Below are 57,671 nucleotides of genomic sequence, written 5' to 3'. Positions count from 1 at the left end.
AGCCAGAGCGCGCCGGCCTCCAGGCGGCGAAAGGTGCTGAATGGCCGGGAGGCAAAGACGGAGAGGCCGTAATAGCGGTCACGCATCAAGCCGGAGCGGGTGCTGTAGAAGTACCAGGCATTATGAAAAGCGCCGATGCCATAGTCCGTGCGCCGCGGCAGGTGAAAGTAGCGCACGAGATAGTTGGAATGGCGCAGGTCGTAAAACAGATCGGTGATGAAATCGATGCGATGATTGCCGAGCACATCGGAGAGCGAGATTTGTGTCTGCCCCTGCACCCCGAAGAACTGGTTGTAGCCGGCGTTGCCGTAGACAATGTCCGGGGTGAATTTGGTTTTGTAGTCCCGCACCAGGTATTTGCCCTCGGCGGTTTTGTACTGCGTGCTGTCAGCGAGGGCCACGCGTTCGGGGCGCGGCTGGACGATGCCGTTGGCGAAATCTTTGCCGAAAACATACTGGCGATACCTGCTGGTCGCATCGTCGGTGTGTGCAGGGACCGGGAGACTGTCGGGCAGGGCGCGCTTGTGTCTGCCCTCCCAGGCGGTCAGGAAAGTGGTTTTTTCAAGGCGAATCGTTTCCGGCTGTATGTCGAGCGGATTTTTGAGCAAATACACATCATAGCCGCCGTTGAAAAATGAGACGAAGGTGAGATGCGAACCCGCTCCGGCCCAGGAGAGCTGAAAGATGCCGGAGACGACGTTGGTGATCGGGTATTCTTTTTGGGTGGCAAAGTCGTGCAAATAGATGTTGTAAATGCCGGAACGGTCACTGGTGAAAGCGAGCTTGTCGCCTTGCGGCGAAAAGACAGGCGACTTTTCCGAAGCGGGCGTATGGGTAATGCGCGTGATATGAGCACCACCGGCCGTGTCATCCATTGCGACAAGGTAGATGTCGAGATTGCGGTAATCACTGCGCCAGATTTTGAAATCCGGCTCGAGCCGGCTGGCATCCAGGTGATGGCCGCGATCACTGACGAATGCCAGACGCGCACCATCCGGCGAGTAGGAGGGCTCGAGATCGCTGAAGACATCCTGTGTGATCTGGCGGATTTGTCCGCTGGTCAAGTCGACGGCGTAGAGATCGCTTTGGCCATTGTGCAGGCCGACAAACGCGATCTCATGGCCGCGCGGCGACCATGCCGGCGAGAACACACCGTCCAGCCCGAATTTCAGGCTGCGCACAATTTTTCTTTTGTGGATATCGACCAGATGCAGCGCATCCTGCGCCCCGGCTTTGGCGGCAAAAACGATCTGCGTGCCGTCGGGCGACCAACTGATGCCGGGGCGCAACCAGTGTAATTCCTCGAGATTGTCGGTTTTCTGGCCGCTTACCAGCTTGCTGATGATTTTGCCGTCCAGGGTGCTCATCAGGTAGATGTCGAAATAGTCGGATTTGTCTGACAGGAAGGCGACCAGATCCCCCTTGGGCGAAAGGGCGGCGCTGTTGTTGATGACGTTGCGGTCGGCGAGATGATCGGTGAGTGGTGTGCCGATTTCCTGCGGCTCCTGACGGTTGGCGATGTCGGGCCAATATTGCCGGCGGAGATGTTGCTGCCAGCGTTTGCTAAGATCTTCGATCTCAACGCCCAGGGACTGCCGCACGGCGCGTTCGAGGCTCTTGGTGATTTTGAGCCGGCTGAGCAGCTCGCTGATTTTTTTCGGGCCGTAGCGTTGTGCGAGATAGTGGAACACCGACTGTCCGCCCTTGTAGGCGAGAAAACCGTGGCGGCTCAGCTCATGGATCGCAGGCACATAGCCGTTGAGCGCGGCATCCCGCATGAACAAGTCGCTTTCCGTGTCCCAGCCGCGGCTTTCATACTCCGCCAGCCCCTCGATGAACCACAACGGCATTTGTATCCTGCCCAGGCCGGTGAGAATCGCCTGCACCCCGGAGCCATACACCATTTGCAGCATCACCGCGTGGGTCAATTCGTGATGGATGACATGCCGGAATTTCTCCCAATCTCCTTCGTAGGGCACGACCACACGGTTTTTGAGAAACTCGGTGAAGCCGCCCACGGCCTCCTCCGGCGGCCCGGGATTGAGGTTTGTCTGCTGGAAGTCATTGTGGCTGTTGTACACCACGATCGTAATGCGATCCTGCAGCTCGTAGCGGAAATCCGCCAGCAAGGCCTGGTAGCTTTGTTCCGCCACTTCGGCAGTGAACTCCGCCAACCGCTCTCCGCCGGCATGAAAGTAAATGTCGAAATGCCGCGACTGCAGGTAGCGGGCCTGGAAGCTTTTGTACTGCACGTGGTTTTTGCCAAAAGTTTGGCTGTAGAGCGGCGGGAAAAGGATGAGAAGAAGAAAGGCGAAAATGCCGCCAAAGGCGGAAAATCCAGGCGTCATGCGTTCTCCGTTGGCTGCGCTGCCAGCCCTGGCATCCTGCCTGCAGAAAATTTTAACGAAGCCGAACGGGGTACGGTGCTTTTGCTGTGGAAAAGCCGTGAGCAACAGATGATGGCCGCAGGTGTAGCACCTCCCGTGGGGGGAAGCGACCGTGAGATCGCCGGCCACTGTCAGGCGAAAGTGACAGCTCCCATCCGCTAGCGGCCCGCGCGCCAAAGCTCTTGACATTCAAGCGGGCGTTGCTTATTGTGGGCGCGTTGCTTTCCGGCGGAAATGACGATCTCCAGGGACGCAAAATGCAAACAGGGCTTTGCGAACATTGTGTACATGTACATGTCATTCACAACCGTCGCGGAAGCCGTTTCTTGTTGTGCCGCAAGGCAGAGAGCGATCCGGCCTTTCCGAAGTATCCCCGTTTGCCGGTGACTGCCTGTCGTGGTTTTGTTGACAAGTTGGATTCTAACGCCAACCCACCCGCAATGCACCCGTCGCGGTAATTGCCGGAATTTTATGTCTGATCTCATGATTTTTGGAAGAAACCCGCTGGCGGAGGCGCTGGCGGCGCAGATACCCGTGCGCAAAATTGTCCTGGCACAAGGCATCGGCAGCGCGGAGATCGAAGCCTTGTTGCAGCAGGCCCGCGCCCGCAAGATTCCCGTGCAATTGCTGCCACGGCCCGAGTTGGACCGCCTGGCCAAAACCAACAAGCATCAGGGGGTGGTGGGATGGTTGGCCGCCGTGGAATACACCTCGTGCGAGACCATGCTGGCCAATGTCGAGCGGCGCACACCGCGCGAAAAACCGGCGTTGCTCCTGCTGGACGGGGTGGAGGATCCGCGCAACCTGGGCGCCATCATTCGCGTGGCGGAGGCCGCGGGCATGCACGGTCTGGTGATCACCAAAAAACGTTGCGCGGATGTTACCGCGGTAACCATCAAAACCTCTGCCGGAGCGGCATTTCACCTGCCAATTGCGCAGGTCGCCAATCTCGCCAGCCAAATCGAGGCACTGAAAAAGCGGGGATTATGGATCGTGGGGCTGGATGAACGGGGCGAGCAAACGGTATTCGAGATGGATGCCAATCTGCCTCTGGCAATTGTAGTGGGCGGCGAAGGCAGGGGCTTGCACCGACTGGTTCGGGAAAAGTGTGATTTTGTCTATTGCATCCCGATGCGCGGCCGGGTGGCCTCGTTGAACGTGGCCACGGCGGCAGCGGTCGCCTGCTATGAAATCGTGCGGCAACGCCGCAGCCTCAATCATTCGGTGAACCCGCCTCCGAACGCGCCGGCCGGGTCATGAATTCCATGTAGCGGGGCGCGATTTTGCCCGCACGCAGCCTGCCGCTGGCAAACAGATCTCGAATGAAATCGGCATAAGTCAGACGATCGACCTTCAAGCCGGACTCGAGGTACGAGTAAATCACTGCGGCCAGCACATGCGCACCGCTGTCCCTGGTTTGCAGGTATTGCCGCACAGCCGTGATATTGCCGGCTTCCTCCCCATCCGTGGCCACCGGCAGAAGCTGCCGCCGTCCCGCCAGCCACAGCTCAACTGCGATGACCAGTTCTTTGCGAAGATAGTCCGGCATGCTGCGGCCTCCGGCATAACGGCGCTGCGCGCTGACCAGGAAGCTGTCGGACTGCAGGGCGGTGAAATCCGCGGCAAACAGCGAATCCACCAGACGGTCGCAATAGGGATGTGCCAATTGCTCATAAAAACTTCTGACCGTCTCCTTGAGCGGATTGCTGATGTCCGTCGCGCGCTGGTAACTGCTGAGACGAATTTCATGGGGGTGGGAGAGTGCCAGTAAGAACACCTGCAGCGTGTCGCGTGTGTCAAAGTCGACGAAAAAGCGCTTCAAATCTCCGACCACGTCGTAGGACTGCAATTCCTGCCTGGCCTGCACGATGCGCGCGTTGATGGCCGGCCATAGTTGCTCCCGCCAGTAGTTCTCGAAACCGCTGCTCTGCAGGTGCCGCAGCACAGTTTGCAGGTGCGGCTTGACATCGATCCACTGTCGCCAATTGTTCTGGCTGGCGTAGTCGGACTGCATCAGCCGGTCATAGATTTCCTTGTTGCGATCCATGGCCTGCAGGATGGCGCCCAGACTGTCATCCGCTGGCACGAACGAGAGCAGCAGGCTCAGGCGCGGCCCGGGCGGCCACTCCGGGCCGATGATCTTGTCAATTTGCAGGATTGCGGTCTTAACCGGTGCCGGCAGTTTGCTGCCCCACTCGTGATGAATTTCGGGATACAATTTAAGGTAGAGTGGCCGCCCCGCGAGTATGCCGATGAGATGACAAGTATCATATTTCAGAGAAGGTTGAAGTGACCAGAAAGTAGTGGGGGTGGGGATATTCGCCGACTCTTTGGTGCTGCAGCCGGTTGACAGCAGCACGCACGCAATCCAGACGATCAATCCTTTTGGAAGCTGTCGCATTCCCGGGTGTTTCCTCTCTCCGCATCGGTGGAAGTTTGTGAGGATAATTGACGACCGGCAATCTAGAGATTTTGCAGAAAAATGCAAGCCACCATAAAAAATCCCCAGGTCCCGGAGGACGCTGGGGATTCTGAGGAGGAAGGAAAACGACTTGGAAGAAGAAGGAGGTAGCAAATTCTGTATAACATAGCCGGACGAATTGTCTGGCCGTTTGCCTCTGCCCGGCGTGTCGATCCTTCTAACCGAGAACGGGATAAATTTGTTCCCATCAAATTCCGGGACTTTCGCGGCGCTTTCGATGGGTTACCGGATGAACTTTGAGGGAAGATAGTCTGAAGAAAAGATGACGGAGCCACCGGGTAGGGCCCCGTCTGGAAAGGCGACTGAAGAATGAGATGAGCGAAGGGGAATCCTTCCGGCTAACCGGGTTGCCCGCGGAAGTCGCGCCCTGCGCTCATCATGGAGGCCCCCAGCCTGCAAATGCACGAGTGATGGCTTTTCCCGTTGCTCTATCCCCCCAAAGAAGAAAGGGGAATAATCTGAGCATCCCCGGGTCAAATGTCAGATGATTCACCCTTTCAACTCCCCCACAGAATCCCCATGTTTTTGTTAGTATAGTTCCTTGTTCAGGGCAAAAAATTTCATGTGATCAGAAAAAAAATTGAAACCTTTAGCGCGCCAGCACGACGTAACCGCTGGCAACATTCCTGCCTTTCTCCTGCAAGGAATAAAGATAAACGCCGGGTAACAATTCGCGGCCACGCTCGTCACGGCCGTTCCACTGCATGCGTTTGCCGCTGTGGCGATTGTTGGTGAGCAAGGGGATGCCATTGGCATCGAAGATCTGCAAGGTGGGATTTACAATATTCAAGCCGGAAAAGTCGAATTCCACCACGTCATTGAAGCCGTCGCCATTGGGTGTGAAGGGATTGGGGCGAACCACCAGTTTGCCCGACAGCACCTGTAACTCAGCAACCTGAATGAGCAAGTGTTGTTGATTGTTGGTTTCACTCGCCTCCCGCAGCACCCCCGCCGGATCACAAACCAGGCTGAGCGTGTGGCTGCCCCGCTCCTGAAAAATGAACGAGACCGGCAGATCAATATCCCGGCCGGGAACCACACTGGCCAGGGTGGTATCCTGCCAAACCCGGCCATCGGCAAGGAAGTGAATCTGAACACCGGCTACTGGCGCCCTGGCCTCCAGCCTGACGCGGCCGCGTGCCTGACCGGGCCGGCCTGCAGAAAACTCGCCGACCGGCACCAACTCGACCGCGATCAAGTCCGGCAGGGATTGACCGACAGTGAAGAAAGAAGACACTGTCGCACGATTGGGCGGAGTGGACAAATCTTGTGCTTGAATCTCCAGCGCCACCCTCTCGCCCGGCAGAAATTCTTGCACCGGTTGATAGTGCACTGCATATGCGTCGGCCGTTCCCGAGATTTGCGGTACCACGTTCACATGATTCACCCGAAGCTGAATCGAGCTGCGGTCAACTCCGGCGCCTTCATCGCGCACCAGAAACGAGATGTTCGTCGCTGCGGACACCTCTGTGGCGCCGTTGGCTGGTGTCAGGTCTGTAACAAATGGCGGGGAAATATCCTGAACGACCTCGAATGCAAAAGTGTCGGGCGGCATGATGTTGGGCGGTACCGCCAAATCCTGTGACTGTACCACCACTGTGATCCTGGCGTTGTAAGGCCACGGCGTTGGCGGCTGATGGGTCAGGAGATAGTCACCGGGGTGTCCGGTTATCACGGGCGAAACCGCCTGGCCGTTGATGGACATCTGCAATGCGTTGCGATCAACGCCACTGCCGTTGTCGATGATGTGCACGGAAATGCCGGCCGTCACCGGTACGTTGGTGGCGCCGGGTGCCGGGCTTTGACGTGTGGCATAAGGTGGCTCCTGATCGCGGTCACGCGCCATGACAAAGTAATAAGTGCGTGACAGTTCGTTGGGCGTGCTGGCGCGATCACGGGCACGGAGATGCACAAACACCGTGTCGCCCGGTGCAGGCCCGGCTGCTGGACGGTAGTGCAACTGAAAACCCCGCTCGATCTCGGTCAGAATGGGCTCGACCGTCTGCTGATTGATCGCCAGGACGATGGTTTCGCGGGCCACGCCGGTCAAGTCATCCTCCAGGCTGGCGCGGATTTCGATATTCGCCGGCACATTGATGGCAGAGGGCGCGGGAAACGGATCAATCAGCCGCGGTGCCAGGGAATCGCGTACGGTGGTGAAGGTGTATTCTTCCGGGGGCGAGAGAATATTGGCTGGTGACGCCAGATCCCTGGTCTCCAGACGAACGTGCACCGTTTGATTGTCACGAAATGCGCGGGGCGGAAGATAGTGCACAAAGTATTGCGCCGGCGTACCGCTGATCACGGGTTGCACCCTTGTGCCATCAAGGTGGAGGGCGATCGTGCTGCTGTCCACGCCGGAATCCAGATCACGCACTTCCAGGCGGATGTCGGTGTGCAGCGCGACGTTGCGGCTGTTGCGTCCGGGGTGGCGTTCGGTCACAAACGGCGGGGCCGTATCGGGCCTTATGCGAAACGAATAAGCCACACTGTCAGCATTGGCCGGCCGGCTGCGATCCGCCGCGGCCACCTGCACGCGCACCGTCTCATTCAAACGGAATGGCGAGCCGGGTTGATAAACCACCGCCAGGCGCTGCTGCGCGCCTGTAATCGCCGGTATGACCGGCACGCCGTTCACCTGCATGCGAATGCTGGCCGAATCAACGCCGGTGATATCGTCAACAATCTCCAGTGCGATGGCGGTCTGTGGCGGCACTTCGCTGTCATCCGGGGCGGGGTTGAAATTGATGAACAGTGGCGGCTTGACATCCAGCGGCGGGGCCGCCACCACATGAACCAGTGCCGTGTCGCTGCGCGTCAAGCCGGCCCCCTGGCCTGTTATAATGATGGCATAGTCCCCCGCGAGCAAATCGCGTCCGGTGCGCAGCGCGAGTATGGCGCGCTGCCCGGGCAAAACGCGGGCGGGCGCCAGGCTGCCATTCATGCCGGGAAGGGCGGGTGCGAGGGAGAGTACGACTTCCTGGTTGAAGCCTGCAAGCGCTGTAACCCCGACTTGAAAGGTGGTGGAATCGCCTGCAACGAGAGACCTGTTGCGCGGCTGGATGACAATTTGAAAATCCGGCAACGCGGCAGGCACAACCTGCACGCGCACCACAGCGCTGCGCCTCAGGCTGCCGGCCTGCCCAATTACGTTGAAGGAATATTCTCCCGCGAGCAGGCTGCGGTTGGTGTGCAGTCTGAACAGGGACGTTTGCCCGGGGAAAATCCTTTCGGGCACATAGCTGCCCTCGATACCGGGAAGGATGGGCGAGAAAGAAAGCGCGACCTCCTGGTTGAAACCATCGAAAGCCTTGAGCGAGATTTGAAAATCCGCAGTCTCACCCGCTGTTAGCGATCGCAACGACGGCGCAGCCACCACCTCGAAATCCGGCACCGGGACGGCACAACTGGGGATGAAGATGGAATCGGTTATCGCCTTCGCGACTTGTGGCAGCCCGGAAACCTGCACCGTCAAATTCAATGTGGTATCCGCCGGCGGACATTGCGCCACCACCCTCCACGAGGCAGTGCTGGTTTCGGCCGGGCTGAGAATGGGATCGGCCAGCAGTTTGGTGGCTTGCTCATTAAAGGCCAGCAGCAAGCCGGGCGGCAGGAGCAGCCTGGCCTGCACCGCACTCACGGTTTGAGTGAGCCGATTGTTGACCAGCAGATTGACCTCGAAGGGGTTGGGTGAGAGCACACCGCGAGTTGCGCTCAGGCTGCTCGCGACAGCGAGGTGCAGGGTCAAGGGTGCACCGACGTTGCTGGCGACATCTCCGACACCGTAATAAGTCGCAACGACACGGTGCTCGCCGGATTGGAGATATTGTTCATCCCAGCGCAGCAGCACGGCACTGTCATCGTAAAAACCCGCGACGGGTGTGTATTCCCAGCTCACCGTTTTCAAGTCGAAATGATTCCCTATGATGAAGAGGTTGGGCTGCACCGCACCATTGCCGTTGAGCGTGCCTTGCGCGATCAACCCCAGCGTGTCGCCCGGACCGCGCGTGGTCTCGAAGGCCTGAAAGAACTCCGGTATGGCGGGAGCGGTGAAGACGGTGTCGCGGCGGCTGTAGCCAAAGCGGGTGAGAATCGAGGCCGCGTCGTTGCCCGCCACCTGGGTGTCGAGCTGCAGCAGCACACCGACGAGATGGGGCAGGGGCGAGTGGTTGACAATTTCATACTCGATGAAGACGGCACCGGTGGTGCGGCTGAATTGCACGGGCGTCAGGCGCTGCATGATGCTCACGTCACCAACGGCGTATTCGCATCGGATCGCACCGCCGGCGCGGTGTGGTGCAGCTGTCACCCGCAATGGTTCGGCACCGCTGTGGTAGGGGATGTTGCTGTATGTCCTGCCGTCTACGCGAACGTTCAGGTGGGAACTGTAGAGCGCTTGGCCAAAGCCGAAAAGCAGGCGCTTGGTGGGTGTGCCGACCGTGAAAGCGCCCGCCACGGTAATCTCGTTGGGCGGTGTCTTGCTGGTGTCGCTCGCGGCCAGCACCTGCACCGTCACCAGCCCGTTGCCCAACAACAAGGTATCGGCACTGATGAAGCGCGCGCCTTTCGGGTGCAGGGCGGAGGGAGCCTCCTGCGCCCAAATGGGCGCGGTGCACAGCAACCCGCCCAGCAACAGATTGCGCAACGTTTGTTGGAACACCACCCGCTCCTCCTCGCTGAGCCTGGAATCTGCCGTGGCGTGAAGCCTGTTGGTGTTTTGCAACGCGCGGCAATGTACATTCCCATGCCCAGCAAGTCAAGCGGAAAACCGGCAGGGAGAGAGGGTGGTGTGAAAGTGCGGAGCGATTGTGGCCTGCCGCGGCAGCATGAATCTTCAGGATTCTTTTTCGGCAGCGGCCTGGTCGTAGCTCCGACACTTGAGCGTTGGCACGACCTTCAAAATTTGGGAAACCTCAGCCCGTGGGGGGAATGTTATCTGACCGACAGGGAGCCGCGCAGCCAGATAATCATCCGGCAAACGCGAAATCCTTGCACGCAGCCGCAGTTTTCAGGCAAAACTGCGGGAAGCGGAAGAAACGCTTCAATGCCGGCCGGCAGCGCTGCGGCTGAAATCACCGGCTCTGGTAGCCTCGGCAGGGCTCTGGCCGTGGGTCAAGGCTTTGACGCCACCGTCTTCACTCATCGAGCAATTGCCATCGAAGCGCGCACCATCATTGACCATGAGCTTGGTGGTCTTGATGTCGCCTTTCAAAACCGCACGACTCTCCAGCACCACCTTGCCGCTGGCAAAAACCTGCCCGTTCACCAAACCGCCAATGACGGCATTCTTGGTGCGGACTTCACCACGAATCTCACCATCCTTGCCGACCACCAGGGCATCGGTGGTGAGGATATGCCCCGTCACCCTGCCATCCAGGCGCATGCTGTTTTGCACTTTGATGGTGCCGTCGATGACAGCACCCTTGCCGATGATGGTATTGAGGTCGCCGGTTTTACCAGTATCTTCCATGACGTTTTTCGAAGGTTGTGAAGTTGTGGTTCGCGGTACCACGGGTTTGGGATTGGGAGGCGCCGGCCGGCTGGCGAAGAGTGGTGTCTCAAAATCCCGGAGGTCCCGCTGCGGGCGTTGCGCCGGCGGCGGCTGGCTGCCAGCGGCGTCGCCAAAGAGCTTGCTCAAGAATGAAAATTTCATGGCGGGATTTCCTCATCGTGCAGCAGCCGCTTCGTGCCGGGACATGACCTCCATGTTCATCGTGCCCGGCCGGTTGCCGCGGCTGGCGTTTTCAGGCAGAGAGGCCGCCTTGTCGTCGTCACTCATCGTGCATCTGCCCTCGAAAATGGCACCCTCGTCAATCACCAGCCGGGAGGTTTTCACCTCGCCATGCACCACCGATTTGGCCTCGAGCACCACTTTGCCGCTCGCCAGAATGCGGTTGCGCACCCGGCCGCCGATGATGGCATTGCGCACGCGCACTTCCCCTTCGATTTCCCCCTCCTTGCCGACGATCAAGGCATCACTCACTTGCACGTTGCCAACCACCTTGCCATCCACTCGCAAGCTGCTCTGCACGGTGAGAGTTCCTTCAAAAACTGAGCCGCGCCCGATAATCGTATTCAGTTCACCACTGCTGCGTTCGGCTTCAGCATTGTCCTTTCTTGTCAACATGGCAGGCTCCTTTGTTGAATTGATGACCTTCATAATTACCCACGCGCCGGAAGAAATGAAGAAACCGATCGAACAAAAAGGTTGTGCGGCGAAAAACGGCGCCGCAGCCCAGCGTCGGCGCTGCGCTGCTGGCCCATGGCAGACGGCAGAGCAACCGGGCGCAGCCGATCAGGCGGTGAAACCAGGTTGCTGCGGGCCCTGAAATTTTTGTGCCAGCGCCAGTGTCACGGCGATGAGCACGGCGAGCAGGACCGAGTAGGCCGCGACACTGCCCAGGTCGAACTCACGCAGTTCGGAAAAGATCGCCACCGCCAGCGGCCGGTTGGAGGGAGTGAACAACAAAATGGAGGAGACAAATTCGCCGAGCGCAATCACGAAGGCGGTAACTGAACCGATGATGACACCGGGCAGAATCAGCGGCAGCGTCACACGGCGAAATACCATCCAGCCACCGGCACCCAGGTTGTGCGCCGCCTCCGTCAGTGCCGGATCCAGTTGGGCATGCGCGGCAGCCATGGCGCGAAATTGAATGGGCAGATGCCGCACGAAATAGGCCAGCACCATAATGGCAGAAGTTCCAACCAGGATGCGGCCGCCGGTGAACCAATGGGGGGTGATGAATGCCGCGATCAAAGCCATGGCGATCACCGTGCCCGGCACTGCCCAGGGCAGCATGACACTGATCTCGAGCAGGCCGGCCATGCCTGGCAGCAGGTGTTTGCTGCGCGTGGCAAGCAACACGGCGGCCAAGGCCAAAATCGTGCCCAATGCCGTGGCCACGGCAGACATCCACAGGCTGTTCCACCAGGGCTCTGCCATTTTTCGGCTGCGAAACAATTCGGCAAAGTTCGCGGTGGTGAAAGTGTCCGGCAGGATCTCCGCGGTCCACGTCCCGTTCTTCACGAAGGCCATGAGCAGAAGCGTGAGCTGGGGCAGCATCACAAGCAGGGTGACGATACTGCCGGCGGCCGTCAGGGCAAATTTTTGCCAGCGGCTGGTGACCATTTGCGCGGGCGCAGCCACGCCCTTGCTGCCGCGGCCCGGGGTATGGCGATTGCCGTACCACCGCATAACAAAGACGAAGACGATTGATATGCCCGCGAGCACCACCGACTGCGCCATGGCGAGCGGCAAGTCGCCCTTGAGCTTGGCATTGTAAATTTCGAGCGACAGAAAGCGCCAGTCATCGCGAAACAGATAGGGCGCGGTGAAGCTGGCCATGGAATTCATGAACACCAGCATGGCCGCGCCGAGCAAGGCGGGCCGCAGTTGCGGCAGGATGACACGCCACCACAAGCGTCCACGGCTTGCGCCCAGCCCCAAAGCCGCCTCCTCCAGGGAGCGATCCAGTCCGGTCAGTGCGTTGCGGGTCAGCAGATAAAAGAAAACATAGAAGCTGTAGGTGTGCACCAGCAGAATGGCGGGCACACCACGCATGACCAACGGTGGCGAGCTGGTGGCCAGCACATGCTGCAGGATGCGCGGCAAAATGCCGGTTTCGTCCATGAGAATGAAGAAGGCGATGACGCCCACCAGGGGCGGCAGCAACAGCGGCAGCGTGGCGAGAACGCCAAACAGTTTTTGTCCGGGGAACTGAAAGCGGGTGTACAGAATCGCCAGCGGCACGCCGGCCAACGCGCTCAACACAACACTCAGCAGCGAAATTTTCAAGCTGCCGATGAGGGCCTGCAGACTGCCGGAGGCGCGCAGGCTGAACAAGCGCGCGAAATGGGCCGGTGAAAAGCTCATGCTGCCGGTCGCGGGATCGACCACCCGCAGACTTTCGAGCAGCATCGTGCCCAGCGGAAAGTAAATCGTGAGCACCAAGGCCGCGAGCAGCGCCGCAAGTGCGGCGAGCGTGAAGGGAGAAGGCTTGCGCACGGTAGCGGAAATTTATGCCCGCCTGATCCGATCAGGCCGCACTGTTTTCCCCTGGAATTGTGATGGCGAAATGCAGAACCGCTACAGGTTTTGCCATTTTCGTATGGAGCGCAACCGCGGGTTCATCCCGGCGGTCGGTATCGGCCTGCACGATGATGATATGAGCGTTGCGCGCCGCGGCGATCGCTTTCAGTGTTTTTCAGCAAGGCTGTCGCAATGCCCTGCCGCCGGGGTGTTGCTTTCACCGCAAGATCGTAGAGATGGATTACGCTGCGTTCCTGCTCGAATTTTTTCAGCTCGTAGGCCGCGAGACCGCCCACAACCACACCTTTCTTCAGGGCGGCCAGGGCGATAAAGGTGTCGCTGCCCAGCAATCGCCTGAGATAATCCTCACTGGGACGGTTTGCGGCATAGTTGTCCCACGCATTGAAAACCTCGCCGAAGGTCTGCAACAGGGCATTCATGAGCGGGATATCATGCGGCGTGAGATGACGAATATCCCTCGACCAGACCGCCTCCAAACTGCATGACTTGACAGGGAGCGCGCCCGCCGACCTGATCAGCCCGGGAACAGACGCACATGCCGGCGCGCAATGCGCATAGTTACTTCTCTGCCTTCGGCCGGCAACCAGGCCTGTGGCCCGAGCAACGCGTGTTTGACTTCATCGGAAATGAGCGCGGTGCACACAATGCCGTCAACCGTGATTTGAGCCAACCAGTGCGAGCCGGCATACTCCAGGCCGTGCCATCGGCCTTCGATCCGCAATGCCTCTCCTGCCACAGCGTCGCTTTCTCCCAGCATCACATGCTCCGGCCGGAAGGCAAGCTGCACCTCAGCGGCCGCCGCTAGCGAAGCATGGCCGCCGGGAAATTGCATTTCCCAGGTCGCGCCTCTGATGGTGAGACTGTTGCCTTGTCCACGGCTGACGCGGCCACGCAGCACGTTGGTCGCGCCGATAAAATTCATCACGAACAAATTTGCCGGGTTCTTGTAAATCTCCTCCGGCGTGCCCACCTGTTGCAACACGCCGTGATCAAGAATGGCGAGGCGGTCGGAAAGCGCCAGGGCCTCTTCCTGATCGTGAGTGACATAGATGGTGGTAATGCCGAGGCGGCGCTGCAGACGCTTGAGTTCGCTGCGGGTGCTGTGACGCAGCCTGGCATCGAGATTGGAGAGCGGCTCATCCAGCAGCAGAATTGCCGGTTTGATGGCCAGGGCGCGCGCCAGGGCGACGCGCTGTTGCTGGCCGCCGGAGAGCTGGGTCACCGGCCGCCGGGCCAGCTCGTTCATTGCCACGAGCTGCAACGCCTCGTGCACGTTCGCCGCGATTTCGGATTCAGGTCGTTTGCGCGCGCGCAGGCCGAATGCGACGTTTTCAAAAACCGTGAGGTGGGGAAACAGCGCATAACTTTGAAAAACCATGCCGGTGTTGCGCTGATTCGGCCGCCGCGCCGTCACATCCTCGTCGTTGAAAAAAATCCGGCCGTGCTCCGGCGTTTCAAAGCCGGCGATCATGCGCAGGGTGGTGGTTTTGCCGCAGCCACTCGGTCCCAGCAGGCTGAAGAATTCCCCCTCGGCAATATCCAGGCTGAGCTCCTGCACCGCCGCGAGCGCGCCAAAAGATTTGCGAATCCCTGCCAGCCGCACGCGCGCCATATCACTGTTTGCCCCGATTGCGGATATTGGCGTCCCAATACTGCATCCAGGCCTCCGAGCTGTCGGCGAAAAGCCGCCAATCCATGGGCAGCGGCGGAAACCGGGCGGGATTGGTCTCCGGGGGAAACTGTGAGAAGTCCAGATCCCGGCGTGCCGGGATGCGCCAATAGGTTTGCGCCGCATGCCTGAATGACTCGGGTGTGGTGATGAACTCGTAGAATTGCCGCGCCAGTTCAGGGTGCCTGGCGCCGGCGAGAATCGCCAAACCCTCCGGTACCAGCGGCACGCCACTGCGCGGCACGACATAGTCGAAGGGATAGCCATAGGTATTTGCCTGCAGGGGCACATCCGGATGATTCCACAGCGTGAACGCCGCGCCGCCGCGCGCCAGTGCCAAATAAAGCAGGGCCGGATTGGCGGCATAGGATTTGGTGTTGGCATCCAGCCGGCGCAGCCAGTCCAAGCCCGCGGCAGACGAACCGGTGGCGCGATAGTCACGGTAGATCATGGCGAAGAAGATTGCGCGCATGGTGCCGGAGGCGATTGGATCACGCAGCACGATGCGACCGCGCCATTTTTCCAACACCACATCGTCCCAATCCTGCGGCGCCGTTTCCCGCGTCAGCGTCTCGCGGTTGAACATGATGATTTCGGGTGTGATCCAGGTGGCGTACCACAAGTCGCGGGGATCATGAAACGCGGAATCCACCGCGGCCGCCCAGGAGGGGCGATAGGCCTGCAGCAAACCCTCGCGTGCCGCCTGCATGAAAGTGGGGGCCGGCGCGCCCCACCAAATATCGCCCTGGGGATTGGCCCTTTCCGAGCGGACACGATCAAGCACATCCTGTGCGCCCATGTCGTACCAATCCACTTGCACGCCGGGATGAGCGGCCTCGAAGCGCCGGGCAAAATCTTCCAGCAGCTCCTTGCCATGGGGAGAGTAAACCACGAGTCTTTTTTCTGCCCGGCTGCCACAGCCGGCAGTGAGGAGGGGGAGAAGCAGGAGATGAATGAGAGTGCGTCGCAAGTGCCGTCCCTTCAGCAAGAGTTACGATGAAAAGCTCACGCAGACCCTCCTGTCTGCAAAGCAGGCTGAATGCCCAATGCTGCCAACTTTTTTGAAGTGGTAAAATCCCAAAGCCAAAACATGCACGCGAAGTCGCAGCGGCTTCGCAAAGAGTAACCGTTCCGCCACGGTTTACCGTGGCTTTATCTTGCGATTCTGCCGATGCTCGCTGCGAAACTGCCATCGCCAAGCCGCAGCAGATCAAAAAGGGGACTGAGCTGTTATCACAAAGATCTTTCAACCACGAAACCCACCGGCAGCACGGGGGGAAAACTTGGTGGCCTGTTAGTGCCTCAGTTACGTCCGGGAACGGTCGCGCGGACATCTTCTCCCCGGGCGGGGATGTCTGCGCTACTCCACACGTCACTGAAGGATTATGCGGCCGGTGTGATTTTTGATGGAGCCGTGGCTGGTTGTTTGGCAATGGCTGCAGAAAAACTCTTGGTGTCTCAGCGTCCCGGTGTGGGAATTTCGCTTCGTTTAAAAAAGTTGGTGACATTGGGCTGAGGGCCGTGCTGCGGCATTTTTCGTCAGAGGGATCTGTCCGGTTTTTGCGAAGCTGCCGCCGCCGGGACTCAGTCTTCAGTCAGCCTGGGGCGGTGATATTTGCGGATCAGGGCTGCTGAGTAGCCGGCCTGGCCGCTGCGATCCACGCATTTCAAACGATAGGCATAGACGCCGCTGCTGTCGGGATAGTCGATGAAATGATAGAGCACATTTTGGGTGCTGGTGCCGGTGGCCGGCACATAGCCAACTTTCGCAAATGGCACGGCAGCAGCGGCGGGGCGGCGTTGAATTTCAAACCCGTGCAGGTTGTCTTCGCGTGCGGTTTGCCAGCGAATTTCCAGCCCCTGGTCTGCACTGCGGCCAATTTGCCACTTTGCCAGTCGTGCGCCGCTGGTGGCCTCCTGCCAAACCCTCTGCCAGCCGTCGGCAGGATGTTGCGTGTTGCGGCCAATGCCCGCCTGCTGGTGCGTGTCGAAATCCCACAAGCCCAGGGTGCCATGATCCTGCAGCAGCGGCCGGGCGGGTTGAAAGCCGGCGGCGCGATAACGCGGCCAGGCAGAGATGCGCACCTCGTCCAGCTTGCCGGCGAAATGAGAGACGCCCGTGCCGCCGCCGAGGTGCAGGACAAAGCGGCCGGGCCAAATCGGCATCGTCGCGCAGACGCGGCTGACGAGTTGTGTGCCGTCAAGGAACAAGCGCAGTTGCGGCAGTTGCCCCGGCAGGCGTTCGCAAACCAGGGCCAGATGCCGCCAACTCTGCGCTGCGTGTTTTGCGGCTGCGGTCAGCACCATCATGGAGCAGGGAAGCGCCACCTCTGCTGTAAAAAGCTCTGCCGCCTGGCGCCGCAACTGGCAGAAAACACGCCCGGAACCGGACTCCAGCAGCGCCAGCAGGGTGGCGGGAGTATTGCTCTCCTCCTGGAACCAAAATTCAATCGTGAAGCCGGGCCAGTTGGCCATGGCCACGGTATCGGCACGCAAAGCCAGAGCGGCGCGTTCGAGCCGGCGCAAAGGCGTTTGCGAAAAAAGGCCAAACCACCATCCTGCCTCCTGTTGTTCGACCACCATCGGTCCGGAAAAAGTCAGGCAGCCGTCGCGGCGCCAGGAGGTTTGAGTAAAAAGGGGAAGGACAATCAGGGCAGTCAGGAACGTCGCGATCGCAACAACTCTTTTCACCGGTGCTCGCTTCTCCACAATTTTCCATGTGCCGCGGCTTTGGCATGACTGGTGACTTGAGGTGGGGTGGTACAAAGAAGGTCGAGTCTCATTTCAAGCCGCGTTAAGATAGAAGACTCAGCTTGAGAAGCAAGCGCTATTTTGCCCAAAACGTAATGCCGCCATCGTGTGGGGACGTTGCACCCCTAAAGCCAGCCGTTTGCGCGATACCACTCCACCGTTTGTTTGAGACCCTCGGCGAGGGGAATCTCCGTGACAAAGCCGAGCTGTTCTTTGGCCTTCTCGCCGGAAAAGGCCCAGCCGGCCTGCCGCATTTCACGAATCTTGTCGAAGTTCAACAGCGCGGGTTTGCGCACGACCCTGGCCACCAGCTCGCTCACGGCGGCCACCAGCGGGGTCACTGCTTCCGGCACGGTGATCGCGAGGGTTTTCTTTCCGAGCGCCTGTGCGATGGCCAGGCCGAGCTCGTTCCATTCATAAGGTTCGGGGTTGGTGAGGAAGTAGGTTTCGCCGACAGCCCTGCGATGGCTGCCGGCGAGTAGAAGGCCGCGCACCAAATCATGCACATGAATCAGGCTGGTCCAGCGTTCGCGCCGGCCCGGCCGCAGGCGGATGCCGAAATTGACTTGTTTGAAATAGTTGTAAACGTCGCGATCGCGCGGGCCGTAAACGATCGGCGGCCGCACGATGGTGATCGGCATTTGTGAACGAAACTCGGCGCAAGCCATTTCCCCGGCGTATTTCGATTTGCCATACACGGAAACCGGCTGCGGGGTCTCCTGCTCGGTGCGCAGTTGCTTGCCGCGGCTGGGGCCGGCGGCGGCGATGCTGGAGACATACACAAAGCGTTCGAGATGCCGGCAGTGGCGGTGACACGCGCGCAACAACGCCGCGGTTCCCTCACCATTGGCGTGAAAGTATGCCGCCCTGGTCAGTGCTTTGGTGACGCCCGCCAGGTGAAAAACATGCGTGGCCTGGCGCAGGGCTCCGGCCAGCGCGGCTTCGTTGAACAGGTCTCCATAAACATAATTCACCGGCAACTGCTGCAGCCACTGCAACGAGCTGGTCGGCCGCACCAGGCAAAACACCTGCTCGCAGGCCTCGACCAGTCGTTGTGCCAGAAAGCTCCCGATAAAACCCGTGCCGCCGGTGATGAAAGCGATCATGTTTCCTCCACTCCACTTGCGCTGGTTCAACCGCACTGCCGTGAAATCGTCCCGGCACGAATGCGCGGGAACCGCCGGGTGCGGCCACCGCCGGAAAAGCAGCGGCAAGATAAGCAATTTTTCCCGCCGATGGCAGCAAAAATTCCGGTGGCCTGTGCACCACCATGCCGCCGGTGTCTTCTTCGCAAGCGCACGGTGTTGCTGCCGGCGGGCAGGCCTGGCAAAGCAACGCTCTGCGGCCGGTCTTTTCCCTTTGCCAATTCGTTTGACTGACCACCGGCCGCATGGCCTTGACTTCCTGCAGCGGGCTGAGTATCTTCCGCCGGCTTTTTGCACCCCCATTCGCAGGAAAGGAGCAATCTTGTCTCACGTCTTCCGCCGCGGTTTCCGCGTGCGCCATTACGAGCTGGATTTCTTTCACCACCTGAACCAGGCCGTGTTCGTGCAGTACATGCAGGAAGCTGCCATCGAAGCTTCCACCGCTGCAGGCTACAGCCCCGCATGGTATCGCGAGCGCGGCGCGGGCTGGGTGATCCGCAAGCTGGTGATTCGCTACTTGCAGCAGGTGGTGTACGGCGACGACCTCGAAATCACCACCTGGGTGTCGGACATGAAACGGGTGACTTCCCACCGCGAGTATGTGCTCATGCGTGTGCGCGATGACGCGGTGGTGGCCCGCGCGCGGGTCAACTGGGTTTATGTCGATTTGAACACCGGCCAGCCGCTGCGGATCCCCGCAGAATTCCAGGCCGCCTTTCAACCCGCCAACGAGCTGGCACCGCTGCGTGTTCGCATCCCGCATGCGGCGGAGATTGCCGGCGCGCATCGTTATGAAAGCAGGCGGCGCGTGCAGACTTACGAAGTCGATACCGTGCAGCACGTGCATCATGCGGTTTATTTGCATTGGGTCGAACAGGCATACTTCGACGCCCTTCGTGCTGCCGGCCATCCCATCGAAAAAGTCCGCACGCATGACTGGATGGTGCTGCAGGGCGGGCATGAGATCGAGTATTTCGAGCCCGCCTTCGATAATGATGCCATCAAGATCGTCAGTTGGCTTTGCCATCTCGGCCGGGTGCGCGGCGCCTGGTGGCATGAGATTTACAATGCCGACACCGGCCGCTTGCTGGCGCGCGACTATTCCCTGGGCGTGTTTGTCGATCGCCGCGGCAAACTCACGGAGCTGCCCCCGGAAATTCTGGCCGACGTGGTGCGCGGCCCGGTTGCGGCCGGAGTTCAATCCGAGGCCGCGGTGCACATCGCGGGCTGATGGCTGCAGTTGGCTGACGCCAACCAGCGTTATGGTCCGGCGCGGGGCTGCGCGGTTCAGGCGGCGGCAGGGCGGTCGGCGGGAACCCGGTGAAAGCAATGCGAAGCGCGCTTCTTTTTTACCACCTGAATTTTGCATCCAGATTGATCCCCTCCGCGAGAAACGCCGCTTTGATTGGACGTCGCACCACCCAGGGGGTGGTGCAGAAAAAATTTTCCAGGCAAACGTGCGCTCAACTCCGGCAGGGTTGCACTTCACGCATGTCATTTCTTGCGGACAAGATCAAGCCAGCATGTAAAATTCAGGCAGCACAACAGCGCTGCAACCCTCAGTGTCAGGATCAAACTCAAACAATCCTCCCACGAAAGCAGAAATCCCACGGAAAAAGCCATTTCGTTGGAGCCCATTTTCCTGGAGAGAAGCCGTGAGGCCTTCGGCAAACGGGCGAATTTTGCAATCAGGGTCTCTCCATATTTCGAAAAAAGTCTGGCTTGATCTCGAAACGGAGTAACTGACGGAGCTTGGTGAACACGTCATTTATTCCAGGCAACAGCAAGCCGGCATGCAAAATTCAGTTACCAAAATCAGGAGGCAGGAAAATGATGAATCGCGATTTTTTGCGACGGGCAGGGTATGTTGGTGGCTTGCTGCTGATCGCCCTTGCCGGTGTGCTCATCGCGCAAACCAGTGCGCCGCGGCCGCAGCCGCTCAATCCCAATCCCACCGACACCGGTTTGCGTTCCGGCCCGATGGCCGGTTACGCGGAAATGACGGAAGCCGCGCTGTGGGTGCAAACCACGCGTCCGGCACAGGTGCAGTTCCGTTATTGGATTCAGGGGCAGCCCGCCACCGCCGCCCTCAGCCCGGTGGTGACAACCAGCGCGCAGGGCGATCATATCGCGCAGGTGCTTTTGAGTCTGCTCGAACCGGGCACGCGCTATGAGTATGAGTTGTATCTCGACGGCAAACTCGTGCCGCGGCCGTATCGCCTGAGCTTTCAGACGCAGGCATTCTGGCAATGGCGCAGCGAACCGCCCGCCTTCACGGTGATGTTCGGCTCCTGTGCCTACGTCAACCAGGAAAGCCATGACCGCCCCGGCAAGCCCTATGGCAGTGATTACGACATCTTCACCGTCATGGCCGCGAAGCAGCCGGATTTGATGCTGTGGCTGGGCGACAACTTCTACTATCGCGAGCCGGAATTCTTCTCGGTGGCGCAAATGAAAGCGCGCAGCGCCCACACCCGCGCCCTGCCCGAGCTGCAGGCGCTGCTCGCCGCCACCCAGCATTACGCGATTTGGGACGATCACGACTATGGCCCCAACGATGCCGACTGGACCTACCGCATGAAGCAGCCGGCGCTGGAAATCTTCAAAGCCTACTGGCCCAACCCCGCATATGGCCATGACGGTGTGCCCGGCGTGTTCTTCAGCTTCAGTTGGCATGACATCGATTTTTTCATGCTGGACAATCGCTACCACCGCTCGCCCAACTTTTCGCAGGATTCACTGGACAAAGTCATGTTCGGGCCGGCGCAGATGCGCTGGTTGCAAGACGGCCTGGCCGCCAGCCGGGCGCCCTTCAAAATCATCGTGGCCGGCAATCAGATGCTCAATCCAATGGCACCCGGAGAAAGTTTCGCCAAGTATCCGCATGAGCAGCAGGAGTTTTTGCGCTGGCTGCAGCGTCAGGGAGTGTGGGGCGTGGTGTTTCTCTCCGGCGACCGCCACATGAGTGAGCTGATCCGCCTGCAGCCGGAGGGCTTTTATCCGCTCTATGATTTCACCAGCTCCTCCCTGACTGCCGGCACCTATCGCGCCGAAAAGGATTTGAACAATCCCCACCGTGTGCCGGGCACACTTTATGACGCCGGTCACAGCTTTGGCATGCTGCGCTTCGAAGGCCCGCGCCGTGACCGCAAGCTGACGATGGAATGTTATGACAAAAGCGGCAAGCTGGTTTGGCAGCACCGCATCACGGCCGGTGAACTGCAAGCCAGGAGCAGGGCGCAGGGGCAGAACTGAAGTGGCCGGGCCAATGACCGGTCGCAGCCGGAACCAGCACCGTCATGATCGAACGTGATTACCTGATGCGCCTGCTGCAGCAGCTTGCGACAGTCATGCGCCGCATTCTGCGCCTGCAGGAGCAGGAGAAGTATGACGAAGCGCAGCAGGAGCTGGCGCAGGCCCCGGGCAGGCTGCTCGGCCTCGAACGCGAGCTGCTGGTTTCACTTGCGCCCGCCACTGCCGCCGCCCTGTTGGGTAAGAGGGAGAAGATCAAAATCGCTGCGCGGCTTCTGCAGGCGGAGGCTGAGCTGGCAGGCCGGCGGGGCGACCCGGAGCTGGCACACAGCAGACGGCAAAACGCGCTGGAACTTTATCTCGAAGCCCTGGTGCTTGCGGCACAGATTGACGCAGATGATCGTATCATGCTGCGGGCCTGGGCGGCGGAGGGGGAGCGGGAGGCGCTGGCGGAACGCTACCAGCGCCTGCTGGCGGAATTTTTGGCGGAATGAAACCTGTCTGTGGGGCAATGTTCCAACCCCGGCCGGGCTGGGGTTTTCCGATCAGCGTGTGCGGCCGGAGGCCGGTGGGGCGAGGTATACAGAGTCTGAAATGGTCTTTTCGAGATAAATGACGTTGTAAACCGGCTTCACCACTTCGCGATTGGTGACGGGCGGCGGCGTGTAGTGCAGCAGCCGCTTGTCATAATCCCACATCTCGATGGAGGTGACGCCCTGGTTCTGTTCCATGGCAATCTTGATGGGCGTTCCTTTGTAGTTGCGGCGCAAGCCGCGCAGCAGGGAGGCGAAGATGGCGCCGAGTGCGCGCACGGAATCGGGCGCGTTCTCGAAGGTCTCGGGCGAGTCATCGGCATTGGCGGTGAAGCGGATGTTGTCGCCGAAGCGCCAGCCGTTCATGAGGGCCTGCACCTTTTTTCCGGGCGTAATGAGATAGATTTGGCCACCGGGGTAGGTGCGCGCCAGATCGCCCTCGCCATAGCCGTCGCCAAAGATGTCGTAGATTTTCAGCCTCTCGACGCGGTCTTCGGTGATCATGAAATCCTCCACGAGCAGGCGAATCATTGCCGGATCAGTGACCATGGCGTAGCGCATCATCTCCTGATCGATTTCCACGCGCGGCGGTTGGCTCTGTGCCGGACCCGCGCCGGCGGCGGCCAGGGCACACAACAGAGAAAAGAGACAGATTCTTTTGTGCATGTCGTCATCCTTCCACATCGGGGGAGTTTGACCACTGCCGCCGGGTGCAGTGGTCTCACTGCCTGCAATTTTTCCAATCCTCAAAATACCTTCTGGCTTCTTCGAAGCGCCCGGCGCTTTTGTGCGCCTTGATCATCAACGACATCAGCTCACAGTTTTCCCGGGGTGAGAGCTGGGTGTTGGCAGCGAGCGCAAGCTTGCCATACTTGATTGCCTCCTCCGGCGTGTTCCACACCAGTGGCACCAGTTCGAGATAAGCGCGGGCCACGTTGTCCCAGCGGAAGGAGGCGGCCTTGCTGAAATAGGCCAGGCTCAGTTTCTTTTGCTCCTTCTTGCGCGCTTCCACACCCAGCCGATACAGCATGGCGCCGTAGCTGTTCAATATCGCCTGGATCTCGGGATCCTGGGGCTTTTCCACGGCAGCGGGCGGGAGTGCATCGAAGACTTGTCGCATGCGTTCGACGCCCGCTTCCGGTTTTTGCAGATATTCGAACTCCATCACGGCAAGCTTGGTGTTCACCGCCATTTTGGCGCGGGCTGTGCGCAGTGTTGGCAAAATGCCGCGGCAGGCCTCCACGACCTGCGCATATTGCTTGTGCGCCTCCAGTTCCAGCACCCTGTCCCACTGCTCGGAAGCGCGAATGTTGCCGCCATCCCAGTTGATCCATTTGAGATAATTTTCGATGTCCTGCTTTTCCTGCGCGGTGCGTGCCAGCGGTTTGGCACGTTCAAAGGCTTGCAGGGCGCCGGCGGCATCATAGGCACGGGCCAGGACGGCACCCTGTTGGTAGGCATAGTAGAACAGCGTGGCGGAGTCCGGGGGCGTGAGAAAGGCTGTTTGCCGCATCACTTCTTCGGCGCGCCGGTAGTTGGCGAGCGCCGCTTCGTAGTTCTTCAACTCGAAGTAATTTTCGGCCAGCAGGCGGTAGGGCGCATGCTCGCCCTTTTCCAGACGAACCAGGCGTTCGAGAATTTCCACGGCGCGGGTGTAGTTTTTTTCCAGGCCGAAGAGGCGCTGCAAATTGTAATAAGTCGTGGCCAGCAGCAGACGGGTGTTTTTATCGAAGGGATTGAGGCGCAGCGCCTCCTCGAGAAAGCGCTGGGCTTCCAGGCAGTATTGCCGCGCGACTTGCGAGCGCTCTTTGGCCTCGTCGCCCTGGGTGAAATTCTGCCATGCGCTCATGCTTTTCGCGCCCTCGCGGAGGGCACGCTCGAAACCGGCCTGTTGCTCGGGCGTGAGGGCGGTGGCCTCGCCTTCCTGTTTCTCCAAATATTGCCAGAAGGCATCGACCTTTTGCAGGCGCTCCTGGCCCATCTGTGTCAGGCCGGCCGCCTTTTTCTCGCGTCCGGAGGACACGAAGTTTTGCCGCGCCACCAGCGAAGCCTGCACCACCGTCGTGCTGTCCAAGCCGGGTGGCAGGGCGGTGCGGCGACTGGCTTTGCCCGCGGCGCCGCAGCCCAGCAGCAGAGCCGCGGCAAACAGGATGAAACCGGGGATGCGAATCATGGCAACCTTTGCTGCTGCTCCTGCTGACCATCGGCGGCGCAGGGCAGCACTGTTCACTTTTTCACTCGTTCCGTTTCCCACCACGACCAAAAAATGCGATAAAACTGTTGTGCCAGATCACCGGGTGCCTGGCGCGCAGAAATGAGCGATTGAATGGCGCCGCCCTGATAAACCACCCCGCCGGTCGAGAGAAAATTACTCTTCTCCTTGATGCCGTTGTCTTTCAGCATGATGAATTTGTCCGCTTCGATCAAACAAATGCGCAGCAGCAGATCATTTTCGTTGCAGGACAAATACATCTGAAAACGGCGGCCGTTGCTGGTGAAAGTGACGGCCGAGGCGAGATCCCCCGGCTGGTGGTTCATGTCGTATTGCACCAGCCGGGGAATGACACCGGGATGCGCCTTCATCCATTTGATCAACTCATGAATATCCAGGCCCGCTTCGCCGCCACCGGCGCCCACGCCGAAGCCGCTGCCCGCGCCCACGCCGATGCCGGTGCCGTTTCCCAGGCCATTGCCCGCGCCCTTGCCGGAGCGCCGGCCCGCTGTGCCTGTGCCGAACGAGAGTCCGGCATCCCCGGCATCCACGCCCGCGCCGGAGCCCTCCCCCAGGTCCACGCCCGCACCCGGGCCGGCGCCGCGCATGTTGCCGGGTGAGCCCACGCGGCTGCGCCCCGTACCCGCCGCCACCGCCGCAGCCAAAGCCGCCGCAGGATCGAATTGCAATGCCGCGGCCTCTGTTTGAATTTTCACCTGCGAAACATTGTTGCGTTCACCCGGCCGTGAGCGCGCCGCCGTCACCTGCGGCGACAACAGAGAGCGCGAATTCAAGGACGCCACCAGATTGGCCACGTCGATTTGCGGGGTCTTGGTCTCTGCGGACGGATTGTCCCGCGGCTGCGGTTGCGGGGGTGCCACCGGCGCCGGAGGGGGAGCGGACACGGGCCGGCTCACGAATTTCTGCGGCTGCGGCACCAGCTTTTTTGGCGGCGGAAGCTCCAGCTTCTCGATCTCGCGAATCTCGAATTTCTCCGCCACAACCATTTCTTCGGCGAAAAGGTTGTAGGTGATGAAATGGGCGAGCAGGTAGATCGCCAACAACAGCAGCACCGAGGTGCCGAGCGAGTGGGGCAGCAGGTTTCTGCTGTCAGCGATTTTCTTGCTGAGCGATCGCATAGCTGAGATTCTTCGCAATATTGTGACGCTGACAAATGTCGATGACATCAATCAAATCTTGCATGCGCGCGGTGGTGCCGGATTCCAGGTTCACCAGCACGGCCCGCCGGCGCTGCTGTGCCGTCTGCTGCAGGCGCACCAGCGTCTGCTCCAGCTCGGCCAGGCTGGTGCTACTTTCCCAATGGCCGCGCTGCAGCAGCTCGAACCGTCCGGTGTGCACGCGCAAAGTGACTTCCTCAAATTCCTGCGGCTCTTTCTGCGGATTCGAGCCGGAAGGCAGGTCGAGATACTCGGTGCGCATGCCGCTGATGCCGATGAAGCCAAACAGAATGATGAAGGCGACATCGATCAACCGAATGATGAGACGATTACCACCCATGTGTTACTCCTGCAGTCGAAGGTTCATCTGTCACCACTGCCGCGCCCGGCGCGCGTTTCACTTTTGCAGGGTTCGCACCACGTCCAGGCCCTTGGGCAGCCCCAGGTCTTTGCAGATTTGCGCGGCCGCCAAGCCGTGGCGCACCGGCGCATCCCAATTGGCTCGAATCCGCACGCCCAGCGGCTTGCCGGCGGCCCGGGCTTTGTTGGCCTCCTGTTCCAAATATTGCTGCAGGCGCATGGAATCAGGCAAAACTGTCTGGCCGTCGTTGATCGGATACACGCCGTTGGGCAGCACACCGACAATGATGACTTCTGTCGAGTCCTGATGCGGACTGGCCTCGGTGCTCTTGGGCGGGTTGATCATCTTGCTGGTGTTGATCTGCGAGATCACAATGAACCCGAACAGGAGAATGAAGACCAGGTCGATCAGGCGCAGAATCAATCCGCCGCCGTTCATAAAACACCTCGCGCTGTAAAATCGGCCGCGGCCGGCATGCAAGCGTTGGTCATCGCAGCAACATCAGTTTTTGGGTTGCTTGAAACACCCGGCCGCTCTCACCGGCGGCCTCGAATCGGAGCAGATAAAGCCCGCTGTTGAGCAGATGGCCGCGGTCATCCCGGCCATCCCATGGCACCACATGCCGGCCGCGGCCCGCCAGGGTCGAGGTGATCAGCCGCACGCGCTGGCCCAGGTTGTTGAAGATTTCCAGGCTGACCGCGGCGTTTTCCGGCAAATCGTAGCGCAGGGTGGCAGCCGCGACTTCGCCGGAAAGTGCAAAGGGATTGGGATAAACCGCGTGCAGGAAAAACTCCCGGGGTGGTGCGCTGGCTGGTGCCGGTGCGGCGCCGGGTGCCTCCAGCTCGCGCGTTCCCCCCGTTGGAGAAACCACCACCGCCTGGTGCAAGGCGAGTTGCTCCGGGCGCGGCGGGGTGGCTGCCGCAACCGTGATTTCCGCCAGCGTGCCGCGGCTCGCTTGCACCGGCTCGCCGGCCGGAATGATCAGGCTCATGGCAAAGCGCCGGCGCGCCGGCTCATCGTGCTGCAACACCAGCGGTGTGCTGCCCCATGCCTCGCCGGCTTTCGCCTCCACCACGGTGATGTCTTCGTTTGAATAGTCCATACGAAATGCCAATCCTGCCAAAAGATCGTTGGAGTGATTCTCGAATTTGACCAGCACGCGAAAGTGATTGGGCCGGTGCGCAGGAACGACTTCCTGTTGCAACACGCCCACCGGCGCCGCCAGGGTGAGGGTATTGGTCTTTTGCATCAGCGGCGTCACGCTCTTGCGCCAGTTCAAACCGATGGGAAAAAGATCACGCTCCTCCACCAGACCACTGCCGTTGGCGTCGGCGTGGGCAACCGCCGGCCGCGGATAACGTCTGGCGATCTGCGGCTGCCAGGCATGCAAGTCGGCATAGCCCGGGCGGCCGGCACCGGTTCGGCCCCAATGCACGCCGAGAACCGTGACATCGGTGAGCTCCACGACGCCATTGTGATTGGTGTCGCCCGGCCAGACGATCAACCCCTCGCTCAGCAGGGTGAGATGATCCGGCTGCACGGCCACCGGCCAGCCGGTTTCGTCGCGTGCTTCAAGCGCAACGATTTCGAAACGCAGGGGGGTGCTGTCCGGCAGGGCGGCGCTGGCCAGAAAAGTGATTTGCGCGAGGCCACCCCGGCCCTCTGCCGGTGGCAGATTGAGATTGCGCTTGAAGCGCATCATCACCAGTGCTTGTGCCGTGTCCACGCCGCTGGTGAAGGTGAAATCCACTGCCTGGCCGAAGAAGCCCAGCGGCACGATGTTTTGCCGCCCCGGCGTTTTCACTTTGAGATAGCGCTTGTCATAGCGCAGCACCACGCGCAGATCATGGAGATTGTACATGTACAAGCTGGTCGCGGGAATCTCGAGACGCAGCGGAAAGGCCTGCATCGGCGCCGGCAGAGTGTCCGCCGCCGGCGCAATCGTCGGCACATGCAGCGGTGCAACGTAGCTGTTGTTGCCCGCCGCCGTCATGCCTTGATAGTTGACCTCGATGCGCACCTGGCGCCGTGTGCCGTCCATCGTGCGATTGTGTGTGCGGTAGGTGATCTTGTAGGAGTGGCGCAGCAGCAATGCAATCTCACGATAGATTTGTTCGAGCTGGGTCGTCGAGGGGCTGTAGAAATACTTGCCGCCGCTGGCCGCGGCGATTCTCACGAGATTGGCCTCCTCGATGCTGCCGGGATTCAGGTCCAGACCGATGGCATACACCGGCACCTCGCGCGTGGAAAAGCGCTGCACCACCTGGTCGAGGGTGGCGTTGCTGTCCTTGTCCTCGCCGTCGGTCATCAGGATGATGGCCTTGCGGCCCGTGACGCCCGTCAGCAAATTGGCGGCGGTCAACAGGGCGTCATAGATGGCGGTGCCGCCGCGTGCCACCATGGCATTGATGGCGGCATGCAACAGCGCCTTGTCGTTCGTGAAAGTCTGGTCCACCGTGGCCCGCGTCGAGAAGCTGACCACGGCGGCCTGATCGTTCTGCCTCATGAGATTGACAAAGGTCGAGGCTGCCTGCTTGGCCGCCGGCATGGCCTGCTCCATGCTGCCGCTGCGGTCGAGCGTCAACACCATGGTCACGCCGGCATCGGTGATGGTGGTCTCTTCCACGATAATGGGCAGCTCGCGCGTGCCGTCCTCCCGCACAACGAAGTGGTCTTGTGTCAACCCCCCGACCGTCGCCCCGTTCTGATCGATGACGGCAAGGTAGGAAACAATTGTCGGAAAGGCGGTGGCGTCAACCTGGTTGTAGTTCAGGGTCAGTGCGGCCAAAGCTGACGGGCGGCCGCGATCCGAAGGTGCGGGGCCTGCTTTCAGGCTGCCGCCTGCGGCCAGCAGGCCGGTCAGCGCGCACACGCCCAGGCGTTTCAGCCGGTGGCTCACCCTCACTCGTTTTCCCGTCGGGAGATTCATGGTGTCTGTTCCTGTTGTTGCCCTTTGCCCGCCACCTGCGCGACGGTGTGGCGCGGTCAGCGCACCAGGGCAATCACGCCGCGTTTCACAATCGTTTCACCGTCTGCAATCAGGTAAAGATAGATGTCGGGCAAAACCGGGCGCTGGTTGTCATCGTTGCCATCCCAGAAATTCTGGCCGGCCGGCAGGCGCCGCACCAGGCGGGCGGAGCGATCGAGAATCGAGATGCGCCAGGCCGCCGGAATGCCGCCGTTGCGCCGGAATTCCACGCGATCGTTGCGGCCATCGTCATTGGGCGTGAACGGATTGGGCGTGACTTCAACGCTCAAATCCGCGACCGTCAGGCAGACGTTTGGCCCGGCTTGCAACGCTAGCGGAGCGCCGGCCGAGTCATTGGCTGTGATCGCGCCGAGCGAAAAACACAGCAGTGTGCCCGGCGGCGTGTCGGCGGCAACCTCGAAGGCGAGCGAAAGGATTTCGCCACCGCCTGACACACCGGTTGCGCCCAGTTTGCGGCTCACCGCCAGGGAAATCAAACCGCGCTCCGGCTCATGCTTGAGAAAGGTGTATGTGTTCGGCTCCAGCAATGGCCCGGCTGCCTGGCTGTTGTCTACCAGCCGCAGGTAACGACCGTTGGTGTAAAGCAACTCGAAACCCACGCCAAAAAGACGATTGACCGGATCTGTGGCTGTGCCCGCCTGAAATGAAAGGCGAAAGCGGCTGCCAGCCAGCACGTTTTCCTGTGGCCCCTGGATGAGCAGCGGTGGGGTGCCGCCGGCATCGCGCCGGGGCGGGCCAAAAGCCGCGGCGGTGCCGGCGCAGGCCGCCACCAGCGCAACGGCCAGCCCGCGCCGCAGCCGTGACCGCTCAATAACCGCGACCATTGCCGTGCTCCTGCAGAGGCGCCGTACTCGCGGCCATTTCCTCGCCGCGTGAAAACACCGGCCTGGCGGAGAAATTCTTGCGGATGTTGTTGCGGCTGCGTTGCAGCGCCAGCAGCGCCTGCCGCAGCTCCTCCGCTTTGTCGCCAATCACCTTGAGATGCGCGCCGTAGCCCGCGTTCAGGGCGGTGGTGCCGAGATTGAACAGCAGGCTCAGGATCAAGCCCACCAAAGTGGTGATGAGAGCCACCCCCATGCCGTTGAGAATCGTCGTGCTGTCGAGGGTGCCGCCGTAAAAGGTCACGAAAATACCCCACACCGTGCCCAGCAACCCCAATGCGCCGGCAGTGTCGGAGAGATACGTCATCACCCGATTGAAAGTCTCGTAGCTGGTCCGGTCATCCGCCAAATAGGTGTTGACTTCGCCGGCAAGGCTCTCGGCTTGATTGGTTTTATTGAAGGTCATGATCATGTGCTTGAACAGCCGGGCGGCGCGGCTGGGTTGCACAGCGCTCACCAGACTGCCGAATTGATTGAGCGAACTCAGCGAGATGGTCTGGGCCAGAAGCTGGCGGCCGCGCACTCGGTCCTGATAATCGGACAAGGCCCGCCAGATCAGCGTGGTGAAACCCGCGAGGGTGACGAGCACAAACGGCCAAAAGGTCCAATCCAGCATGTCGAGCATGTCTTTGAGCGTCAGGTTCTGCACTGTGGGATTGGCGGCGGTCTTCGGCACCGGCGCAGGCGGTGCCGGGGTTGTGGCCGGCGTTTGCGGCGGCGCGGCAGGCAGGAGGGATGCCGCCCAACAGGTTAGCATCAGGCTCAGTCCCAACCGCCAAATGATGCGGCGTCCGGGGAATCGTCGAAGAGTCATGGTCGCGCTTTTCCTTATGCTGATATCGTCCTGAAGTTGATTGCAAGCTGTCGGGAGTTGCATGTGCTTCACCGCGGAGTGGAGGCTGCTTGCGGGCTGGCGCCGGCCTGCGGCATCACGCTGTCACGATGCGATTGCAGCGGCTGGTCTTCTGCCGGCGGCTTGCGAAAATGCAGTTTGATCTCCCGCCGGATGAGCATGACTTGAAATGGTGTTTCGGAAACATAGGGTTTGTTTTGTGCGCTCAGCACCTGCAGGACGGCGACATAGGCCCCGGGCGACACCACTTTGCCGTCGGCAGTGCGCCAATCCCATGCGAGTGTTTCCGGCAGAGGGCCGCTGCCTGAAAACACCCGCACCGGCTGCCGGGTGGCGGAGAGAATCTTGAGTTTCCATTCTTTCGCAATGCGGCGCCGGCCGGGCACGGTGATCGTAAAAGTGACGGTGGCGGGAGTGAGGGAGGGCGCGGCCTGCTCCACCGTGGTGGCGCCGGCTTTGAAACCTTCCAACGAAGGCGGGGAAACGCGCGGCTGATAACCCACCAGAATATGGCCGGGATCGACCCCGGCCTCGGTGGCCAGCAGCCGTCGCATCCGGCGTGTTGTCTCAGGGTCTTCCTGCGGCAGGCGCAGCGCCAGCTTCACCCCGGGGTTGCTCTGCTGCAGGAGGGCGGCGTGTTTGCCGAGCTCTCGAAACGACGCTGTGACCTGCCCGCCGGCGGCTAGTGCCACGCCATTCTCAACTGGAATCACAACCAAGTTGCCCAGGCGTTGCCGCGCGTCCACAAAATCCCGGGACAATCCGGGCAAATCCTGCAGCTTTGCCAAAGTCAGACCCGCGTCAACGGTGCGCTGGATCCGGCTTTCAATGATCTGCAAATGCGGGCTGCTCATGCTCAGCACTGGCGGACCGGAATCCGGTTCGCGACCAAAGATGTGGCCAAACGCGAGTTGATGAGTGCCCGCGGAAGCACCGCTGACTTCTTCTGTCGGGAAATTGACGGCATAGGCAAGGCGGGAGTCGCGGTTGAAATGAAACTGACTTTCAACCCGAAACGGCCCGTCCGGCTCGAAACCGGCGCGCATGCCCACCAGCCGCGCCAGAGACGCACTCACATTGATCCCCAACAAACTGTTTCGGCCGTCACTGTTCCACACCAGACTGGGCGTGAAATTGCCGATGTGACAGCTCACCGCGGCGGAAAACGCGCGGGGCAAACGTGCCTGGCCGCCGGTGGCGATATTCGGCTGGTCGAGATGATCCATCGCCGCACCCAGCGCCCACCGCTCTTGCTGCCAATACAGCCCCGCGCCCAAGCTTGGGAGCAGGCGGCTCGTGCGACCGGGCGCCAGCAAGGGATCATCCGGATCGACGAGTTTGAATTCGCCGGCATTGAACGCGCGATTTTCCAACCCCAGGCGCAAACCCAGCGCGAGCGGACCGCGCACTTTGCGGCTCAGCAGCCAGTTGGCCTCGATTTCACGATAGAGCGAGGCATTGAACACCCGCACTTCCACGCCGGTTGCCAAGTCCCATGGCAGCCAGTAAGGCAGGCTCAGACTCAAACGGTTTTCATGCAGGCCGAACACCTGACCCGGCACAAAACCCGCGTGCAACACCTCCACACCAAGCGCCACCTGGCTGTGTTGAAATGAAACGGCTGCCGGATTGACGGTGGTAATCCACAGATCGGTGGGATCGACCGGATTGCGCAGGATTTGACGCTGGGCACGCACGGCCTCGGGCTGCGCACCGAGGAGTATGGCGAGGCAGAAGAGAGTGTGAGGCAGAAATTGTTGCCAGTACGCCGTCATAGCGTTCGTACAGTCCTTTCAGAATCATGGCATCAGGCGTCGCCGTTGCTTTTTGTTTCCCAAAACAACACGCGCGCGCGTTGCGCCTGCACCTCCCGGAAAGCGGGATTTCCCGGTAAACCCCTCGAAGTTCCCGAGGTGGTGCATCGCTGCGGCCACACGGTTGGCAAGAACGATACCAAACGCTGCCGGCAGGAACGCAGGAATTGGGTGCCGCGCCTTTGCCGGCAATACCGGTATCACAACCCCGGGTGCAGAGGAGTGACAAATGTCACGCTCCGCCTTGATTGGCAAGGATTATCCCGCCTCACCGCCGGCAACAGGCATGGGCAAACATGTGCGATCCGGAATCGCTCGCTTCGCGAACGGGGTGCAAGAGCGCGGTGGGGCCTGTCAGCCGCGCATGGCAAAATTGAAAGTTACTTACAAAATGGGAAAACGATTCGGAATTCAGGCCGGTACGGAGCAGCCCGCACCGGTGCAAGTTCGAGTTTGGAATTGGCGGATACTCTTGTATCTTGGTGTCTGTCCGCAACAGCATCAAACCGGAAAGCGCATGCCGTTCCAAGTTATGATGCCAAATTCGACAGGTGGGAGACCCTTCCGCTTCCGGGCCGCACAGGGCGAGATCCGTTTATAACCGGTGGGATTGAGTTTTGAGCTGGCGTGCAAAGCGGAAGCGCGGCACCACCGGACGTTCTCCTCTCATCGGCAGGCGGGGGGCGGAAACAGTTCCAACGGAGCGCATTGTTCATAACTCCTCCGGCAATCTCAGGAGACGACATTGGATTTCAGAATTCCCGGACAGGCACCCTATCTGCTCCAAAACCCGGAAGCGCTGGCCACGCCCCGATTGTTGGTGTTTCGCGATCGCGTGCAGCGCAATCTGGCGCGCATGCGGCAATATCTCGAAGCCCTTGCGCCCGCCTCCGGCTACCGCCATTTGTGCCCGCATATCAAAACCAACAAATCCTCACTGATCACCGGCTGGATGCGCGCCGCCGGCATCACCCACTTCAAAGCCACCATGCGCGAGCTGGAGATGGCGATTGAGGCGGGAGTCCAAAGCGTCTTCCTCGCATATCCTCTGTTACTGCATGAAGCGCGCCACGTGGCACAGTGCCTCAAGAGGTTTCCGCACCTCGATATTCAGGTTCAAATCGGCAACCGCGCACATGCCGAAATACTAACGGCGGTGGCGCAGGCCGAGCAGGTGGGCTGGCGCTATTTCATCGACCTTGACATCGGCATGCACCGCACCGGCATCGCGCCCGCCGAGGCGTTGGCGCTGTACGCACAAACAGCCGGCCGGCCGCATTTCGCGTTTGCCGGGTTGCATGGTTATGATGGCCATGTTCATCAGGCCGCGTTTGCTGAACGGCGCGCTGCCGCACAAGAAGCCATGGCCGGTTTGCTGGCGGCTTACCGGGCCTTTCGCGCCGCCGGCGTGCATGTGCCGCGTATTATCGTTGCCGGCTCACCGGCTTTTCGCCTTGACCTGGAAATTTTGCTGCCGGCCGTGGCAAGCGAGACGCTGGTGCAGGCTTCGCCCGGCACGTGGATTTTTTGGGATTCGAATTACGAAGCGCTGGCCCCCGGCGAGTTCGAGCTGGCCGCATTGATTTTGGCGCAAGTAATCGAAGTTGGGCCGGGCCGTCTCACGCTCAATTTGGGACACAAGCGCTGGGCGGCAGAAAGTGGTCCGCTTGAATTGTTCAGCCGTCCCGGACTGCGGGTGGTTTCTTTCAGCGAGGAGCACACCGTGCTGCGGCAGGAAGGCAGTGAAACCATTGCCATCGGGGACTACCTCCTGCTGGCGCCGCGCCATGTTTGCCCGACGGTCAATCTTTTCGAAGCGTTCACCGTGATCGGTCCGCAGGGCGAGATCGAAATTTTGGACGCGCCGGTGGATGGCCGCAATCGCTGAACGGCACCCCGACCCGCAAGCGGAGGGCCTGACATTCAGGCCCGGCGCCGGCATATGGCAGCGAACTTTTATGGTGGTTCATATGAGCCGAATCATCTTTGCCCATCTCTCCCCGGCCTTCATTATCCTTGCCGGCCTGGTGTTCGTCCTGCTCCTGCCGGGGTATCGCCAGCATGTGTTGATCGATTTTGGCGTGGTCTATTATGCCATGTTGCGCTTTTCGCACTGGCGTTTTGGTCCGCCGGTGCGGTCGAATTCCCCGCCACTCACACCCCTTGCAATCGACCGCAAAGCCCGCCGGTCGCTGCGCGAGATTGCCCTATACGAGTATGAGTACATTCGCGAGACCATGGCACAGGCGATGAATGACCGCCACGTGCTGGTGAATTATTTCCTGCTCATCACCGGTTTGCTGATCGCCGCCATCGGGGTGTTGCACAGCCGGGAGGGCATGAGTTACTCGCCCTATACGCGGCCGATCACCATCGCCATTTGCCTCTTGTTGAGTTTTGTGGCGTGGATTTATCAGCTCAAGATCATCCGCCTGCGCCAGGCCTGGTGTGAAAGCGGCGTGGCCATGAACCGCGTCAAACAGTTTTTTCTGGTGAACGCCGGCCTGTCGGCCGAGCATCCCGGTTCGCCGTTTTTGTGGAAAAGCACAACCCTGCCGCGGCCGGCCAGGAAAGGCAATCTCTATCATCTCTCTTTCATCTTGATCAGCTTCATCGCGGCGGTGGCGGTGGCGTTCGTCAGCGTATTGCAACTGCCGCCCGGTTCCTGGCAGCACGCTTTTTGGGTCCCCCTGCTGTTTTTCGGCCATCACTTTCTGCTGCAGCTTTCAACCTATGATGTCTTTCTGGAGGACCGAACGGCGGCCGCAGCCAGCGGTGGCAAGGCGGGCCGGCCGGAACCGGCATCGCGACCGGCGGGGGAAACTTCCACAGTGACGGCGGAACCACCTCAGACGCCGCGCCAGGTGATCATTCACCAGCAGGAAATTGTCTATCGCAATTTTTTCGAGATTCAGAAGGCCACGCTGCAGCATGAGCGCCTCGACGGCCAACTGACGCCACGGGTGCAGCGGTTCAATTGCAGCCGCGGCCACGCGGCGGGCATCCTCCTGCTGACACCCGCCGGCAATGAGTTCATCCTGGTCGAGCAATTTCGCTATCCCGCCTATGTTTTCAATCCGGGCAGGGCCTGGTTGATCGAGATCGTTGCCGGGATTTTGGAAGGCCGCGAAACGCCGCTGGAACTGGTGCGGCGCGAGACTCTGGAAGAAACCGGCTATGAGGTGAACCAGATCGAATTTCTCACCGAATTCTTTCCCTCGCCGGGCGGCTCGTCGGAACGCGTGTATCTTTTTTTCGGCATAGTGGGAAACAAGCTGGCCGCGGGCGGCGGACTGCACACCGAGTCGGAATATCTCCGCGTGCTGAATTTACCGGTGACGCAAGCCTATGCGATGGCGGAGCGGGGCCTGATCGATGACGGCAAGACGCTGCTGGCCATGCACCTCATCCGCCCGCGACTATCCGTTTCCGTCTGAAATGACGGCCCGGAAAGCACACCCGCGCCTGCCGCCTGCGGAAATTTCGTCGCGGGGGATGCCGGCGGCTGCAGGAGCCGACAAGGATGAGGGCATCATACACTGCCTGAATTTTGCATGCTGGCTTGCCATTGTCCGGAAGAAGTGGCGTGTGGGAAGTGCACCCCCTGCCGGAGTTGACCGCACGCTTGCCTGCAAAATTTTTTATGCACCACCCCATGGATGGTTGGGCGTCGCGATCAACCCGGCGTTCCTCGCGGAGGCGATCAATCGCGGTGCAAAATTCAGGTGGTGACATGGGACAAGATGGCCGCCCTTCCTCCCCACACGCAACCGAGGCTTTACTCCCTCCGGCATAAAAGCCTTGAGTTTCTCTCCCCGGATGTCTATCATCACAGCGGCAAAAGCTGACCTGCTGCATACGCAATGACTCAATTTTCATGGAGGCAAGCATGCGCGTGTCGACGCTGTCGGTTGGAATCTGCCTGTTCGTGCTCAGCCGTGCTTTTGATCCTGCCTTCACCCAGGAGACACATCCCTTCACCGTGCATGATCTGCTCGCGATGGATCGCATCTCCGAAACGCAAGTTTCACCCGATGGAAAATGGGCGGTCTTCACCCTGCGCAAAACCGATTTGGAAGCCAACCGCGGCCGCACCGACATTTGGGTGGTGGCAGTCGACGGCACCGGCCTGCGCCAGTTGACCGCACATCCCGGCAGTGACTTCAGCCCGGTTTGGTCGCGCGACAGTAAAAGCATTTGGTTTCTCTCCTCGCGTTCCGGCTCCACGCAGGTCTGGTGCCTCCCGCTGGACGGCGGGGAAGCCGTGCAGAAAACCAGTCTGCCGCTGGATGTCGGCAGCTTTCAACTCTCCCCTGACGGCAGGCTGCTCGCGCTCACCATGGAGGTTTTTCCGGATTGTGCGACCCTGGCCTGTACCCCGGCACGTTTGCAAGAACAGCAGGCCCGCAAGGCCAGCGGCCGCCTCTATGAAAAACTTTTCATCCGGCATTGGGACGCCTGGAAAGACGGGCGCCGCTCGCATCTCTTTGTGATGCCGGCGGCCGGTGGCGAAACGATCGATGTGATGAAAGGCATGGATGCGGATTGCCCCTCCAAGCCGTTTGGCGGCGCGGAAGAGTACACCTTCACGCCGGACAGCAGGGGCGTGGTGTTCACGGCGCGCGTCGCCGGGCGGGAGGAGGCCTGGTCAACGAATTTTGATCTTTATTTGGCGCCCGTGGATGGTTCGGCACCACCGAAGAATCTCACCGCCGGCAACCCGGCATGGGATACGCAGCCAGTATTTTCACCCGATGGCAAAACGCTCGCTTATCTGGCGATGGCACGGCCGGGTTATGAATCCGACCGGTTTCGCATCGTTTTGCAGCCCTGGCCGGAGGGGGCCCATCGCGTTTTGACGGAGCCGTGGGATCGTTCGCCCGGCGGTGTAACCTGGTCCGCCGACGGCAGGACGATTTACACCACGGCCAACAATCTCGGACAAAATTCCCTCTTTGCGATTGACGTTGCCAGCGGCAAAAGCCGCATCGTGGTGGAAAAAGGCACGGTGCGCTCCGTGGGTGTGGCCGGCAATCGGTTGTTGTTTGCCATGGATCATCACCGCTCACCGGTGGAATTGTACACGGTGCTGCCGAATGGCACGGGGGTGCGGACGGTGACGCGCATCAATGCGGAAAAGCTCGCCAAAGTCCGCATGGGTGAGTCCGAACAGTTCACCTTCAAGGGCTGGAATGACGAGACGGTCTACGCCTATGTGGTCAAACCGGTGGATTTCAACCCGGCGCAGAAATATCCCGTGGCTTTCCTGATTCACGGCGGACCGCAGGGTTCGTTTGGCAATGATTTTCATTATCGCTGGAATCCACAAACCTATGCCGGCGCCGGCTACGCGGCGGTGATGGTCGATTTTCACGGTTCCACCGGCTACGGCCAGGCGTTCACCGATGCCATCCGCGGGGATTGGGGCGGCAAGCCGCTCGAGGATTTGCAAAAAGGGCTGGCGGCGGCCCTGCAGAGATACCCCTGGATGGATGGCGAGCGGGTCGCGGCATTGGGCGCTTCCTACGGCGGCTACATGATCAATTGGATCGCCGGGCAATGGCCCGACCGTTTCAAGTGCCTGGTCAACCACGATGGCAATCTCGATGAGCGCATGGCTTATTTTGACACCGAGGAACTCTGGTTTCCCGAGTGGGATCACATGGGCACGCCCTGGGACAACCCCGAAGGCTATGCCAGGCACAACCCGATCGATCACGTCAAGAATTGGAAGACGCCGATGCTGGTGATTCATGGCGGCCAGGATTTTCGTGTGGTTGACACGCAGGGCATTTCCACCTTCACGGCCTTGCAGCGCCGCAACATTCCGAGCAAGTTTCTCTATTTCCCTGATGAAAACCACTGGGTGCTCAAACCGCACAACAGCATTCTGTGGCATGAGACGGTGATCGGTTGGTTGAATCAATGGGTGAAAGGAGCGGGGACGAATTAGTGTCCCTCCGAAATCACTGACTTTGCAACGGCGGTGGCTGCCACGGCCGGGCTTCTGCTGCAAATCCCCCCGGATTTTTCATGCCCCCGGCTGTTTTGAACACCCGGGCTCAGCCGGGGTGGGGAGGTTTTCGGAGAGACCCGAGTCAGGCAGTTCACGATCAAATGAAGTCGCAATCAATTGCGCGTCTGAGAGGCAAAAGCGGGCTGAAGCCGGCTGCGTGGCCGCAGCACACTTGAACTCGCACCTCGGGAGGTGACTCCGGCTTTTGCGCCAATTCCAACTTGAATTCATCCGCACATCTGATTTTCATCCCACTCTGCGGAGTGTGCATGTCAACCGATCTGCTCGCACGCTATCCCGTCGTCATTCCCGTAACCGTGGCCTGGGGTGAGATGGACGCTTTTCAACACGTCAACAACATTGTCTACTTTCGCTATTTCGAAAGCGCCCGCATGGCCTATTTTGCGCGCATCGATTTCGCCGATCCCGACCGGCACGGCGGCATTGGCCCGATTCTCGCCCATACGCAATGCCGGTATCGCAAAGCACTCACCTATCCCGACACGCTCGCAGTCGGTGCCCGCGTCAGCGAACTGCGCGAGGACCGCTTTTTCATGGAGCTGTGCGTGGTGAGTGAGAAACTCGGCCGCCTTGCCGCCGAAGGCACCGCCGAGCTCGTAGCCTTCGACTACCGCCATGGCAGGAAGGCGTTGCTGCCGCAGGCGGTTCGTCACAATATCGCGAAGCTGGAAGGAGGGGAGGTGCGGCAATAGCCGCAAGTGATGCTTGTCTATCTCAACGGCAACTTTGTTCCCGCCAGTCAGGCCTGCATCCCCGTGCATGATCGCGGCTTTCTGTTTGGCGATGGCGTGTATGAAGTGATTCGCAGCTACGGTGGCCGTCTCTTCGCCAGTGCCGCACATCTGCGGCGATTGGAAAATGGCCTGTCCGCCCTGCAAATTCCTCTGCCGCAAGCTGCGGAACTGCCGGCGCTGGCCGGGCACCTGCTGCAGAAGAATGGCTTGCAACGAGCCGATGCCCTGATTTATTTTCAGGTGACGCGGGGTGCCGCTTTGCCCCGGCGGCATTATTTCCCGCCGCCGGACACGCCGCCGACGGTTTACATTGCCACCCGGGCTTTCACGCCGCCGTCGGCTCTGCTGGCGGACGGTGTCGCCGCGATCACAGTGCCCGATATTCGCTGGCAGCGCTGCGATCTGAAGACCATCAACCTGCTGCCGAATGTGCTGGCGAGCCAGCAGGCGCATGCGGTGGGTGCCGATGAAGCGATTTTCATTCATGCCGGGGCGGCCACCGAAGCGAGTCACAGCAATTTTTTCGCGGTATTTCACGGCAGAATTTTAACGCATCCCGGCACGCAAAGAATCCTGCCCGGCATCACACGCGCGGTGGTGCTGGAATTGTGCCGGCAGTTGCATGTGCCCGTGGAGGAAACCGCGCCGGTTGCCGCTTTGCTGCCGCACGCCGATGAACTCTTTCTCTCCCGCACCTCCGGTGAGGTCGTGCCTGTCGTTCAGCTTGACGGCCAAAGCATTGCGGATGGCCGGCCCGGCCCGATCACCCGCCGGCTGCAACAGGCGTTTGCAGAGTATGTCGCCCAGCACAGCGCGTGATCGCCGGCGGAAGAAATGCGAATTTTACCGGACGGAGAAATGAGCGTGTTGCGCCATTGCACAATTGCAGCCGCGCCCGCCTGCGCCCGTTGCGGGCGGCGTGCCGTCGTGTTGCTGCTGGCGTGTCTGCCGCTCGCCTGCCTCAATCCCTTTGCGCCCGGACTTGATGACGGCAGCCTGGCCAGCGAGCTGGTCACCGAGCAGCGCAACCCCGAGGAAGTGCTCACCAATTTTCGGTATGCTTACACTTTCCGGGATTCCCTGCTCTATTCCGAAGTTTTGGACAGCGCTTTCGTGTTTCAATACTTCGATCCGGATCAGGGGCCTTCCGGCCTGTTCATCTCCTGGACGCGCGAGACCGATCTGAAAACCACCGGCCGGTTGTTGCGCACCTTCGATGTGATCAGCCTGGAATGGCTTAACACCATCTATGCGGTGACCGAGGGCCGGGATGAAACCCTGGCCAAAAGCTTCCGCCTCGATCTCGCCAGTGCGGACATCAGTTTCAGCGTGTCGGGCTTTGCCATTTTCACCTTCCGGCGCAATCCGCACGACGGCAAATGGCGCATTGTCCGCTGGGTGGATCAATCAGATTTGTGAAAGTGCATGGCCGCCGGACCTGCGGCCGTGCCGGAAAAAAAGTTGCTGTCAATCTGGATTTGCGTTCCCATCCCTTGGACATTCTCATGAAGAACACACTTTGCCTCGCTTTGGTGGTGATCTCCTGGCTGTTGACCGCGCCGCGCAGTCGCGCACAGGAAGTGGTTTCCCCCGGCCTGACACCGCCGGAGAAAATCCTGCAGGTGCAGACACTGTTTTCCTTCGACCGGGCTTATCGTGGCAGCACGCTGCGCGCGGCCCTGATTGGCCGGATCGCCGCAGGCTGGCATGTCAACTCGCATCAGCCCAACGAGGAGTTTTTGATTCCCACCGCCGTGGTGTTGGACGAAATCGCCGGTGTCACGGTCAAAGCGATCGTCTATCCGCCGGGGTTGACGCGCACCTTCGCCTTCTCCGAAACGCCGCTGTCGGTTTATGAGCAGGAATTTCTCATCGGCCTCGAACTCGCGATTGCAGAAAATTTCAGCGGTCCGGAAGTGGCGCTCTCCGGCAAGCTCACGTATCAGGCCTGCAATGATTACTCCTGTCTGGCCCCCGAGTCCGAACCGTTTCGCGCCACGCTTCCAGTGGTCGGCCTCGAGCAGCCCGCCAATCTCATCAACGAGGAAGTTTTTCAGAAGATCGATTTCGGCGGGGCGCTTGCCGCCACGGCCGGCACGGCAGGGCGGGAGGGGGGCAATGAAGTCAGCGGATTGATTGCGCAGCATGGCCTGGGCACGGCCCTGCTCTTCATCTTCATCGGCGGCCTGGCGCTCAATCTCACGCCCTGCGTTTATCCGTTGATCCCGATTACCATCAGTTATTTTGGCGGCCAAACCGGCGGCCAGCCGGCGAAAGTTTTCGGTCTGGCCCTGCTCTATATTCTCGGGATGGCCCTGACCTACTCGGCGCTCGGCGTGCTGGCGGCATTGAGCGGTTCGCTGTTCGGCGCCGCGCTGCAAAGTCCGCCGGTGCTCAGCTTCATCGCGCTGGTGATGGTGGCACTGGCGCTCTCCATGTTCGGCTTGTATGAGTTCAAAGTGCCGCAGGCGCTGACACAACTTGCGGGCGGCGCGAAACCGGGCTATTTTGGCGCGTTCTTTATGGGGCTCACCGTGGGCTTTGTGGCGGCGCCCTGCATCGGTCCCTTCGTGCTTGGGCTGTTGACTTATGTCGGCACCACCGGCAATCCCCTGCTCGGCTTTTGGATGTTCTTTGTGCTCGCGCTGGGTCTGGGTGCGCCGTTCCTGCTGCTCGGCACCTTTTCGGGATTGCTGCAGAATCTGCCGCGCTCCGGCATGTGGATGGTGTGGGTGAAAAAAATTTTCGGCGTGATTCTGCTCGCCATGGCCGCCTATTTCATCGCGCCGATATTGCCGTCCTGGCTGGGCAAATATTTGCTGCCTGCGATTCTGCTGGCCGGCGGCGTATACGTCGGCCTGATCGAATCGAGCAAATTCGCTTCGGCGGTTTTTCCCTGGCTCAAGCGCGCCACCGCCGCCGTCTTTGTGGCACTGGCAGTGTGGCTGGCGTGGCCGGAACAGCAAGCCCACGCCGGTGTCTGGCAGCCGCTGAGTGAAACGGCGCTGGCGCAGGCGCGCCGGGAAAGCAAACCGGTGATCATCGACTTCACCGCTGATTGGTGTCTGGCCTGCAAAGAGTTGGAGCGCTTCACCTTTCCGCATGAAGCAGTCCTGGCGCGTGCCGGCAGCTTCCTGATGTTGCGCGGTGACCTGACGCAATACGGCTCGCCCGAAGTGCAGGCGATCCGGCAGCAATATCAGATCAAAGGTCTGCCAACGGTGGTGTTTCTTGATGCCGAGGGCCGGGAGCGGTCCGATTTGCGCGTCATCGGTTTCGTGGACGGCAAAGAGTTCGCCCGCCGGATGGCGGCAGTCACCGGAAACTAAGTGTTGTCTCTCACGGAGAAAATGGCTATAATGCAGCGTTCTGTGAGTGGGTGAAACGTCATGGTCCGCCTGGTCATGCAGCACGCCTCTGCTCCGGGGGCTGGGATGCGCCGCCAATGGCAGACAAGAAGCGCGGAAGTTTTCTGCCAAATCATGGGCGGGCAAGATCCGCTCTTGCAGGCGGAAAATGGCACAAACCGGCCATGCTGACAAACTTCATCCCGCGCGCCTGCTTGCCAAGGCAGTCGCCGGCCACCGCGCAACACCGGCCAAAGACACGGGCACGCAGGATAACGATTTCCCGCGCACGACTGACACCCTCTTGCTTCCCTCCGGCGAAACTTGCTTGAAGCTAAACGGGGAAGACAAGTCCGGCAGGATGTCGGACGGTGACACTCCCGGCTCTCCGGTCGCAGTGGCAGTCTGCAGCGTCTTACCGCGGGCCACAACACCGGGTGGAATTGCATACCACATTGTTTCCTGGTCACTCACATGCCTGGTGCCGTGCCGGCAGGTTTGCTCTGCAGCTTTTGCTGATGCGGCCGCAGCAGCCGAAGAAGCTTGTGGCAGCAGGTTTGCCTGCCGAAAACGAGAAACCGGCAGGCCGTTTGACTGTGAGGTTGGCACCCGTGGAACGAAACATACTTCGGATCATGAGACCGCGCCCGGGTGATGGTATCGCACGGAAAGAACCGTCGGGGCAGCGGGGTCGCGCAACCGCAGATCCTGAAGAGTGCAGCGGTATGCCATCACACAAGATGCTTTTCATCGTCAACCCCATTTCGGGATTTCGCCGCGACAAGAGCGACCTCATCAATCGCATTCACGCGCAATTCCCAGCCGGCGATATTGAATTGACCGCCGCGCCCGGAGAAGCCACGCGCCTGGCCGGCGAGGCCGCGCGGCGGGGTTATCACCTCGTGGCCGCGGTTGGCGGAGATGGCACGGTCAATGAGGTTGCTTCGGGACTGGTGGGTACGGACACTGCACTCGGCATTATTCCGCGCGGCTCGGGCAACGGCCTGGCCCGTGGTCTGGGCATTCCGCTTGCCCCCGCCGGCTCCCTGCAGGTGTTGCGTGCCGGGCAAGTGCGCACCATCGACGTGGGCTGTGCTGCGCACCGCCATTTCTTTGCCGTCTGTGGCGTGGGCTTCGATGCCAACGTTGGCAGGAAATTCAATGCCGCCACCTGGCGCGGGCCGCTGCCCTATTTTCTGATCGCCGCACAGGAATTCGTTGACTACAAACCCGAACCGTTGCGCCTCCACGTGAAGCATCAGCAGTGGGAAAAAACACCGTTCCTCATCACCATCGCCAACACCCGGCAATATGGCAACGGCGCCATTATCGCGCCCCAGGCGCAACCCGATGACGGCTTGCTCGACATGTGTGTCGTCGAGCCGTTGCGCCTGCTCGATGCGCTCAAGTATGCGCCGCGCCTGTTCAACGGCACCATCGATCGCGCGCCCATCATCAGCTATCAACGCGTGCAGGAAATCACCATTGCGAAGGACGGCCCCATTCTCTTTCACGTGGATGGCGAAGCCACCCTCTGCGAGGGCCCGCTCAAAATTTCGATCAAACCCCGCGCCCTGCGCGTCATCACACCATGCCAAAAAACATAATTCAACCCGACACCATGCCCACTGATCTCGCGCTGTTGACCTTCTTGAAGTTTCCCGAGCCCGGTCACGTCAAGACCCGCCTGGCGGCGGCCATCGGGGCGGAGCTGGCCGCGAAAATTTACCGCCATCTTATTCAAACGCTTTTCGCCCGCACCGCCAGTTTGCCCGCCCGTCATTTTGCCGTTTTCACCCCGCGTGAAAAACGACAGGCGTTGCGCCGCATGCTCCCCGGTGAGCGCGAGTGGCTGGCGCAGGACCCCTCGCCGGATTTGGGCGTGCGCATGCGCACCGCCATTCAGACCGTGCTGCAGCGCGGGTATTCCCGCATTTTGCTCATCGGTTCCGACAGCCCTGATTTGCCCCTGGCCCATCTCGAACAAGCGGCCGAAGCACTGCATCACCACGATGTAGTACTGGGTCCGAGCCAGGACGGCGGCTATTACCTCATTGGCGTGAAGGCGGATCTCCCCGCCCTGTTCGAGAACATCTCCTGGAGCACCGCCGCCGTGTTGCAACAAACCCTGGCAAAGACAGAAGCCCTGGGGCTGAAGGTTCATTTGCTGCCGGCCTGGTATGATGTCGATGATTTCAATTCCTTGCATCGCTACTGCATGCTGAATGACATCCCTGACCGCCTCAAATTTCGTCTCCTGCCCTTTTTCCTCGGTAGAGTTTTCAATCAGCGCAGCCTGCTGGCATGAGGGCAGCAGCCGGCGCAGAAGGAGACCCCATGCCAAAAGCTGCGAAACCCTGCCGCAGGCACAATGGCCGGGAGCGTGTCAGGCAGGCGATTTTCTCCCTCCCTGTGCTGGCGGGCCTGCTGGTTTTACCCACCGGCGCTCACGGTCAGTTTGTCCTCACGTTGGTGGAACAAACCGTCGCCGCTCAGCTTCCCGTGGCCAACATGGACTGGCGCGAGTTGCAGCACGGTCTGGCCTCGCCGGACTCCGGCCGCTTTCTGATTTTTGATGTCCGCGACCGCGACGAGTATGACGTCAGCCATCTGCCGCACGCCAGGCATGTCGATCCCCGCCTGTCCGCCGAAGACTTCATCAAACAGTTCGGCGATTCCCTGCGGGAGAGGCGGGTGGTGTTTTATTGCTCGGTGGGATATCGCAGCTCGCTCCTGCTGCAGCGCCTGCAAAAGGACCTGCATACCGCCGGCTGTCGCGCAGCCGCCAACTTGCGCGGTGGCATTTTTCGCTGGTACAATGAAGGCAACCCCGTGGTCAATGCTGCCGGGCCGGCACAGCGTGTTCATCCGTATGATCGCTTTTGGGGCCTGTTGCTCAGAAACAAAGGCAGGTCCGCGCCGGAGGAGTGAGCGGCACCGTGATCCCTCGCAGAGTGCCGCGAGCATGCCCCGAGTTCTCACTCGGCATGAGGCGCGGCGGGCATCGAGGCATGGCAGGCTCGCGAGCCAGTCAGGATTTGCATCCTGATGTGTGCCGCGTGCGACCGGGCAATTTCCAGGAAGAAAATTCAAGTCTCGGTAGTTTGCAAAAGCTGCGCAGGAACCCCCGGAATACCGCGTGAATTCAGCCTCTCAAACAGTTGTTGCTTTTTCGCTCGGATCCGACTTGCAACGGCCAATCTTGAGTTGAAAGCCTCAAGCGCGGGCCGAATTTGCATATGTTGGGCGGCAAAGCAGCGCACCGCCAACTCACCCATTCCTTTTTCACCCGCATTCACTTGCTGCAGGAGTTTGCAATGGCAATGCGCGTTTTGGCCTTCGTCTTTGGTATTTCGCTGAGCATGCTCTTCCTTGCCTGTGCCGGTGACGAGACCACCAAGCCGGGAGAACAGGACATCGAAAAAACAGCCGCAACCCTCGATCTCACCGCTACAGCCACCGCCGATTATTTTGACATGTCGGCGCTGAGCCTGGCTGTCGGCCAGTTGCTGCCGGGCCTTGGAAAAGCGGCAACTCCGCCGGAAACCCTGCGCGTCTCGACCTGCCCGTTGATCATTTTCGATCGCAGCGCCAAACAAGTCACGCTCGATTTTGACGGCGGTTGTCAGGCGGCCGACGGGGTCACGCGCAGCGGCACCATCAATCTCAGCTACAGCGGCAGCCTGCGGTCGAGCGCGACCCTCACACTCACCTTCAACAATTTCTCCGCCCATGGCTACACTTATTCCGGTCAGGTCGTCATCTCCGTGAACAACGGAGCGGTGACCGTTGCGCTGGAGAATGCTGCGATCACCGATGCCCGGGGGCAAACCACCCGCCTCGCCGGCACTTTTGCGGTGAAGGCCGCCATCGGCAAGCCGCTGGATTTCAGCGATGATGTTTATCTGGCGGGAGGCAGTCTTATCGTCACCGACAAAGACGGCAAGCGCTACAATTTCACCATTACCGAGGATTTGGAGATCACCCTCACTTGTGCCCATCCCCGCAAAGGGAAAATGGAAGGCACCTCCAGCGACGGCGTGGCGGTGAAGGTTGATTTTTTTCCGGCCGACGGCGGTTGCGATGATCTCGCAGTCATCACCATCGGCGGCGTGACGCGCGAGATCCACCTGGGGGAATAGGCCGGTCCTGCTTTATGGCAACAACCCACCCCGCATCCTTGCAGGACGCAAGGGTGGCACCCCCGCCGTTTTTTTTGCCAAAAGCAGAAATCCCGGGGGAAAAATTGTGAGAATTCATTCGTGGGAGTGGTGCTGTCGGGGTAACACAAAAAACTCCCACGAAAGCAGAACCCCCACGGAAAAATTTCGTGGGAGTTCATTTTCGTGGGAAAGAACTGACGTCTGCCCAGCCGAGTGGAGAGCTTTTCGCGCAGAGATCAATTCGTGTCTCCCGCCTTGCCGTTGGTGCGGTGCTCGCGTTGGCGGTATTTCTCCGAGTATTTGCGATACAGCGCCTCGTGCTTGTTGCCGAGATCGATGCGTCGGCCCTGGATGAATTCCCATTCCACCCGGGTGGGAATTTCAAGCGGATCGCCGTTGGTGACAATCAACGTGGCATCTTTGCCCACGGCGAGCGAACCGACCCGGTCGGCGACGCCGAGAATTTCCGCGGGGTAGAGGGTGATGGCTTTCAGGGCCTCTTCGCGCGGCAGGCCGTAGGCCGCTGCCATTGCCGCCTGGTAGGGCAGATTGCGTGCGTTGGCATTCTCGAAATCAGCAATGCAGAACTTCACCCCTGCCGCATGCAGCTTTGCCGGAGTGGTGAAGGGCGTGTCGTAGGCCTCCCAATCACGGCCGGGCAAGTCATGCACCGGGCCGTAGATCACCGGGACGTTCTTCGCCTGCAACAAGTCCGCCGCCCGCCAGGCATCCTGCCCGCCCACGATCACCAGCTTCAGATTCTCCTCCTGCGCCCACTGCACGGCAGCTTGAATTTGTTTGATCTCATTGGCGGTGACAAACACCGGCAGCGTGCCCTCGAAGACGGGTATCATGGCTTCCCAGCGTGAGTCGGTTTCGTGGCGCACACCGGCGACTTTGCCCTCCGCCGCTTTCGCTGCCCGGTAGGCGCGGGCCTGGGCAAAGGCCTCCTTGAGCTTCTGCAAATTCTCCTGCATTTGTTTGCGTTGTTCTTCCTCGCTTTGGGTAATCCAGCGCCCGCGCCGCAACGTCATGGCGGGCCAGTTGACATGCAGCCCCACCGGCGCCTGGAGCGTCATTTGTTCCCAGGTCCAGCCATCCAGCATGAGCAGCGCGGAGGTGCCGGCCAGCAAGCCGCCCTGCGGCACGCTCAACGCCAGTGCCACTCCGTTGGCGCGCGTCACCGGAAGCATTTCACCATCGGGATTGACCGCCACTTCGGCGCGCACATTGGGATTGATTTGACCGGTTTCAGCGAAATCCCGCGTCGCGCGCACGGCTCCGATCTCAACCAGACCCAGCGTGGTGTGGGCATCAATGAATGCCGGGTAGACGTGTTTGCCGGTCACCTCGATGCGCTCGGCATGCGGGGGAATGTCCACTTCCCGGCCCAGCGCGCTAATCCTGCCGTGTTCGAAGATGATCGTGGCATTGGTGATCTCCGGCGCGCTCACAGGATGCACCGTGGCGCCCACCAGCGCGATGGGCCGTGTTTGCGGCGGTGCCGGAATCTGGCCGTAATTTTGCGCCGGAACGCGCGCCGCGAGCAACAAGCCGAACAACACAATCAGTTTGCCTTTCATCTTGCCAAACTCCCGGAGTTGCGATGCTTCTGTCAGTCAGTCGTCTGTTTCGCTTCAGTTGGGCTGTCTTTGGCGCTTTCGTCCCTGTCGGCCAGCACCTTTTGAATCAAGGCGGCCCGTTCTTTTTCCACGGCCGCGCGCAGCTCGCGATCCTCGGCGCGGTCGAAATATTTGCGGCCCTCGATCCAGGTTTGTTCGCAAATCGAATACGTTGACAACGGCGCACCGCTCCAGATCACGAAATCCGCCTGCTTGCCGGGCTCCAGTGAGCCGATGAGATGATCGACCTTGAGCTGTTTGGCGGGATTGAGCGTGACGAACTTGAGCGCCTCCTCTTCGGAGAGACCGCCATACTTCACGGCCTTGGCTGCTTCGAGATTCATGCGCCGTGCCAGCTCGCCGCTGTCGGAGTTGAAGGAAACCACGATGCCCTGCCGGTGCATCAGTGCGCCGTTGTAGGGAATCGCGTCGTACACCTCGAACTTGTAGGCCCACCAGTCGCTGAAGCAGGAGGCGCCGGCGCCATGCGTGCTGATGGCATCCGCCACCTTGTAGCCCTCCAGCACATGCTGAAAGGTGCCCACTTTGAAGCCAAACTCCTCCGCCAGGCGCACCAGCATCAGAATCTCATCCTGCCGGTAGGAATGGCAGTGAATGAAGCGCCTGCCTTGCAGGATTTCCAGCAGCGTCTCCAGCTCCAAATCGCGGCGGGGCGGCACCACCGCGCCGGGATTCTTCTTGTTGGCCGCGGCGAAGTCGTTCCAGGCCTGCTCGTAATCGCGTGCGGCTTGGAAACGATCGCGGATGATCTGCTCCACGCCCATCCGGGTTTGCGGATAGCGCGTGGTGAAACGATCGCCCCAGTTGCTTTGCTTGACGTTTTCCCCCAGGGCAAACTTGATGGTGGGCGGTGCCTCGACGAATTTCAAGCCCTCGGCATCCGCGCCCCAGCGCCATTTCATCACTTGATTGCGGCCGCCAATGGGATTGGCCGAGCCGTGCATCACGTGTGCGGTGGTCAAACCGCCGGCCAGTTGCTGATAGATGTTGACATCGGAGGGATCGATCACCTCGCCAATGCTCACCTCCGCGGTCACCGCCTGGCCGGATTCATTGACCGCGGAGACTGCCGCATGCGAGTGCGCGTCGATCAAGCCGGGCGTGACATGTTTGCCCCCGGCCGCGATGATTGTCGCGCCGGCGGGCGCGGTGAGATTTTTGCCGACCTGGGCAATTGTGCCGGCTTTCACCAGCATGTCGGCATTCTCCAATTTGCCGGCCGGACCGCAGGTCCAAATCGTCGCCCCACGCACCAGCAAAGCAGCCGGTTGCTCGGGCGGTGCGCTGCGGCCAAAACTGCCGTAAGGGTAAAGCTTGCGCCACACCGGCGGGGGAGAGGCCGGTTTGGACTTCTCCGCAGTTTTTTCCTGAAAAGCTTCAAGCCGCCTCGCCGACCAGGTCACCGCCGAGCCATCAGCCAGCTCGCCGCGGCCCTGCAAATTCCCGGCTTCCACTAAGCCCGTGAGCCGGATCACGCCGCTCAGACCGAGCGAATCACCCTTGAATGCCAGCAGGATTCTTTTCTCATCAAGCTGCGCTTTGCTCAGGCCGGCCCTGCTCTTGTCTTTGCTGAGCTCGCCGCTCAGCCGCTCTGCCGTGCCTTTGAGCTCGAGCTGGAACATTTCATGGCGGCCGTTGTGCGTGAGTGCAAGTTCCCATTTGCCGCGCAAATCGACCGCCGCCGGCTTTTTGATTTCGTAACGCCTGCCCTCGATCCACACATCGAGAATGGCAAACTTTTCCGCGAAGAATTCGCCCTCGGTCACCACCAGATTGGCCAGCTTGCCGGCGCCGATGCTGCCCAGCCGGTTTTCCTCACCCAGCAGTTTGGCGGGAATCGTGGTCAATGCCGCCAGCGCCGCGCTCGCGGGCAGCCCGCTGGCAATCGCCTTGCGCAGGGCCGCCGTGAAATCGGATTCCTTTTTCAACTTGTCGGTGGTGAAAGCAAACGTCACACCCGCCTGGTGCAGCCAGTAGGGATTCGCCGGTGCCATGTCCCAGTGCTGCAGCTCCTCCAGCGACACCTCCAGGGCGTCCTCCGGCGTGTCGACCTTGGGTTTCTGCGGAAAGTCCAATGGCAAAATCAGCGGCACGCCCGCGGCGCGGAGACGATCGCGCTGGCGGTATTCCTGGCCGCTGCCACGCACGAGCAGCGCGAGATGGAATTCTTTGGCGACATTCAGTGCCCGCACGAGATTGAGATCATCGTTGACTTCGAAAATCACCGGCTGCCGGCCGGCAATTACTTCCGCCAGGGCTGCCAATGCCGGACTTTCCTCCGGCCGCGGCTGTGCCGGATTGCGGCGATAGGCCGCCATCGCCGCCTGGTACCATTGTGCGTCCAGCAGTGTCTGACGAATGAAAGCGATGCTGCCCAGGAGCGAATTGGGATAACCGCCTTCCTGTTCGCCGGCTGTTTCAAAAGCGAGGTGTTGTGCCACGCGCCGCTTGAGCACGCCGCGCTCCAGGCCGCCGTCTCCCAAACTCACCAGGGCGCTGGTGCCGCGGAAAATGCCCTTGCCGGGCGCAATCAGGGCCGCGCAAAAGCCCAGCTCGCGCAGTGCCTTGACTTTGTTCTGATCGGGCTGAAACAAATCCTCCGCCTGCTCCTCCGCGCGCATCAGCGGGTTCCAATGGCGTGGCCCACGGCGTTCTTCAGGGCGCGCCTCTGTTCTTGCCTCCGTGCGCGCCGCCCCTCTCGCTCCCGGCGTGCGCGCCGGCACCCCCGGGGTGACATAGGGTTCGATGAAACCGGCGTAGAGGGTTTTGCCGCTGTAATCCCACAGGCGCGCGTCCGGTGGCGGCGTGACTTGTGCGCCTGCCGCGACGATTAACCCATCGCGGATGATCACGGTGCCTTTGTCGATCACCTGGCCCGGCGCCGGCACAATGCGGGCATTCACCAGGGCATGGACTTGAGGGGTATTGTCACGCAGCCCCTCGACCGGCGTGATTTGTGCGGTGACCAATGCGGCAGGACTCCAGATCAGCAAGACCAGACCGGGGATTATCCGGCACCTTCGTGATGCGCGTGGCATGAAATCTTCCTCCCGACAGGTGAGAAGGGAACAGCAGGAATCGACAAGCCTTGTGAGCCGGCTGGTGGCCGGTTCAGTTCGGTGAAGAATGCCGACTCGGGCAAAAAGCGCGGCGAATATGCAAAGATTCTTTCGTGATGTCAAGGCTGTCGGCACCAATCGCGCCGCAAAGCCGGAGACTCGAAGCGCCGGCAAGCCACAGGCATGAGCATCCGTGAAATGCCTCGGTTGCGTGCGGGGATCAGGATCCCCCCAAATCCTCCCACGAAAATGAACGCCCACGGAAAAAGCCATGAAAGCAAAACTCTCATGAGAATGGACTCTCGCGGAAAAAGCCATTGCGCGGGAAACCATTTTTGTGGGAGAGAAGACGTGACGTCTTCAGCGAACGGGTACATTTCGCACGAAAGCAGAATGTCCATGGGAAAAGCCATTTCACGACTTTCTTGAAACCTGAATTTTGCATGGGTCGGCCTGCGATTGAAATCACAAGCCCAAAGTTCGAGTTGGCCAGGGCCGACTTATCACCCGATTGGCAGGCAGCCGCCCTCAGGCGGTTTCAGCTTTGAGCCTGGGAATTTACTCTCAGGCGAAGATGCAAAATTCAGGTGAAAAAGTTGGTGCCATTGGATCTCTTGTCTGCCGGCTGGTGTGCTTATGCTACTCCGCACGGCACCGGAGGGATTGCGCCATTTGACAAAAACCTTGCGTTTCATTGCCGCGTTGTTAAAATAGCGTTTGGTCAAAAACGTAAATCGCTGTGAACGAGCTTCCCGTGCCGTGCAGGCTGATTTTTCGAATGCCAAACTCGTCATCCAACCTTTATGCCGCAAACGCCGGCGACGCAATAATGATGCACTGCAAACAGCCTTGACGGGTATGGCAATCTCCGCCCAGCCGGGGCGAACCGGCGGGACAGACGTGGGAAGCCGGTGGCGGGAGAGAATGCGGCCGGGATGTGAAAGCAGCGCTATTTTCCGGTGCCGTGGTATGCAAACATGCGCGGCCTCTGCGGCGGGGCTTGCATTTCAATACTGATCAGAAGAGTTCACAATGAAGCATCGTGCTGTCGTGCTGATTGCCATACTGCCAATATTCATTGCTGCAGACTTCCTCCGGGCGCAAGCGCCGGTGCGGCGGCCGGTGCGTGCGTTGCAGACCGAGCGACGCGCCGATCGCCTGGTCGCCGAGGGCTTGGCGCTCATGCGCCGCGGCCGGACCACACTCGCCCAGGCCAAATTGCAACAGGCGCTGCGCCTCGACCCGCAAAATGCCCGCGCCCATCTCGCCTATGCCGATTTGCTGTTGCGGGAGAACAAAACCCTGGCGGCTTACGATCATTTCACCAAAGCCGTGAAATGTGCACCGGCAGATGCCAGGGATCGCGAGCGCGCCGCCAAAATCATCGCGCGCATTCGCAGCGAACATCCGGAGTGGTTCAGTGGGATGCGCCCGCCCAACTCCGCCCAATCCACCCCACGGCCAGGTCATGAACCGTCACCCGATGTGCAAACCGCCGTCCTGCCCCCCCTGCCGAACGGCTTCAAACCCACACTGGCGGTGCTGCCCTTCGAGGCCGCCGGCGGTGATTCCACGCTGGGCCTCACCTTCTCCGAAATGGTGGCCACTGCCCTGATCATGCGCGGCACTTATCGCATCGTCGAACGCCGCCAGATTGAGCATGTGTTGCAGGAACAGGCGCTCGGCCAAACCGGCGCCCTGGAGACGGAAACCGCGGTGGCAGTCGGAAAAATTCTCGGCGTGCAGGCCATCACCGTCGGCAATCTCAGCCGCCTCAACGCCGGCTATGAAAGCGATGCGCGCGTGCTCAACGTGGAAAGCGGCGAGGCGCTGCTCGCCAGCCACGCCCGGGCCGCCTCCCCGGCGCAATTTCGCGAGGCCGCCGAGTCGATTGCGGCCGATCTGAGTGCGAAAGTCGGAAACCTGCAACGGGCGCTGCAACCGGATTCTACGGCCGGTCGGGCTGCCGGGCAATAGCGGGCGGATCTCCCGGCAGGCCGCCGGTTTCTGCGTTTGATCTTACACGGTGTTGCAATTGACACACAGACCGGTCGCATTAAATGGAAATACCGCCGCCGGGTCAACTCATGCAAAATCAGCGCGGCAGGTGAGGGCACGAGCCGCCCGAGGGCTGGCACGCGACTTGGTGAAGGCATGATGCAAAGCATGACATTCACCGAACTTTCTTCAGGAGGAACGTATGCAGCAAATGTTTCGTTTTCGCAAAGGCCTGATGGTTGCGCTGGTGTGCACACAGGTGGTGTTGTTTTCCTGCGGCAAGAATCCCACCGAGGCCGACAATCCCAAACCCGCGCTGCCGCCAACCAACTCGATGTCCGTGGATTTGAGCACCTTTCAGGGCAATCTGCCCAAAACCGGCGCCATCGGGCGAAATTTCCTCACCGCACAACTGACCGTGGCGACCATCAATCTCGCGGTGCTGGTGCATATGAGCGTCCCGGTGCTCACCTTTGCCGCGGCCGCTTCGCAAACGCCGGTGCTGAAGGACGATGCCAAATGGCATTGGATCTACAGCGTCTCGCAATCCGGCCAGCAGTTCCAGGCCGATCTGGCAGGATGGATCGATGAAGACGCTAGGGCAGTCCGTTGGGAAATGCGCATCACCACCAATGCCGGCGGCCTGCAGCTCAATCGCTTTCTGTGGTACACCGGCCGGGCAGAGCTGAACAACGTCTCGGGTGAGTGGACAATCTATGATCACACCCAACCCAATGCCAGCGTCGCGGTCGTGAACATCACCTGGAACTACGAATCCGCCGCAAGCAAAGGCAGCTTGCAATTCACCGTGGTGAAGCCGGGCGTCCCTGAGAACGGTGACACGCTCACCTACACCAGCAACGGCAGCCAGCGCAGCGTGGAGTACTTCGACAAATCTGAAAACACGCGGCTGACGATTGCCTGGGATGCGGTCACACGCGCGGGCTACATCATCGCCCCCAATTACAACAACGGTCAGAAAGCCTGCTGGGACTCGCAGTTGAACGACACGGTCTGTCCATGAGCCCGCGACCCGGAGCGCGGAAAAAGAGCTTGCATCACAGGGTTGATTTTGCTATACTGCGCACGCTTTTTCATGATCGGGGCGTAGCGCAGCTTGGTTAGCGCACTTGACTGGGGGTCAAGGGGTCGGAGGTTCAAATCCTCTCGCCCCGATCCAGACTTAAGGAGTTGTGAAACTTCCCCGCGAGGTTTTGCAGCTCCTTTTGTTTTTTGGTGCTTCGCTGTTCTCACGTCCATTTTCCCGCCGCTGACAGAGGTCGATTGGACACAATGCCGGGCGCGCCCGGCGAAGCAAATGCGCCGAAATCTGACTTTTCCTCTTCGCCACTGACCCGGCCAAACCGGAACCCACGCCGCACACCAACCCGCAGCATGCCTGTCAACTCTTCGCCAGCAAAACATGGCAAATGCCGGTAGTATTGAGCGCATTTGTCTCCGACTTGCCGCCCCGACAATCAATTTCATGATGCCAACAGTGCGTGGGAGGAGTTCGACCGGTAGGCGCACATGAAAATTTCTCATCTGAAATCTCCACCCGCAGCTGCGTGGGACCCGGAAACTGCCCTGAGCCTCATGCGCTTGTGGCAGCAGGCTGGGTTCTCTCCCAACGACGAACAACAGCAAGCCATCCTGCACACCGATGGCCCGCTCTTTCTGCCCGCCGGCCCCGGCTCGGGCAAGACACGCGTGCTCCTGTGGCGAACGCTCAATTTGATCGTTTTTCACGGAGTCAAGCCTGAAGAAATTTTTCTTTCAACGTTCACCGAAAAGGCGGCGTTGCAACTGAAAGAAGGGTTGCGTGCGCTTCTGGGCATGGTCACGAGCCTGACGAACACACCCTACGATCTTTCCAAAATGTATGTGGGCACGGTTCACTCCCTGTGCCAAAAAATTCTCGCCGACCGCCGCATCTATCCGCATCGCGAGCGCGGCAGAGTTCCCGTTATCCTCGATGAGCTTGACCAGTACTTTCATCTTTCCAATCGCCGCCGCTGGCAGGAATTCACCCGCGCCGCAGGATTGTGCAAGGCGCCGGAGCAGCAGATCAACGCACTGTTCGCCACTCACGAACGGCCCTCGGTCTCCCGCCATGAGGCCTTGACCAACTGCCTCGCGCTGTTCAATCGCCTTTCCGAAGAATGCCGGGATCCGCAATGGGACAAGCAGCGAACCAGCAACCCGGTGCTGCGAGCGCTGCTGGAAATGTACGATCTCTATCGCCGTTCGCTGGACACGAATGGCATGCCGCAAACCGACTTGTCTCTCCTGCAACAACGCGCCTATTTGGTGCTCTCGGAATTCGAGGATTCGCCGCACGTTTTCAAACATGTCATCATCGATGAGTATCAGGACACCAACACCGTCCAGGAGCTGATTTTTTTCCACCTCGCCGCCGGCAGCAAAAACTTGTGCGTCGTGGGCGACGATGATCAGGCGCTTTATCGTTTCCGTGGCGCCACCGTGGAAAACTTCGTCGAGTTTCCGCAACGCTGCCACGAACGCCTCGGCGTTTCGCCCCGTGTCATTCCGCTGACCACCAATTATCGCTCCCGCAAGCAGATCGTTGATTTCTATACCAAGTTCATGACGCTGTGCGACTGGCGCAAACCGGCCAATCCCGCTAACAATGAAACACGTAGCGCAGACATCTTGTCTGCAAGCGGTGAGGACAATGGAACACGTAGCGCAGACATCTTGTCTGCGAGCGGTGAGGACAATGGAACACGTAGCGCAGACATCTTGTCTGCAGGCGGGGAGGCCCACCCTGCTCCTTACGCCACTGCGCCTTTGACCGCGCAATCCTTTCGCGTCGCGGGCAAACAGATTCGCGCCAACAGCAAGGACAATGGCGTCGCTGTTGTGGCCAGCACACCCGCGAAACCGGAAGAGGCGTGCCGTGAAATCGCCGCCCTGGTTCGGCGCCTGCTGAAGGAAGGCAAAGTGCAAAACGAAAATCAAATCGCCTTTCTCTATCCCTCGCTCAAATACGATGGCAAGATGACCGCGCAAGTCCGGCGTATGAAAGAGGCCTTGGAAGCCGAAGGCTTGAAAGTCTATGCCCCGCGCGCCGGCAGATTTTTGGAAGTGGAGGAAGCCATCGCTTGCTTCGGCCTCTACCTGCATATTTTCGGTAAACCGGGCCGTGATCAGTTCGCTGGTTCCGACTACCAGCAATATCACGATTGGATCGAGGCCGCTCATAACAGAGCCGAAGAACTACTGAGAGAGGATGCGCATTTGGCCGCTTTCGTCAAACACCGGCGAGAAGAAATCCGGCAAGTGGTGCAGGATTATCAAGTGCTGTCGCGGGTCGTCAAACGCGAGCAATGGGATCCGCAGGCGCCGTATGAAATTGCGCGGATGAAACGTCCGCTTTATCAAGCGGCTGGTCTCTCCGAGCGGGCACGCCGGGCGCTCTCCAGCCAGTATTTCGAAAATATCATTCGCAAGCGCGCCGCTGAAGGCCGGCCGTTTACGCTGCAATACATCATCAATCGCGCCACCGCGCTGGATTGGAACCTGCTTGATCTTTTTTATCAACTCTGCGGCTTTGAGCACTTCAAAGCGATGTTTGATTTGGCGGAGCGCGGCCGCGACGAAGGCCCGATCTGCAACCTTGCCTTGATTTCCAAACATCTCTCGCGCTTCAACGACGAGTATGCCTCCATTCTCACCGCGGAAATGTTCGAGAAGGACGGTTTCGAGAGACTCTTCTTTCGCTTCTATCTGTACGTCCTGTTTCGTCGCGGCGAGTCCGAGTACGAAGACGCCGACGATCCGTTTCCCAAAGGCCGCATTCCGTTCATCACCATTCATCAAGCCAAGGGCCTCGAGTTTCCGGTGGTGATTCTGGCGAATCCGCGCAAGGACAATCGCGGACCGCAGGCGGTGGAGAGACTGGTGCGTCCTTTTCTCGATCGTCAGGGCGAGCCGCTGGACCGCATCGCCGAGTTCGATGCCATGCGCATGTTCTATGTGGGTATCCCCTCGGTGAACCACATCTTTCCTCTGGGTGAATCGCTGCGTATCTTTGCGCAAAATTCACCAGGAGGAGTCCCATGTGGTCTCGCAGACGGCGGGTGTGTCCCGCGGCGCGTCTTGCCCTC

The 57,671-nt window shown here is 60.2% G+C and carries 40 protein-coding genes, 1 tRNA gene and 1 pseudogene (1 of these 42 running past the window's edge); 20 read left to right on the top strand and 22 right to left on the bottom strand.

Annotated elements, in window-relative coordinates; genetic code table 11:
• Positions 1-2,348 carry the 5' portion of a BamA/TamA family outer membrane protein gene (locus tag ONB52_15205; GenBank protein ID MDZ7417484.1) on the bottom strand. Its footprint begins 769 nt before the window's first position, so 2,348 of the gene's 3,117 nt are visible here — the first part of the coding sequence; the start codon lies at positions 2,346-2,348; its stop codon lies beyond the left edge, outside the window.
• Positions 2,349-2,858: 510 nt separating this feature from the next.
• On the opposite strand from ONB52_15205, the gene rlmB reads away from it, so the two are divergent.
• A complete protein-coding gene (rlmB, locus tag ONB52_15200) occupies positions 2,859-3,647 on the top strand; it encodes a 23S rRNA (guanosine(2251)-2'-O)-methyltransferase RlmB (GenBank protein ID MDZ7417483.1) in 789 nt (262 codons plus the stop codon).
• Here the strand turns inward: rlmB and ONB52_15195 are convergent.
• From ONB52_15195 to ONB52_15150, 10 genes and pseudogenes are all read right to left on the bottom strand, one after another.
• Positions 3,601-4,788, bottom strand: a complete 1,188-nt coding sequence (locus tag ONB52_15195; protein MDZ7417482.1) for a hypothetical protein — start codon at positions 4,786-4,788, stop codon at positions 3,601-3,603. The genes rlmB and ONB52_15195 overlap by 47 nt on opposite strands.
• A 670-nt stretch (positions 4,789-5,458) precedes the next feature.
• Positions 5,459-9,529, bottom strand: coding sequence for a gliding motility-associated C-terminal domain-containing protein (locus tag ONB52_15190; GenBank protein ID MDZ7417481.1), 4,071 nt, complete (start codon positions 9,527-9,529; stop codon positions 5,459-5,461).
• Between the two features lie 381 nt (positions 9,530-9,910).
• Positions 9,911-10,522, bottom strand: a complete 612-nt coding sequence (locus tag ONB52_15185) for a polymer-forming cytoskeletal protein (GenBank protein MDZ7417480.1) — start codon at positions 10,520-10,522, stop codon at positions 9,911-9,913.
• 12 nt (positions 10,523-10,534) lie between these two features.
• A complete protein-coding gene (locus tag ONB52_15180) occupies positions 10,535-10,996 on the bottom strand; it encodes a polymer-forming cytoskeletal protein (GenBank protein MDZ7417479.1) in 462 nt (153 codons plus the stop codon).
• 168 nt (positions 10,997-11,164) lie between these two features.
• Entirely contained in the window at positions 11,165-12,877 is a 1,713-nt protein-coding gene (locus ONB52_15175) for an iron ABC transporter permease (protein MDZ7417478.1), read from the bottom strand.
• Between the two features lie 31 nt (positions 12,878-12,908).
• A pseudogene (locus ONB52_15170) lies at positions 12,909-13,341 on the bottom strand (GNAT family N-acetyltransferase).
• A 95-nt stretch (positions 13,342-13,436) separates the two neighbouring features.
• Positions 13,437-14,534, bottom strand: a complete 1,098-nt coding sequence (locus ONB52_15165; protein MDZ7417477.1) for an ABC transporter ATP-binding protein — start codon at positions 14,532-14,534, stop codon at positions 13,437-13,439.
• Position 14,535: 1 nt separating this feature from the next.
• Positions 14,536-15,561, bottom strand: coding sequence for an extracellular solute-binding protein (locus tag ONB52_15160; GenBank protein MDZ7417476.1), 1,026 nt, complete (start codon positions 15,559-15,561; stop codon positions 14,536-14,538).
• A gap of 614 nt (positions 15,562-16,175) precedes the next feature.
• Positions 16,176-17,282 carry a LamG domain-containing protein gene (locus ONB52_15155; GenBank protein ID MDZ7417475.1) on the bottom strand — a complete coding sequence of 369 codons (1,107 nt, stop codon included), beginning with the start codon at positions 17,280-17,282 and terminating at the stop codon, positions 16,176-16,178.
• Between the two features lie 185 nt (positions 17,283-17,467).
• A complete protein-coding gene (locus ONB52_15150; GenBank protein MDZ7417474.1) occupies positions 17,468-18,448 on the bottom strand; it encodes an NAD-dependent epimerase/dehydratase family protein in 981 nt (326 codons plus the stop codon).
• A 361-nt stretch (positions 18,449-18,809) separates the two neighbouring features.
• Between ONB52_15150 and ONB52_15145 the strand changes: the two genes are divergently transcribed.
• From ONB52_15145 to ONB52_15135, 3 genes are all read left to right on the top strand, one after another.
• Entirely contained in the window at positions 18,810-19,718 is a 909-nt protein-coding gene (locus tag ONB52_15145; protein MDZ7417473.1) for a thioesterase, read from the top strand.
• Positions 19,719-20,317: 599 nt separating this feature from the next.
• A complete protein-coding gene (locus ONB52_15140) occupies positions 20,318-21,742 on the top strand; it encodes an alkaline phosphatase family protein (protein MDZ7417472.1) in 1,425 nt (474 codons plus the stop codon).
• 44 nt (positions 21,743-21,786) lie between these two features.
• Positions 21,787-22,233 (top strand): hypothetical protein, encoded by a 447-nt coding sequence (locus ONB52_15135; protein MDZ7417471.1) that lies wholly within the window; start codon positions 21,787-21,789, stop codon positions 22,231-22,233.
• A gap of 51 nt (positions 22,234-22,284) precedes the next feature.
• Here ONB52_15135 and ONB52_15130 read toward each other — a convergent pair whose 3' ends face one another.
• The 9 genes from ONB52_15130 to ONB52_15090 all read right to left on the bottom strand — a co-directional run bounded on the left by ONB52_15130 (position 22,285) and on the right by ONB52_15090 (position 32,521).
• Positions 22,285-22,938: a hypothetical protein gene (locus ONB52_15130; protein ID MDZ7417470.1), complete on the bottom strand. Its 654-nt coding sequence runs from the start codon at positions 22,936-22,938 to the stop codon at positions 22,285-22,287.
• Positions 22,939-22,993: 55 nt separating this feature from the next.
• Positions 22,994-24,445, bottom strand: a complete 1,452-nt coding sequence (locus ONB52_15125) for a hypothetical protein (GenBank protein ID MDZ7417469.1) — start codon at positions 24,443-24,445, stop codon at positions 22,994-22,996.
• A 53-nt stretch (positions 24,446-24,498) separates the two neighbouring features.
• Positions 24,499-25,623 carry a DUF3482 domain-containing protein gene (locus ONB52_15120; protein ID MDZ7417468.1) on the bottom strand — a complete coding sequence of 375 codons (1,125 nt, stop codon included), beginning with the start codon at positions 25,621-25,623 and terminating at the stop codon, positions 24,499-24,501.
• Entirely contained in the window at positions 25,595-26,002 is a 408-nt protein-coding gene (locus ONB52_15115) for a biopolymer transporter ExbD (protein MDZ7417467.1), read from the bottom strand. Before ONB52_15115 ends, ONB52_15120 begins: the two co-directional genes overlap by 29 nt.
• 57 nt (positions 26,003-26,059) lie before the next feature.
• Positions 26,060-26,461, bottom strand: coding sequence for a biopolymer transporter ExbD (locus ONB52_15110; GenBank protein ID MDZ7417466.1), 402 nt, complete (start codon positions 26,459-26,461; stop codon positions 26,060-26,062).
• Between the two features lie 49 nt (positions 26,462-26,510).
• On the bottom strand, positions 26,511-28,952 hold the full coding sequence (locus tag ONB52_15105; GenBank protein MDZ7417465.1) for a VWA domain-containing protein: 2,442 nt from the start codon (positions 28,950-28,952) through the stop codon (positions 26,511-26,513).
• A gap of 56 nt (positions 28,953-29,008) precedes the next feature.
• Positions 29,009-29,836 carry a gliding motility-associated C-terminal domain-containing protein gene (locus tag ONB52_15100; GenBank protein MDZ7417464.1) on the bottom strand — a complete coding sequence of 276 codons (828 nt, stop codon included), beginning with the start codon at positions 29,834-29,836 and terminating at the stop codon, positions 29,009-29,011.
• Positions 29,820-30,707: a MotA/TolQ/ExbB proton channel family protein gene (locus ONB52_15095; protein ID MDZ7417463.1), complete on the bottom strand. Its 888-nt coding sequence runs from the start codon at positions 30,705-30,707 to the stop codon at positions 29,820-29,822. Before ONB52_15095 ends, ONB52_15100 begins: the two co-directional genes overlap by 17 nt.
• A 68-nt stretch (positions 30,708-30,775) precedes the next feature.
• Positions 30,776-32,521 carry a type IX secretion system membrane protein PorP/SprF gene (locus ONB52_15090; GenBank protein ID MDZ7417462.1) on the bottom strand — a complete coding sequence of 582 codons (1,746 nt, stop codon included), beginning with the start codon at positions 32,519-32,521 and terminating at the stop codon, positions 30,776-30,778.
• 268 nt (positions 32,522-32,789) lie between these two features.
• Between ONB52_15090 and ONB52_15085 the strand changes: the two genes are divergently transcribed.
• The 12 genes from ONB52_15085 (at position 32,790) to ONB52_15030 (ending at position 46,820) form a co-directional block, all read left to right on the top strand.
• Positions 32,790-33,161 carry a hypothetical protein gene (locus ONB52_15085; GenBank protein ID MDZ7417461.1) on the top strand — a complete coding sequence of 124 codons (372 nt, stop codon included), beginning with the start codon at positions 32,790-32,792 and terminating at the stop codon, positions 33,159-33,161.
• A 144-nt stretch (positions 33,162-33,305) separates the two neighbouring features.
• The gene (locus ONB52_15080; protein ID MDZ7417460.1) at positions 33,306-34,448 is read left to right on the top strand and encodes an alanine racemase; all 1,143 of its coding nucleotides are present in this window, start codon (positions 33,306-33,308) and stop codon (positions 34,446-34,448) included.
• Positions 34,449-34,530: 82 nt separating this feature from the next.
• Complete coding sequence (locus ONB52_15075; GenBank protein MDZ7417459.1) at positions 34,531-35,997, top strand: NUDIX hydrolase; 1,467 nt, start codon at positions 34,531-34,533, stop codon at positions 35,995-35,997.
• A gap of 452 nt (positions 35,998-36,449) precedes the next feature.
• Entirely contained in the window at positions 36,450-38,513 is a 2,064-nt protein-coding gene (locus tag ONB52_15070) for a S9 family peptidase (protein MDZ7417458.1), read from the top strand.
• 332 nt (positions 38,514-38,845) lie between these two features.
• The gene (locus ONB52_15065; protein ID MDZ7417457.1) at positions 38,846-39,289 is read left to right on the top strand and encodes an acyl-CoA thioesterase; all 444 of its coding nucleotides are present in this window, start codon (positions 38,846-38,848) and stop codon (positions 39,287-39,289) included.
• 9 nt (positions 39,290-39,298) lie between these two features.
• Complete coding sequence (locus ONB52_15060; GenBank protein ID MDZ7417456.1) at positions 39,299-40,150, top strand: D-amino acid aminotransferase; 852 nt, start codon at positions 39,299-39,301, stop codon at positions 40,148-40,150.
• A gap of 15 nt (positions 40,151-40,165) precedes the next feature.
• Positions 40,166-40,750 carry a hypothetical protein gene (locus ONB52_15055; protein ID MDZ7417455.1) on the top strand — a complete coding sequence of 195 codons (585 nt, stop codon included), beginning with the start codon at positions 40,166-40,168 and terminating at the stop codon, positions 40,748-40,750.
• 86 nt (positions 40,751-40,836) lie between these two features.
• Positions 40,837-42,660, top strand: a complete 1,824-nt coding sequence (locus tag ONB52_15050; GenBank protein ID MDZ7417454.1) for a thioredoxin family protein — start codon at positions 40,837-40,839, stop codon at positions 42,658-42,660.
• Between the two features lie 743 nt (positions 42,661-43,403).
• Complete coding sequence (locus ONB52_15045) at positions 43,404-44,285, top strand: diacylglycerol kinase family lipid kinase (GenBank protein ID MDZ7417453.1); 882 nt, start codon at positions 43,404-43,406, stop codon at positions 44,283-44,285.
• Entirely contained in the window at positions 44,270-44,986 is a 717-nt protein-coding gene (locus tag ONB52_15040; protein ID MDZ7417452.1) for a TIGR04282 family arsenosugar biosynthesis glycosyltransferase, read from the top strand. The genes ONB52_15045 and ONB52_15040 overlap by 16 nt, the downstream gene beginning before the upstream one ends.
• Before the next feature lie 29 nt (positions 44,987-45,015).
• The gene (locus ONB52_15035; protein MDZ7417451.1) at positions 45,016-45,609 is read left to right on the top strand and encodes a rhodanese-like domain-containing protein; all 594 of its coding nucleotides are present in this window, start codon (positions 45,016-45,018) and stop codon (positions 45,607-45,609) included.
• A gap of 386 nt (positions 45,610-45,995) precedes the next feature.
• The gene (locus ONB52_15030; GenBank protein ID MDZ7417450.1) at positions 45,996-46,820 is read left to right on the top strand and encodes a hypothetical protein; all 825 of its coding nucleotides are present in this window, start codon (positions 45,996-45,998) and stop codon (positions 46,818-46,820) included.
• A gap of 257 nt (positions 46,821-47,077) precedes the next feature.
• Here the strand turns inward: ONB52_15030 and ONB52_15025 are convergent, their stop codons facing one another.
• Positions 47,078-48,424, bottom strand: coding sequence for an amidohydrolase family protein (locus ONB52_15025; GenBank protein MDZ7417449.1), 1,347 nt, complete (start codon positions 48,422-48,424; stop codon positions 47,078-47,080).
• Between the two features lie 32 nt (positions 48,425-48,456).
• Complete coding sequence (locus tag ONB52_15020) at positions 48,457-51,453, bottom strand: amidohydrolase family protein (GenBank protein ID MDZ7417448.1); 2,997 nt, start codon at positions 51,451-51,453, stop codon at positions 48,457-48,459.
• A 1,122-nt stretch (positions 51,454-52,575) separates the two neighbouring features.
• Here ONB52_15020 and ONB52_15015 point away from each other — a divergent pair.
• The 4 genes from ONB52_15015 to ONB52_15000 form a co-directional block, all read left to right on the top strand.
• Entirely contained in the window at positions 52,576-53,520 is a 945-nt protein-coding gene (locus ONB52_15015) for a tetratricopeptide repeat protein (protein ID MDZ7417447.1), read from the top strand.
• 223 nt (positions 53,521-53,743) lie between these two features.
• Positions 53,744-54,565 (top strand): hypothetical protein, encoded by an 822-nt coding sequence (locus tag ONB52_15010; protein MDZ7417446.1) that lies wholly within the window; start codon positions 53,744-53,746, stop codon positions 54,563-54,565.
• A 77-nt stretch (positions 54,566-54,642) separates the two neighbouring features.
• Positions 54,643-54,717, top strand: a tRNA-Pro gene (locus ONB52_15005).
• Between the two features lie 420 nt (positions 54,718-55,137).
• Positions 55,138-57,671 (top strand): ATP-dependent helicase (locus ONB52_15000; protein ID MDZ7417445.1); only part of this gene is annotated, 2,534 nt, incomplete at its 3' end.

The organism is candidate division KSB1 bacterium (assembly GCA_034506255.1).
In the GTDB taxonomy this organism is placed as follows: Bacteria; Zhuqueibacterota; Zhuqueibacteria; order Zhuqueibacterales; family Zhuqueibacteraceae; genus Coneutiohabitans; species Coneutiohabitans thermophilus.
Note: the sequence above shows the minus strand (reverse complement) of the source record. Positions and strands in the feature narration are given on the sequence as shown.

What these genes read in the sequence shown, in the direction of transcription:
- rlmB (MDZ7417483.1), top strand. Translation starts at nt 2,859, where the DNA reads ATGTCTGATCTCATGATTTTTGGAAGAAACCCGCTGGCGGAGGCGCTG.
- ONB52_15195 (MDZ7417482.1), bottom strand. Translation starts at nt 4,788, where the DNA reads ATGCGACAGCTTCCAAAAGGATTGATCGTCTGGATTGCGTGCGTGCTG.
- ONB52_15185 (MDZ7417480.1), bottom strand. Translation starts at nt 10,522, where the DNA reads ATGAAATTTTCATTCTTGAGCAAGCTCTTTGGCGACGCCGCTGGCAGC.
- ONB52_15180 (MDZ7417479.1), bottom strand. Translation starts at nt 10,996, where the DNA reads ATGTTGACAAGAAAGGACAATGCTGAAGCCGAACGCAGCAGTGGTGAA.
- ONB52_15165 (MDZ7417477.1), bottom strand. Translation starts at nt 14,534, where the DNA reads ATGGCGCGCGTGCGGCTGGCAGGGATTCGCAAATCTTTTGGCGCGCTC.
- ONB52_15150 (MDZ7417474.1), bottom strand. Translation starts at nt 18,448, where the DNA reads ATGATCGCTTTCATCACCGGCGGCACGGGTTTTATCGGGAGCTTTCTG.
- ONB52_15140 (MDZ7417472.1), top strand. Translation starts at nt 20,318, where the DNA reads ATGATGAATCGCGATTTTTTGCGACGGGCAGGGTATGTTGGTGGCTTG.
- ONB52_15135 (MDZ7417471.1), top strand. Translation starts at nt 21,787, where the DNA reads ATGATCGAACGTGATTACCTGATGCGCCTGCTGCAGCAGCTTGCGACA.
- ONB52_15130 (MDZ7417470.1), bottom strand. Translation starts at nt 22,938, where the DNA reads ATGCACAAAAGAATCTGTCTCTTTTCTCTGTTGTGTGCCCTGGCCGCC.
- ONB52_15125 (MDZ7417469.1), bottom strand. Translation starts at nt 24,445, where the DNA reads ATGATTCGCATCCCCGGTTTCATCCTGTTTGCCGCGGCTCTGCTGCTG.
- ONB52_15120 (MDZ7417468.1), bottom strand. Translation starts at nt 25,623, where the DNA reads ATGCGATCGCTCAGCAAGAAAATCGCTGACAGCAGAAACCTGCTGCCC.
- ONB52_15115 (MDZ7417467.1), bottom strand. Translation starts at nt 26,002, where the DNA reads ATGGGTGGTAATCGTCTCATCATTCGGTTGATCGATGTCGCCTTCATC.
- ONB52_15110 (MDZ7417466.1), bottom strand. Translation starts at nt 26,461, where the DNA reads ATGAACGGCGGCGGATTGATTCTGCGCCTGATCGACCTGGTCTTCATT.
- ONB52_15105 (MDZ7417465.1), bottom strand. Translation starts at nt 28,952, where the DNA reads ATGAATCTCCCGACGGGAAAACGAGTGAGGGTGAGCCACCGGCTGAAA.
- ONB52_15100 (MDZ7417464.1), bottom strand. Translation starts at nt 29,836, where the DNA reads ATGGTCGCGGTTATTGAGCGGTCACGGCTGCGGCGCGGGCTGGCCGTT.
- ONB52_15095 (MDZ7417463.1), bottom strand. Translation starts at nt 30,707, where the DNA reads ATGACTCTTCGACGATTCCCCGGACGCCGCATCATTTGGCGGTTGGGA.
- ONB52_15090 (MDZ7417462.1), bottom strand. Translation starts at nt 32,521, where the DNA reads ATGACGGCGTACTGGCAACAATTTCTGCCTCACACTCTCTTCTGCCTC.
- ONB52_15085 (MDZ7417461.1), top strand. Translation starts at nt 32,790, where the DNA reads ATGTCACGCTCCGCCTTGATTGGCAAGGATTATCCCGCCTCACCGCCG.
- ONB52_15075 (MDZ7417459.1), top strand. Translation starts at nt 34,531, where the DNA reads ATGAGCCGAATCATCTTTGCCCATCTCTCCCCGGCCTTCATTATCCTT.
- ONB52_15070 (MDZ7417458.1), top strand. Translation starts at nt 36,450, where the DNA reads ATGCGCGTGTCGACGCTGTCGGTTGGAATCTGCCTGTTCGTGCTCAGC.
- ONB52_15065 (MDZ7417457.1), top strand. Translation starts at nt 38,846, where the DNA reads ATGTCAACCGATCTGCTCGCACGCTATCCCGTCGTCATTCCCGTAACC.
- ONB52_15060 (MDZ7417456.1), top strand. Translation starts at nt 39,299, where the DNA reads ATGCTTGTCTATCTCAACGGCAACTTTGTTCCCGCCAGTCAGGCCTGC.
- ONB52_15055 (MDZ7417455.1), top strand. Translation starts at nt 40,166, where the DNA reads ATGCGAATTTTACCGGACGGAGAAATGAGCGTGTTGCGCCATTGCACA.
- ONB52_15050 (MDZ7417454.1), top strand. Translation starts at nt 40,837, where the DNA reads ATGAAGAACACACTTTGCCTCGCTTTGGTGGTGATCTCCTGGCTGTTG.
- ONB52_15045 (MDZ7417453.1), top strand. Translation starts at nt 43,404, where the DNA reads ATGCCATCACACAAGATGCTTTTCATCGTCAACCCCATTTCGGGATTT.
- ONB52_15040 (MDZ7417452.1), top strand. Translation starts at nt 44,270, where the DNA reads ATGCCAAAAAACATAATTCAACCCGACACCATGCCCACTGATCTCGCG.
- ONB52_15035 (MDZ7417451.1), top strand. Translation starts at nt 45,016, where the DNA reads ATGCCAAAAGCTGCGAAACCCTGCCGCAGGCACAATGGCCGGGAGCGT.
- ONB52_15030 (MDZ7417450.1), top strand. Translation starts at nt 45,996, where the DNA reads ATGGCAATGCGCGTTTTGGCCTTCGTCTTTGGTATTTCGCTGAGCATG.
- ONB52_15025 (MDZ7417449.1), bottom strand. Translation starts at nt 48,424, where the DNA reads ATGAAAGGCAAACTGATTGTGTTGTTCGGCTTGTTGCTCGCGGCGCGC.
- ONB52_15015 (MDZ7417447.1), top strand. Translation starts at nt 52,576, where the DNA reads ATGAAGCATCGTGCTGTCGTGCTGATTGCCATACTGCCAATATTCATT.
- ONB52_15010 (MDZ7417446.1), top strand. Translation starts at nt 53,744, where the DNA reads ATGCAGCAAATGTTTCGTTTTCGCAAAGGCCTGATGGTTGCGCTGGTG.